This is a genomic window from Faunimonas sp. B44, from assembly GCF_052655945.1.
Genome location: NZ_JBQYEX010000002.1, coordinates 1 through 53,256, shown reverse-complemented (window position 1 = coordinate 53,256; position 53,256 = coordinate 1). Strand labels below are relative to the sequence as shown.

Here is a 53,256-nt window from a genome sequence, read left to right as displayed (position 1 = left end):
GCGCGGGTCGCCGAGGCGGCATTCGCGGCCGAGGAAGGCACAATCGTGCCCGTCCTCGACGGCTCGCTCGGGCCGGCGATCATCCGTGTCACGGCGATCGAGGCCGGCTCCGTCACGCCGCTCGCCGAGGTCGCCGACAGGCTTCGTGCCGAGATCGCCCAACGCGCCGCGGGCGCGCGCGTTCTCGATGTCTTCGACGAGATCGAGGACGAACGCGCCGGCGGCTCCACCCTGGAGGAAGCGGCCCAGAAGCTGTCGCTTCCCTACGCCGTCATCGAGAGCGTCGACCGCGAGGGCCGCGCTTCCGACGGGACGGAGGTCGCCGGCCTGCCGGGCGGGCGCGAGCTCCTCGCGGAAGCGTTCGAGACGGACGTCGGCGTGGAAGCCGATCCCGTCCACATGGGTAACGATTCCTACGTCTTCTTCGAGGTTCTCGACGTGGTGCCCGAGCGCGAGCGGACCCTGGACGAGGCGCGCGACGACGTGCTGGCCGCCTGGCGGCGTGACCAGGTCGCGGAGCGGGTCGAGGAGCGCGCCACGGCGCTGTTCGATCGCCTGAAGGCCGGCGAGGGCCTGGAGGCGCTCGCCCAGGAGATCGGAAAGAGCGTGCAGCGGGTCGAGAACCTCTCCCGCAGCGAACCGAATGCCGAACTGAGCCGCAACGCGCTCGCCCAGGCCTTTGCCGGGCCCGAAGGCCACGTCGCCAACGCGGAGGCGGAGGACGGAGCGGCGCGCATCCTGCTCCAGGTGGAGACCGTTTCCGCACCGGCCTTCTTCGCGGAGGCGGAGAGTGCGCAGTCGCTGCAGAACAACCTGGCGAACGCGCTCCAGACCGATCTCCTCCAGGCCTATGCCGGGCAGCTGATGCAGAGCCGGCCCGTCACGGTGAACAACGCGGTCTACGCGCAGCTCACCGGCGAGAACCGGAGCCAGTGAATGCTCATCGAGCCCACGTTCGAGGACTTCGCGGAACGCTACACAGCCGGTGCCCCGCAACTGGTCTGGACGCGCCTCGTCGCGGATCTCGAGACGCCGGTCTCCGCCTTCTTGAGGATCGCCGCCGGACAGCCGAACGCCTTCCTGCTCGAGTCGGTCGAGGGCGGCGCGACACGCGGCCGCTATTCGATGCTCGGGCTCAATCCCGACCTCCTGTTCCGCGCCGAGGGTAGCCGCGCCGAGATCGCGCGGCTCCCGGACCTCGGCCGGTTCGAACCGTGCCGCGAGGAGACGCTCGCCGCCCTTCGCCGCCTGCTGGCCGAAAGCCGGATCGAGGTGCCGCCCGGACTGCCGCCGATGGCCGCTGGCGTCTTCGGCTATCTCGCCTACGACACGGTCCGGCTGATGGAGCGCCTTCCCGAGCCCAATCCCGGCGGCATCGGCGTACCGGATTCCATCTTCGTGCGGCCGCAGATCGTCGCGATCTTCGATGCGGTGAAGGACGAGCTGACGGTCGTCACCCCGGTCCGGCCGCAGCCGGGCCTCGCAGCGCGCGAAGCCTACGACCGGGCGGTCGACCGGCTCTGCAATACCGTGGATGCGCTCGACCGGCCGCTCGACCGCAACCCGGAGACTGCGGAGATCTCGCTCGACGCCGAGATCGCCTCCAACACCACGCCCGAGGAATACAAGGCGATGGTCGCGAGGGCGAAGGACTACATCGCCGCCGGCGACATCTTCCAGGTCGTGCTCTCCCAGCGTTTCGAAGCGCCCTTCCCGCTCCCCGCGTTTTCGCTCTACCGCGCGCTCCGGCGCACCAATCCCGCACCCTTTCTCTATTTCCTGGAATTCGGTGACTTCGCCGTGGTGGGCTCGTCGCCGGAAATCCTGGTGCGGGTGCGCAAGGGCGAGGTCACGATCCGCCCGATCGCCGGCACGAGGCCGCGCGGGGCGACGCCGGAGGAGGACCGGCGCCTCGGCGAGGAGCTCCTCGCCGATCCGAAGGAGCGCGCCGAGCACCTGATGCTGCTCGATCTCGGCCGCAACGACGTCGGCCGCGTGGCGGCCCTCGGCACCGTCAAGGTCACCGACCAGTTCTTCCTGGAGCACTACAGCCAGGTCATGCACATTGTCTCCAACGTGATCGGGACGCTGCGCCCCGATCGTGACGCCGTCGACGCGCTCATCGCGGGCTTCCCCGCCGGCACCGTCTCCGGCGCACCGAAGATCAGGGCCATGGAGATCATCGACGAGCTGGAGAAGGAGAAGCGCGGCATCTATGCCGGCTGCGTCGGCTATTTCTCCTGCGACGGCGAGATGGACACCTGCATCGTGCTGCGCACGGCCGTGGTGAAGGACGGCCGCATGTACGTGCAGGCCGGGGCCGGCATTGTCGCGGATTCCGATCCGGCCTCGGAGCAGGCAGAATGCGTCGCCAAGGCGCGGGCGCTGTTCCGCGCCGGAGAGGAGGCGCGTCGGTTCGCGAGCCGCGCCATCAGGGGCCAGTAGGGCCTGGCGCCTCCGTCAGAACTCGATACCCTTCTGCGCCTTCACGCCGGATCGGAACGGGTGCTTCACCTGTTCCATCTCCGTGACGAGGTCGGCCGCCTCGATCAGCTCCTCGCGCGCGTTCCGCCCCGTCACGACGACGTGCTTCATCGGCGGCCGGGCCTGCAGGACGGCGAGCACCTCGTCGAGGGGCAGATACTCGTAGCGGAGCACGATGTTGAGCTCGTCCAGCAGGACGAGGTCGTGCTCGGAATCCATGATGAGCTCGCGCGCCTTGTCCCAGGCGGCCCTCGCCGCGGCGATGTCGCGCGCGCGGTCCTGCGTCTCCCAGGTGAAGCCCTCGCCCATCGTGTTGATGGTCACGCGGTCGCCGAACCGCTCCAGTGCGGCGCGCTCCCCCGTCTGCCAGCGCCCCTTCACGAACTGGACGACGCCGACCTTCATGCCGTTGCCGAGCGCCCGGAAGACGAGGCCGAAGGCTGCCGTCGACTTGCCCTTGCCCTTGCCGGTGTGGACGATCAGCAACCCCTTCTCGATCGTCTTGGTCGCGATGATCTTGTCGCGCGCCTCCTTCTTGCGCCGCATCTTCTCGGCGTGCCTGGCGTTGATCTCCGCCTCCGTGAGCCCTTCGGTCTTCATGGCGCACTCCCCGTCATTGCAAGCAGGTCTTCGTAGGTGCTGTTCCGCCGCGGCGCCCAGAGGCCACGGTCGACGGCCTCGCGGAACCGCGATGCGATCTCCTTCAGCGCCGGCGGGTTGTTCTCGGCGATGAAGCCGCGGACCGTGCCGTCGGCGAGATAGGCGTCGTAGAGCTGGTCGAAATGGTGGTGGCGCACGGCGTTGGTCGTCGCGGCGAAGGCGAACAGGTAATCGACGGTCGCGGCGATCTCGAACGCCCCCTTGTAGCCGTGGCGCATGACGCCGGCGATCCATTTCGGGTTGGCCGCGCGGCCGCGGACGACGCGCGCCACCTCCTCCTCGAGCGCGCGGATGACGGGCCGCTCGGGCCGGGAATGGTCGTTGTGGAAGACGCGCGGTGCCGCCCCCGAGAGCGTCTCGACGGCCGCCGAGAGCCCGCCCTCGAACTGGTAGTAATCGTCGGAATCGAGGAGGTCGTGCTCGCGATTGTCCTGGTTCTGGACGACGGCATCGACCGTGGCGAGCCGCGTTTCCAGGAGGTCGCGGGCGCCCTCGCCCTCCGCGCCCCCGCCATAGGCGTAGGCAGACCATTCCAGGAAGGACGCCGCGAGATCCTTCCGCTCGCGCCAGATGCCCTCGTCGATGAGCGCCTGCAGGCCCGCGCCGTAGGCACCGGGCTTCGATCCGAACACCCGGAAGGAAGCCGCCTTGCCGGCCGCCTCGCCGGAAAGCCCTGCCGCCGTCAGGCGCTCCGCGTCGGCCCGGATGCGGGCGGCGATCGGGTTGGCGTCGGCCGGCTCGTCGCGCTCCGCGACGGCCTGCACCGCCTCGTGGAAGAGCGCGATCTGCGCCGGGAACGCGTCCCGGAAGAACCCCGAGATCCGCAGCGTCACGTCGACCCGCGGCCGTCCCAGTTCGGAGAGGGGAACGACCTCGATCCCCGTGACCCGGCCGGAGGCGGGCTCCCAGACCGGCCTCGTCCCGATCAGCGCCAGTGCCTGGGCGATGTCGTCGCCGCCGGTGCGCATGTTCGACGTGCCCCAGACGGTGAGCGCGATCGCCTTCGGCCACTCGCCCTCGTCCTGGAAGTACCGCTCGGCCAGCATGTCGGCCGAGCGGCGCCCGAGATCCCAGGCTGCCGGTGTCGGTACGGCGCGGACGTCGACGGAGTAGAAGTTCCGGCCCGTCGGCAGGCAGTCCGCCCGCCCCCGCGTCGGGGCGCCGGAGGGTCCCGGTGGCACGAAGCGGCCGGCGAGCGCGTCGAGCACGGCCCGGATCTCGCGCTCGCCCGATCCGTCGAGCGCCGGGGCGACGCGGCTGCGGATGTCCTGGAGGACGCGGCGGGTCCTCGCCGCCCAAGCCGGGAGTTCCGCACCGTTGACGTCCGAGACCAGCCGGAGCGCAAGCGATTCGAGCCGCTCCACGGTATCGCCTTTGGTTCGCCACGGCGGAGCGCGGTCGCCGCCGAGCTTCCCCGCGCTTGGATCGGATGCTTCGCGCTCGAGCCGGAGCACATCCGGTCGCGGGCCGGTCCACAGCTCGGAATATCCGCAGTCGAGCGGGTCGAAGCCGAGGTCGAGGTCGTCGGCCAATGCCCGCAGCAGCGAGGCGTCGCCATCCCTGCCCGACCCCCGCGGCACCCGCGCCAGCGCGACCAGCGTCTCGGCCCGCTGGCGCGCCTGCGGCGCCTCGCCCAGCACGTGCAGTCCGTCCCGGATCTGCATCTCCTTCAGGTCGCAGATGTGCTCGTCGAGCTTCGCCAGCGCCGTCTCGGTATCCGCTCCGGGCGCGAGACCGAGGTCGTGGTCGAAACCATGCGCCCTCGCAAGGTCGAGGATCCGGGCGGCGACGAGCTTCGCGCGGCGGGGATCGGCGGCTTCAGCCGCCGCGTACTCGTCGATGAGCGCTTCGAGCGCGGCCGCCGCACCGTGGCTCTCCGCCCGTGCCATCGGCGGCATGAGGTGGTCGACGATGACGGCCGCGCTCCGCCGCTTCGCCTGCGCCCCCTCTCCGGGATCGTTCACGATGAAGGGATAGATTACCGGCAGCGGGCCGAGCACGGCCTCAGGGAAGCATTTTTCCGAAAGCGCCAGCGCCTTGCCCGGCAGCCATTCGAGGTTGCCGTGCTTTCCCATGTGGACCAGCGCGTCCACCCCGAAGACGTGCCGCAGCCAGCCGTAGAGGGCGAAGTACCCGTGCGGCGGAACGAGATCGGGATCGTGATAGGTCGCCTTCGGGTCGATGTTGTAGCCGCGCGCGGGCTGGATACCGACCACGACGTTTCCGAAGCGATGCGCCGGCAGCACGAACGCGCCGTCCCGCACGAAGGGGTCGTCGCAGGGTTCGCCCCACCGCTCCTCGACGGCGGTCTGAACGTCCGGCGGCACTCCCTTGAAGAAGCGTGCGTACTCTTCAATCCCAAAGGCCATGTCACCCCGGCGCGGCGAAGCCTTGCGCGCATTGGTGGGGCCGGCGAGCAGACGCTCCATCAGCGCTCTGCCCGTCCTCGGCGCGCCGGTGGCGTCGAAGCCTGCAGCGCTCAGTTCGGCCAGCAGCCGCGCCGTGGAGGCGGGAGCGTCCAGCCCGACGCCGTTCGCAATCCGTCCGTCGCCGTTCGGGTAGTTGGCGAGCACGATCGCCACGCGCTTTTCCGCATTCGGGGTCCGCCGCAGGCGGGCCCAGGCGGCAGCCAGGTCGGCCGCGAAGGCGATCCGGTCCGGCTTCGGCCGGTGGCGCATCGGACGGCACTCGGTGAGCGGATCGCGCTCGCCCGCCTCCTTGAAGGAGACCGAACGCGTGACGATCCTGCCGTCGATCTCCGGCAGGACCACGTTCATGGTGAGGTCGGCCGGGGAGAGACCCCGTGTGGAACTCGCCCACGCCTCTTCCGAGACGCCCGAAAACGTCACCTGGAGCACCGGGCGCTCACCGCCGTCGAGCACGGTTGCCGCGCCCGCTCGCCCCGGTTCCGAGATCGAGAAGGCGGTGGCGTTCAGGACCACGTCGGGGCGGTGCTCTGCGAAGGCGGCAGCGACGAAGGCCGAATCGGCCGCCTGCTTCAGGCTCGACACGAAGAGCGGGAGGGGCCGCAGGCCACGGTCCGCGAGTGCGGCGCAAAGCGCGTCCACGGGCTCCGTCTGTCCCGCCTGGACGAGCGCCCGGTAGAAGACGATCGCGGCCTTGGCCGCTTCCGGTTCGTGCGGGCTCTGCGGTGCCTGTCCGGGCGGGCGCCATTCGTGGAACCCTGCAGTGGGCAGCGTTTCCGCCGGCCCGGGTTCGTCTGCGGCATCGATGAGATAGGCACAGTACTGCAAGGCGCGCGCGAGGTTCTCCGCACCGCCCTCGACGAGGTAGGACCAGAGCATCCGGGCCTCGTCCGGGTCTAGGGTGCCTTCCGCGGCAAGGGTCGGATCCCAGGTGGAATCGCCTGGGACGACGGCGAGCTTCGTCCGGTTCGCCCTTGCGAGCCGCACCGCCTCGTCGAGGCCGTAGCGCCAGTAGGACGCGCCGCCGAGGAGCCGGATCACGACGAGCTGCGCCTGCGCGAGCACCTTCTCCGCATAGAGGTCGACGGAATAAGGGTGCGCGAGCGCCATCCAGTTCGCCAGACGGACGGACGGAAAATCCTCGCCCAGCCGGCGGCGGGCGGCCGCGAGGCCGGACAGCTCGGTGTCGGCGGCAGAAAGGATCACGATTGCGCCGGGGCTCTGCTCCAGGTCGACGGGCTCCCCCGCCGCCTCCAACCCCCGCGCCTGCCCCTTCAGGATGTGCATGGAACCTGCCGCCCGGTTGCGCCCGGGGCGCTCAGCCGCGCAACGCCGCCTCGACGGCCTCGCGGTCCATCGCCTTGAGGCCGATTACCACGAGGCCCGGACGGCGCTGCGGATCGGGCGCAAACCAGGTCTCGACCCGCGGGCCCACGGCCTGCACCGCCAATGGCGCGGGCCGGCCGGAGATCCGGACGAGGCCCTTGATCCGGAGCACGCCCTCGAGCGCCATTGCCGCCCTCACCCGCTCCTCGACCTCGGGTCTGCCGCCGGCATCGACGTCCAGCACGAACGTGTCGAAATCGTCGTGGTCGTGATCCTCGCCCTCGAGCTCGTGATGGCTCTTGCGGTTCTCGATGTCCGCTTCCGCCGAGGCCGCCTGCCCGAGCAGGATGTCGGCCGGCACGGCGCCGTTCGCGACGCGGACGGTGCGCGCCTGCGGCCGTCGGTCGGCGGCGATCGCGGCCTCGACGCGGGCGAGATCCTCGTCCGCCACGAGGTCGGTCTTGGAGATGAGGATCAGGTCGGCGCAGCGCAGCTGGTCCTCGAACAGTTCCTCGACCGGATCGTCGTGATCGAGCGAGAGGTCCTTGGCGCGCTGCTCGGCGAGCCTGGCCTCGTCTGAGGCGACCCGCCCTTCGGCGACGGCCGCAGCGTCGACGACGGCGACGACGCCGTCGACTGTGACACGGTTGCGGACGCTCGGCCAGGTGAAGGCCTTCACCAGCGGCTGCGGCAGCGCCAGCCCGGAGGTCTCGATGACGATGTGGTCGGGCAGGTCGGCACGCCCGAGGATCGATTCCATCGCCGGCAGGAAATCGTCGGCGACCGTGCAGCAGATGCAGCCGTTGGCGAGCTCTATGATCTCGTCGGCGCCGCACGCCTCGCTGCCGCAATCGGACAGCAGCCCGCCGTCGAAACCGACGTCGCCGAACTCGTTCACGATGAGCGCGATGCGGCGGCCGCCCGGGTTCTGCAGGAGGTGCCGGATCAGCGTGGTCTTGCCCGCGCCGAGGAAGCCGGTGACGATGGTGGCCGGGATGCGGCCGAAATCCGCGCTCATGCGCTTGATCCTTTCAGTACGAGAGGCAGGCCCGCTGCGACGAAGACGACGTGGCCGGCGATCTCGGCGACGGCCTGATTGAGGCGGCCTTGCGCGTCGCGGAAGCGGCGGCCGAGGGCGTTGTCCGGCACGATGCCGAGCCCGACCTCGTTGGAGACGAGAACGACGAGGCCGGGCGCACGCCGAAGGCGCTCCAGGAGCATCCGCGACCGCTCCTCGATATCGATCCCGGCCAGCATCAGGTTGGAGAGCCACAGCGTGAGGCAATCGACGAGCAAGACCCGCCCGGGCCCGGCCTCTTCCCCGATCGCGTCGGGAAGCGCCACCGGCGCCTCGCGCGTGCGCCAGCCGGCACCGCGCCGCGCGCGATGCTCCGCGATCCGTTCGGCCATCTCGCCGTCGCCCGCCTCGGCGGTCGCGAGGTAGACGGGGTCCAGCCCGCTCGCCGCCACGATCGCCTCGGCGTGCCGGCTCTTGCCGGAGCGCGCGCCGCCGAGGACGAGCGCGATTCCCTGCCTCATCCGCTGCGCGAGAAGCGCTGGTAGAGCGATCCCGAGGCATAGCCGAGCACCGCCCAGAACACCGCGGAGACGACCAGGGAGGCGGCCGCGAAGTGCCCGGCGAGCTCGGCCGGCGCGGTGCTCGCATAGGCCGGAGGATGCGGCGCGCCGACGAGATGCGGCACGACGATTGCCGCCATCCCGGCAATCCGGACGAGCACGTTCCTGCCGAGCACCAGGGCCCCGAGCCCGCCGGCCGTCGCCGCGGCCGTGAGCAGCCACCAGGCCTGCCGGTCGGCCAGTGCCGCCGCGCCGCTCCCCGGGATTTCCGGCGGCAGCCCGAGCGCCGGCGCGAGCGCCACCGCCGCAAAGCCGGCGATGCCGAAGGCCAGCCCCGTCGGACCGTCGATCGGACGGCCCGACACCGCCATCGCGCCGAGCAGGACGAGCGCGAAGCCGATCCCGAGCACGATCGTGGCAAGCGACGTGTAGACGGTGCGCTCCGGCCCGTCGGCCGGCTCCCATTCGCCGTTGTCGCCGGCTTCCGGCGCGACGGAGTGGACGAGGAGGATCAGCCCCTCAGAGGCGAGCGCGGCATGGCCGTCGTGGTGGCCGGCGCCGTCTTCGTAGCGTTCGGCCTCCAGGATGAGGGGCGTCGTGGTCACGTGCTGGAGCGCGGACGTGAGGAGCCCCGCCGCGAGCCCTGCGGCCGCGGCGCTCAGTACCAGATTGCGAAGCATGGCGCCCTCAGTGGCAGGGAAGGCCGAAGGCGTGGCGCGTGTCGTGCGTAGCGTTGTGAAGCGCCGCAGGACTGGCGAAGCCGGCGGCAAAGACCACCGCGATGCCGAAGGCGAGCGCCGCCAGGCCCTGCCATCTCGGCAGGTGAACGGCTGATGTTGTCGTCGAACGCGAAGCGAAATCCATGGAAACCTCCTTGCCGTCCCTCCGACGGCGGGTAGAGCGCTTCGCCCGGGCTGGTCTCCTGGCTCGCGGGTCTCCGCCCTGCCCGCGCCTTCCCGTTTCCGGTGGCAGAGTGCGGGTGGGCTCGCCGCTTACAGTTGCGGGGGCAGCTGCGGCATTGGAGGCCCGGCTTGGGTCCCTCCGCACCGCATTCCCATTTCATCCCCAGGCGCGTGGCGCGCCGGCGGGGAACCAGAGCGTCTTGGGATTATCGGGAATTCGGCTCGTCGCGCAAGCCGTTTTGCGGCCCGGGGTCGGTCCATGCGGCGAGCTTCGGATACCGGCGATGGAACCACACCGTGAAGCGCCTCCGCCAGCGCCTGACCGGAGGCAGGTCGATGGAGAGGACGATGAGCCCGAGCGGGATCATCCAGACCCCCAGCACGGGGAGGAAGCTGAACATCCCGCCGACGACGAGAAGGCTGCCCAGCACGATCCTCAGCAGCGGCGATTGCGGGAGCGGGATCTGGTGGCGGCCGAGGCGGAGCTTGCGCGGCAGCGGTGCGGGGTCCGCCGCATCTGGTGGGAATTGCATCATTCGCGTTGCGGTCTCTCCGCGCAAAGGGCGCGCTTGAAATACACGATCCGCCCCGATATATGCGGCCCCATCGATCCCCGGTAGCTCAGTGGTAGAGCAACCGGCTGTTAACCGGTTGGTCGCTGGTTCGAATCCGGCCCGGGGAGCCATATTCCAGAAGGGGTTAGCTGCAGAAGCTAGCCCCTTCTTCTTTTTCGCGCACGGGCAGGCGGTAGCGAGGTAACAGCGCTCCGCCTCGGGACCGGGGCGGCAGTGCCGGGCGCAACTGAGGGTGACGCGGCGGGAGCGGCGTGCGCCAGTTCGCTGCGCACTTCCATGAAGCCGCTCAGGAGTGAGCCTCAGCCCGGCTGCCAGTCGCATTCTGGCCCCTGGTCGGATCGTGCGGCAGAACCGCGCCGGTTTCAGCGCGGCGCGAGGCTGGCGATGAAGTCGTTCGCCGCTTCCGTCATGGCCATCGCTGCGGCGAAGTCGAACCGGTTTATGGCGACGAACACGCCGACACCCCGCGTCGGCTCGAACGCCACATAGGAGAAGATGCCCTGCAGCCCGCCGGCCTTCTGCAGGATCAGCGGGCGGTCATCGCGCGGCATCATGACGACCCAGCCGAGCCCGATGGCGTCCATGCGGCCCGATTCGTCCATGCCGAACGCCATCTCGAGGCCGTCGCGGTAGAGATAGCTCGCGTGGTCGATCAGCCGGACATCGGCACCGTCATCGCCGAAGCGGTCGAGATGCCATTTCAGCCACAGCGCCATGTCCTCGGCGGTCGAATAGAGCCCGCCTGAGCCGACGATGGCATCGCCCGTGGGGACCGCAGGCAGCGCCTCCCCCTCAAACCCGTGGCCCTGGAGGATCCGGTCCGATTGATCGCCGCTCGGAGCAAAGGTCGTATCGTTCATCCCGATCGGGCCCGTGACCCGTTCGCGCAGAAGGTCCGGATAGGCTGTCCCGGCCGCGGAGCCGAGAGCGTCGGCGAGCAGGTCGAAGCCCATGTTCGAGTACAGGACGGCCGAACCCGGGCGGAACAGGAGCGGCTCGGAGCCGAGCCACCGCTCGAATGCGGCGCGCGTGATGTTCGAGAAGGGATCCTCGTCGCTGCCGGGCTCGTGCGGGACCTCGCGCGGAAGGCCGGCGGAGTGCGTAACAAGGTCGATGAGCCGGATCGCCCGCGCAGAGTCATCGGAGCCATCCTTGGCCCAGGCAAGGTGATTTGAAAGCGGGTCCGCAAGCCCGACCGTTCCGTCCGCGGCGAGGCTTGCGAGGACCTGCCCGGCGAAGGCCTTCGTGATCGAGCCGACCCGCATCAGCGTCCTGCCGTCCGGCTCCTGCCCCGACCCGTCGGCGCGTTCACCGAATCCTTCGATCGCGACCTCGCCACCGCGGACGGCGGCGACGACGAGTGCCGGCACTCCGATCTCGAGGTGCAGGACCTGCCCGAAAAAGGCGGTCGCCTCCTGCAAGGCCCTGTCTTCCGCTCGAACCGTCGAAGCGGCCGGCGCAATGAACAGGAAGAAGCACAGCAGAGATCGCGCCGAGAAGCGCCTGCTTGTCGTGAAGCCGATCATCATCATTTTCTTGCCAGCCTCCCCTGCGCCACACGGCGCCGACGAACCGTATGGCATCCTCCGAGCATTGCGCCACCGCTCGAGCGATGCTTCGAGTGTTCGGGTTAAGCAGGCATGTCGGTCGCGATCTTCGATCGGCCAACGGGACCGAACCTTCCGGACGTTCCGTGACGGCGGAGAAGCGGGTTGCCGCCCTCCGCCCGGACCGGCGGGTTCCGTGCCAGCGGCGGTTGACCTTTTCTCGCCGGCTCACCAGTTTGCGCCCGCGAAACCGCCGAGGAGCCGTCCCGATCATGCCGCACCCGCTGCGCGAACGTTTGCGAACGGTCGTCGATTCGCCCGCGTTCGAACGGGCGATCATCGCGCTGATCATCGTGAACGCGATCACGCTCGGGCTGGAGACGAGCCCCAGCGCGATGACGGCCGCGGGGCCGCTCCTCGTCGCGCTCGACCGCGCCATCCTCGCCATCTTCGTGGCCGAGCTGGCCTTGCGCTACTACGTGCGCGGCACGGCGTTCTTCCGCGATCCGTGGCGGGTGTTCGATCTCGTCGTGGTGGGCGTGGCGCTCGTCCCCGCGACCGGCAACCTGTCGATCCTGCGCGCCTTCCGGGTGCTGCGGGTGCTCCGCCTGATCGGAACGATCCCGTCCATGCGGCGCGTGGTGACGGGGCTCCTCAACGCGATCCCGGGCATGGGCTCGATCGCCGTCCTGCTCGGCCTGATCTTCTACGTGTTCTCCGTCATGGCGACGAAGCTGTTCGGCGCTGCCTTCCCCGACTGGTTCGGGTCGATCGGCGCTTCCGCCTACTCGCTGTTCCAGATCATGACGCTGGAGAGCTGGTCGATGGGGATCGCGCGGCCGGTGATGGAGGTGTTTCCGGGCGCCTGGGCCTTCTTCATCCCGTTCATCGCGGTCACCACCTTCGCGGTCCTCAACCTCTTCGTCGGCATCATCGTCGACGCAATGCAGAGCCAGCACCAGGCGGAGGCGCATGCCGAGCGCGAGGCGATGCTGAACGAGCAGGAGCAGGTGCTGGTCGAGGTGCGCGCCCTGCGTGGCGAGCTCGCCGATCTCCGCGCGAATCTCCTGCGCGAGCCGCGGACCGAACCGGTGGGTTAGCGGCAGTGCCAGTGTGCCCGCACCGGCCGATCCGCATCCCGGTTCTCCGGGGGTCCTCGCCGACGCATCCGGGCGGGCTGCGCCGCCTTGCCCGGACGCCCTCCCCCGACTAGCCTGCCGCTCGCAAGAACGTTTCGACCGAGCCGATGCCTGCAGCAGACTCCGTCCTCGACACGATCGGCAACACGCCCCTCGTCCGGCTGCGGCAGGCGTCGGAGGCGACCGGCTGCACGATCCTCGGCAAGGCCGAGTTCCTGAACCCGGGCCAATCGGTGAAGGACCGCGCCGCGCTCTGGATCGTGCGCGATGCCGAGCGCAAGGGCCTCCTGAAGCCGGGCGGGACCATCGTCGAAGGCACCGCGGGCAATACCGGAATCGGGCTCACGCTGGTCGCGCGCGCACTCGGCTACCGGTCCGTGATCGTCATCCCGGATACGCAGTCCGAAGAGAAGAAGGACATGCTGCGCTTCTACGGCGCGGAGCTCGTCGAGGTGCCCGCCGTCCCGTACCGCAACCCGAACAATTACGTGAAGATCTCCGGCCGCCTCGCCGAGCAGATCGGCAGCGAGGATCGGAACGGCGCGATCTGGGCGAACCAGTTCGACAACGTGGCGAACCGCCAGGCGCACGTCGATTCGACGGGCCCGGAGATCTGGGAGGCGACGGGCGGTCGCGTGGACGGCTTCATCTGCTCCGTCGGGACCGGCGGCACGCTCGCGGGCGTCGGCCTGTTCCTGAAGGAGCAGAACCGCAACATCCAGATCGGGATCGCCGACCCGCCGGGCTCTGCCCTTTATGCCTATTATGCCGAAGGCGAGCTGCGCGCGGAGGGAAGCTCGGTCACGGAAGGAATCGGTCAGGGCCGCATCACCGGAAACCTGGAGGCCGCCCCCGTCGATTTCGCGTGCCAGATCCCGGACGCCGAATCCGTCGCGCTCGTTTTCGATCTGCTGGAGAACGAGGGCCTCTGCGTCGGCGGCTCGTCCGGCGTCAATGTCGCCGGCGCGATCCGGATGGCGCGCGAGCTCGGCCCCGGCCACACGATCGTGACCGTGCTCTGCGACTACGGCACGCGCTACGCCTCCAAGCTTTTCAACCCGGCCTTCCTGCGCAGCAAGGGCCTGCCGGTGCCCGAATGGCTGGAAGAGAAGCCCCCGCTCCCGATCCCCTTCCTGCCGGCCGACTGACCATGCAGACGCAGCCCCTTTTCCGCGAAGACGCCTACCTCGCCGACTGCGACGCGGCCGTCATCGATGTGGGGCCGGACGGCGGCATCGTGCTCGACCGCACCGTCTTCTACCCCGCGGCCGGCGGGCAGCCGGGCGACACCGGCATCCTCCTGGCAGACGGCGGCGAGCCGGTTCCGATCGTATCCACCCTTCCCGGCGCCGGCCCCGGCGCCATTCTCCACATTCCGGCAACCGGGGCGCGGATCGAAACGGGCGCCCGCGTTCGTGCGCGCATCGACTGGGAGCGCCGGCACCGCCACATGCGGATGCACTCGGCCCTCCACCTCCTCTGCTCCCTCATTCCCTTTCCCGTGACCGGCGGGGCGATCGGCGCGGACGAGGGACGGCTCGACTTCGACATCGAGGATGCCGGCGCGATCGACCGGGACCGGCTGACGGAGGCGATCAACGCCCTCGTGGCCGCCGACCAACCGATCGCGACGCGCTGGATCACCGACGACGAGCTCGCCGACAATCCCGGCCTGGTCCGCACCATGAAGGTGAAGCCGCCATCCGGCTCGGGGCGGGTCCGCCTCGTCGCCATCGGCGACGACGGCGCCATCGACCTGCAGCCCTGCGGCGGGACGCATGTCCGCTCGACCGCGGAGATCGGCCCCCTTGCGATTACGAAGATCGAGAAGAAGGGGCGCCAGAACCGGCGCGTACGCCTGCGGTTCGCGGAGCCGGCATGAGCACGCCGTTCGTCAGCCCGGACTGGCTCGCCGCGCGGCTCCACGACCCGGCCGTGAAGGTCGTCGACGCGTCCTGGTACCTGCCGGCGCAGAACCGCGACGCAAAGGCGGAGTACCGCTCGGCGCACGTTCCCGGCGCGGTGTTCTTCGATATCGACTCGATCGCCGACCGGGGCACCGACCTGCCGCACATGCTGCCGGACGCCGCCGCCTTCTCCGAAGCGGCGCGCGCGCTCGGCCTCTCCAACGACGACACGATCGTGGTCTACGACGGCGCCGGACTGTTCTCCGCCCCGCGGGTATGGTGGACGCTCGTGACCTTCGGCGCGCGCGACGTCCGCATCCTGGAAGGCGGCCTGCCGGCCTGGCGCGCGGCCGGCCTGCCGCTGGAGCAGGGCGAGGCGAAGCCGGCGCCGGGGCGCTTCGCCGCTACGCTCGACGCCGATGCCGTCAGGAGCTTCGAGGACGTCCGGCGTGCGCTCGCGGACGGCAGTGCGACGGTCATCGACGCGCGTTCGGCCGCGCGCTTCGCGGGCGAGGCGCCCGAGCCGAGGCCCGGGCTCGCCTGCGGCCACATGCCGGGCGCGCGCAACCTGCCCTTCGACCGGCTCGTCGAGAACGGCAGGCTGGTCCCGCCCGCGCGGATCCGTGCGGCCTTCGACGAGGCCGGCGTTCCGCTCGATCGGCCGGTGGTCACGACGTGCGGGTCCGGCGTCACGGCCGCCGTGCTCAGCCTCGCGCTGGTCGCGACCGGGAAGCCGGACGTCTCCCTCTACGACGGGTCGTGGGCCGAGTGGGGCAGCCGCCCGGACGCACCGGTGGCGACCGGCCCGGCATGAGCCGCACGGTCGACGTCGTGGTGACGCGGCTCGAGCGCGCCGCGCCGGCCGGCATCACGCCGCCGCAGCCCGCGGGTTTCCGCCTCGCGCTCATGCGGGCGGAGCACATCCCCCTCCACTTCTACCGCTATCTCTACGGCACCGTCGGCCGGCCGTGGCTGTGGCTCGAGCGGGCGGGGCTCGACGACGCCGCGCTGGCGGAGCGGGTCCACAAGGAAGGCGTGGAGGTCTGGGTGCTCTACGGCAACGGCTCGCCGGCGGCGTTCTTCGAACTCGACTTCGGCGCCGACGCCGTCACCCTCGTCTATTTCGGGCTGTTTCCCGAGTGGATCGGACGGCGGGTCGGGCCGTGGCTGCTGGCCAATGCCATCCAGGAAGGTTTTTCGCGCGGCGCGCAGCTGATGCGGGTCAGCACCTGCACGCTCGACCACCCGGCGGCGCTCGCGATGTACCAGCGCCTCGGCTTCGTACCGGTCTCGCGCGAGCGGACCACCCTCGTTCTGTCGGAGGAGGCGGCAGGGCACGCCGCCGCCCTTCCTCCGCCCTGATTCCGGAACAATTGCCCCTGATCCTCCGTTCCGGTCCGACTGAGGGGGCCAATAGCTCAGGAATTCGATGATGAAGTTGCGATTGCTGCTGCTCGCCGGCACCGTCATGCCGATCGCGATGGCGCAGGCGGCGGAGCCTGTCCGAACCGGCCAGAGTGCCGCGGTGCCTTACGTTCTTGCCCAGGCGCAGCCGGAGGAGGCGCCCGCGGATCCGGACGCTCCGCCGGTCCGTCGCAGGCCGCCGGGCCAAGCGGCACCCGAGGCTGCCCCCGGTGAGGGCGCTCCCGGCGAGGCCGGGCAGCGGCCGCAGCGCCAGCAGAGGCCGCAGGCCCAGGGAGAGCAGCGGCCCCAGCCGCAGCAGGCGCAGCCGGGCGGCGGGGAAGCGCCGGCCCAGCGTCAGCGGCCGCAGCAGGCCCAGCCGGATGCTCCGGAACAGCCGGAGCAGGCACGGCCGCAGCAGGCGGCACCTGCCGGCGAGGCGCCGGCCCAGCGCCAGCGGCCGCAGCAGGCGCAGCCGGGGGAGGCCCCGGCCCCCGAAGGCCAGCGTCCGCGCCCGCAGGCGGAGCCCGCCGAACGGCCGTCAGCGCCCGAGGGCGCCGCGCGGCCGCAGCAGGCAGCACCCGCCGGCGAAACCCCCACGCAGCGCCAGCGCCCGCAGCAGGCCCAGCCAGGAGCGCCATCGCAGACCGCGCCTCAGCAGGCCGAGCCGGCAGCGCCCGCCGGTTCCGATCGGGTGCGTCCGCGCCCGCAGCAGGCCCAGCCCGACGCCTCGCCGCAGACCGCGCCGCAGCAGGCTGAGCCTTCAGCGCCCGCGGGTGGAGACCGGGTGCGTCCGCGTCCCCAGCAGGCGCAGCCCGACGCCGCACCGAGGACCGGCGGCCCAATGCAGGGGCAGGCGCCCGGACAAGGCGGCGGTCCGCAGCAGGCGCAGCCAGCCCCGGGCGGACAGGCGCCCCAAGGCGGCCCAGGCGCCCGTCCGGGCGGTCCCGGCACGCCGCAAGGCATCCCGCAGCAGGCCCGCCCCGGTGGACAGCAGCCCGGCCAGGCTGGCCCCGGTGGACAGCAGCCCGGCCAGGCTGGCCCCGGTGGACAGAGGCCCGGCCAGCAGCGACCAGGCCAGCAGGGACCAGGTCAGGCGCAGCGGCCCGCGAACATCCCCGTTTCGGGCGATGCCAACGTCATCAGCCGCGAGAGCGACCGCGTCATCATCCGTGAGGGCAATCAGGTCATCATCCGCAAGGACGAGCAGCAGCGCCTCGGCCAGCAGGCGCGCGACATGACAACGCGGCAGCTGGGCAACGGTCTCACGGAGGTGGTGGTCGTCCGACCCGACGGAACGCGAATCGTGACGATCCGGACCGCCCAGGGCGACATCCTGCGCCGAGCCCGCGTGCTTCCCGACGGACGCGAGGTCGTGCTGATCGACAGCATGCGGAACAATCGCCAGCCGAACCGCAGGCCGGTCGCGACGCTCGAGGCTCAGCTTCCGCCGCTCGCTGTCCGCATTCCGCGCGACCAGTACATCGTGGAAACCCGGAGGGCCTCGCCCACGCAGATCCGCGAGGCGCTCCTGGCGCCGCCGGTGGAGGAGATCCGGGAGGTCTACACGCTCGACGAGGTCCGCCAGAGCGAGCGCGTCCGCGACATGGTGCGCCGGGTCGACGTCGACACGATCACCTTCGAGACCGGAAGCTGGACCATCGGCCGGGACCAGATCGCGAGTCTTGCCGCCATCGGCACCACTCTGGAGGAGATCATCAGGCGCAACCCGGACGAGATCTATCTGGTGGAGGGACACACCGACGCGGTCGGCTCCGATCTCTCCAACCTGGAACTCTCCGATCGGCGGGCCGAGTCGGTGGCGATCACGCTCTCGACCAACTGGAACATCCCGCCGGAAAACCTGGTCACGCAAGGCTATGGCGAGCAGTACCTGAAGGTGCCGACCGAAGCGGCCGAACGGGCGAACCGCCGCGTCACGCTCCGCCGCATCACGCCGCTCGTGCAGGGCCAGCAGCAATAGGTCTGCGCCCTACGGGCAGTCCGGTGGGACGCGCGGGTCGCCTCCGCGAGGCGGCCCGCGCATTCAGGAGCCGCTGCGCTGTCGGCGTGCCACTCGAGGACGCTTGTGTTTCCGGCCGGACAGAGTCACTGCTGGAGGCAGGGGGGCGCCAAATGAGGACGAACACAATGAAGGCGCGACTGCTGCTCCTGGCCGGAACGGTGATACCGATCGCCATCGGATCCCACGCACAGGCGGTTAGACACCTGGAGGCCTCCGCCGGCGACCGCCCGGTGCTGAGTGACACGCGCCCCGGTGCATTCACGGGCGCAGACGCCGAGATCGGGGTCGCGGTGGACAGCACGTCCGATCTCGATGCCGTGGACGTAGCCCAAGGCCCGGGCGCTCCCCTCACGCCGGAGGAGTTGCAGCGGCTCAGGCAGCAACAGCAGCGCGGCGGGCCCGCCGGGCAGCAGCGACCACAGGCTCAGCCGCAGCGCCAGCAGCCGCAGGCTCAACCGCAAAGGCAGCAGCCTCAGGCTCAGCCGCAACGGCAACAGCAACCCCAGCGGCAGCAGCCTCAGGCCCAGCCGCAACGGCAGCAACAGCCCCAGCGGCAGCAGCCGCAAGCCCAGCCGCAACGGCAGCAGCAACCCCAGCGGCAGCAGCCTCAGGCCCAGCCGCAACGGCAGCAGCAGCCCCAGCGCCAGCAGCCTCAGGCCCAGCCGCAACGGCAGCAGCCGCAGGCCCAGCCGCAACGGCAGCAGCAACCCCAGCGCCAGCAGCCACAGGCCCAGCCGCAAAGGCAGCAGCAGCCGCAACGCCAGCAGCCGCAGGCCCAGCCACAAAGGCAGCAGCAACCCCAGCGCCAGCAGCCGCAGGCCCAGCCGCAACGGCAGCAGCAGCCGCAACGCCAGCAGCCGCAGGCCCAGCCACAAAGGCAGCAGCAGCCGCAGGCCCAGCCGCAGCGCCAGCAGCCGCAGGCCCAGCCGCAGCGCCAGCAGCCGCAGGCCCAGCCGACGCAGCCAACCACGCGGCCCGGTACGCAGCCGACCACCCGCCAACCCGGCGCCGGTACACCGCAGCGGCAGCCCGGGGCCGGAACGGCACCCCAGCAGACCCAGCCCAGTACGCGCCAGCCCGGCGGACAGATGCAGCCGGGACAAACGCCGGGTCAGCGGCCCGGCACCGGCCAGGGCCCCGGAACCGGCCAGGGACCGGGTCAGGGCCAGGTGCCCGGAGCAGGCCAGGGTCCGGGCACGGGACCGGGCGCAGGTCAGGGACCGGGCCAGGGTCAAGGACCGGGCCAGGGCCCGGGAGCCGGTCAGGGACCGGGTCAGGGCCAGGTGCCCGGAGCAGGCCAGGGTCCGGGCACGGGACCGGGCGCAGGTCAGGGACCGGGCCAGGGTCAAGGACCGGGGATGGGTCAGGGGCCGGGCCAGCAGCCCGGAACCGGCCAGGGCCCGGGAGCCGGTCAGGGACCGGGTCAGGGCCAGGTGCCCGGAGCAGGCCAGGGTCCGGGCACGGGACCGGGCGCAGGTCAGGGACCGGGAATGGGTCAGGGACCGGGCCAGGGCCAAGGGCCGGGAATGGGTCAGGGACCGGGCCAGGGCCAAGGGCCGGGAATGGGTCAGGGACCGGGTCAGCAGCCCGGAACCGGCCCGGGACCCGGTCAGGGTCAAATGCCCGGAGCGGGCCAGGGTCAAGGCCCCGGAGCGGGCCAGGGGCCCGGCCAGATGATCGGCAACGTCCGGATGCCGCCCAACGCCAACGTGATCTCGCGGCAAGGCGATCGTGTCGTCTTCCAGCAGGGCAACCGCGTCACGGTGCGGAAGGACGACCTTCTCCTGCTGCGGCCGCTCGCCCGGGACATCATCACCCGTCCGCGGACCGACCGGTACAGCGAGACCGTGGTGATCCTGCCCGACGGCACGCAGATCGTGACGGTCTATGACGAGTGGGGCGGCATCATCTACCGCGAGCGGATCCTGCCGAACCGGCAGACCTACGTGCTCGTCGACAGCCTCTACGACGGCTATGTCGAGCGCTACCCCGGCTATTACGACGAGATCCTGCCGCCGATCGTCGTCCCGATTCCGCAGGAGCAGTACATCGTCGAAACGAGAACCGCGACGCCGGGCATGATCTACGACACGCTGACGGCGCCGCCGGTCGTCAACGTGCCGCAGGCCTATTCGATAAACGACGTCCGCCAGAACGAGCGCATCCGGGAGATGGTGCCCCGCGTCGACATCGACACGATCACCTTCGAGTTCGGCAGCGCGAACATCGCTCCGGCGCAGATTGCCAACCTGGCGGCGATCGGCATGGCGATGTCGGACATCATCCGGCAGAACCCGAACGAGGTGTACCTCATCGAGGGCCACACCGACGCCGTCGGATCGGACGTCGACAATCTGGCGCTCTCGGACCGCCGCGCGGAAGCGGTCGCCATGGCGCTGACGGCGAACTGGCGGATCCCGCCGGAGAACCTGGTCACCCAGGGCTATGGCGAGCAGTACCTGAAGATCCCCACAGACGGGCCGGAACAGGAGAACCGGCGCGTGACGGTCAGGCGCATCACGCCGCTCGTCCAGCAGGACCAGCAGCAGGCGCCGATCCAGCAGCAATAGGCGGGGTCCCGTCCACGGCCTGCGAACCCGGGCGAGAGCCCGGGTTCTTTCATACCGGGCCGGCGGTCAGTGCAGGATCTGCGAGAGGAACAGCTTCGTGCGCTCGTGCTGCGGGTTCGTGAAGAACTGCTCCGGCGCGTTCTGCTCGATGATCTGCCCGGCATCCATGAAGATCACACGGTTTGCGACCTGGCGGGCGAAGCCCATCTCGTGGGTCACGACGAGCATCGTCATCCCCTCCTCCGCGAGCCCCACCATCACGTCGAGCACCTCCTTGATCATTTCCGGATCGAGGGCGGAGGTCGGCTCGTCGAAGAGCATGACGCGCGGGCTCATGCAGAGCGCGCGGGCGATGGCGACGCGCTGCTGCTGGCCGCCGGAGAGCTGGCCGGGATACTTGTTGGCCTGCTCTGGGATCTTCACGCGGTGGAGATACCGCATGGCGACCTCCTCCGCCTGCTTCTTCGGCATCTTGCGCACCCAGATCGGGGCGAGCGTGCAGTTCTCCAGGATCGTCAGATGCGGGAAGAGGTTGAAGTGCTGGAACACCATGCCGACCTCGCGCCGCACCTCGTCGATGCGCTTCAGGTCGCTGGTCAGCTCCGTCTTGTCGACGACGATGCGGCCCTTCTGGTGTTCCTCCAGCCGGTTGATGCAGCGGATCAGCGTCGACTTGCCCGAGCCCGACGGCCCGCAGATCACGATCCGCTCCCCCTTCATGACCTTCAGGTCGATGTCGCGCAGCACGTGGAACTCGCCGAACCACTTGTTGACGCCGACCATCTCGATGGCGACCTCCGAGGAGACCTTGAGCCTTTCCGGGTGCACCTCGAGTTCCGAAGCCGGGACGACGTTCTCGGTCATGTGCGTTCCTAGCGTTTGTGGCCGGTATCGAGCCGCTGCTCCAGCGCCTGCGAGTAGCGCGACATGCCGAAGCAGAACACCCAGAAGACCAGCGCGGCGAAGACCAGCCCGGTCGCCGGCGTCTGCGGCGTCGCCCAGTTCGCGTCGCTGAAGTTGATGCGGACGATGCCGAGCAGGTCGAACAGGCCGATGATGTAGACGAGGCTGGTATCCTTGAAGAGCGAGATGAAGCTGTTCACGATGCCCGGGATCACCAGCTTCAGAGCCTGCGGCAGGATGATGAGGCGCATCATCGGCCAGTAGCCGAGGCCGAGAGCGCGCGCCGCCTCGTACTGCCCCTTCGGGATCGCCTGCAGCCCGCCGCGGATGACCTCCGCCACGTAGGCGGACGAGAACAGCGCCACGCCGATCAGCGCCCTCAGCAGCTTGTCGAAGTTCATGCCGACCGGCAGGAAGAGCGGCAGCATTACGCTCGCCATGAACAGGACCGTGATGAGCGGCACGCCGCGCCAGATCTCGATGAAGCCGATTGCGAAGAAGCGCACCGCTGGAAGGTCTGACCGCCGGCCGAGGGCGAGCAGGATGCCGAGCGGCAGCGACATCACGATGCCGACATAGGACACGACGAGCGTGACGAGCAGCCCGCCCCACAGCGAGGTCTCCACACTCCGCAGCCCGAACGCGCCGCCGGTCAGGAGGAAGAACGACACGACCGGCACGACCACCATCAGGTAGACGAGGTTGAGCTTCTTGTACGGCACCGACGGAATGGCCATCGGCACGATGCCGATGGCGAGGAGCAGGAACACGAGGTCGACACGCCAGCGCTCCGCGACCGGATAGCGCCCGTAGATGAATTGCGGGAACTTCGCCTTCACGAAGGCCCAGCAGGCGCCCGCCCCTTCCACGATGCAGGCGGTGCGGTCCTCGCCCGTCCACACTGCGCTGAGGAAGGCCCAGTCGATGATGCCCGGCAGCGTGTAGGCGACGAAGAGCAGGGCCAGGATCGTCAGCACCGCATCGCCGGGGGTCGCGAACAGGTTTCGCCTCACCCAGTTGCCCGGCCCGGACGTGCGCACCGGCGGCGGCTCGGCCTGCGCAATCTCGCGGCGGACGAAATAGAGGTCGGTCTCGGCGTGGATGTCGGCCATGCCTACCGCTCCACCAGCGCGACGCGGCGGTTGAACCAGTTCATGAAGAGCGAGGTGGCGAGGCTGATGCCGAGATAGACCGTCATCCAGATGACGACGATTTCGACCGCCTGGCCGGTCTGGTTCAGGATCGTGCCGCCGACCGCCACGAGATCGGGGTAGCCGATGGCGATCGCGAGGGACGAGTTCTTGGTGAGGTTCAGGTACTGGCTCGTGAGCGGCGGTATGATGACCCGGAGCGCCTGCGGGATGACGATGAGCCGGAGCGTCTGGCCGGAGCGCAGGCCGAGCGAATGGGCCGCCTCGCTCTGGCCCCGGCTGACGGCGAGGATGCCCGCGCGGACAATCTCGGCGATGAAGGCCGCGGTGTAGATCGACAGAGCGAGCAGCAGCGCGATGAACTCGGGCTTGATCTGCAGCCCGCCGACGAGGTTGAAGCGCGTCTGCTGGGGGAACTCCAGCGAGATCGGCATTCCCGCCAGAAAGAACGCGAGGACGGGCAGGCCGACGATCAGGCCGATGCCGATGGGCAGCAGCCGCACCTGCTCGCCCGTCCGCATCTGGCGGCGCCTTGCCCAGCGAGCGATTGCGAACGTCGCTGCGATGCCGGCGATGAGCGCGGCGCCGATCAGCCACGCGCCCTCCTCGAAGATCGGCTTCGGCGCGAACATGCCGCGATTGCTGAGGCTGAAGCCGAACCCGACGTCGAGCGCGTCCCGCGGCTGCGGCAGCACGGCGAGAACGCCGAAATACCAGAAGAAGATGACGAGCAGCGGCGGAATGTTTCGGAACGTCTCGACGTAGACGGTGGCGAGCTGGCGGACCAGCCAGTTCGAGGAGAGCCGGCCGATGCCGACGAGGAACCCGACGAGGCTGGCGATGACGATACCGGCCGCGGCCACGAGCAGCGTGTTGGCCAGGCCGACGACGAGCGCCCAGCCGTAGCTGTCGTCCTGGTAGTAGGGCACCGCCGACTGGGACACGTCGAAGCCGGCGCGGTTCTCGAGGAAGCCGAAGCCGGAGGCGATGTTCGCCCGCTGCAGGTTCGTTGCCGTGTTGGTCGCGACCCAGGCGAAGAACGAGACTACGACGAGGAGCAGGAGGAACTGGACGAGAAAGCCGCGCTTTCTCGGATCGTTCAGGAACGCGCTGCGCTCGCGCGGGATCGCGACCGGGCCGCTCTCGCTGATGGGATGCGCCATGCCGTCTGCCTGGGGCGTCCGCGGCCGCAACGCTGCGGCCGCGGATCCGAGCCGGCTAGCGGACCGGCATGCCGTACTGCAGGCCGCCGTCGGTCCACTGCGCGTTGAGGCCGCGCTCGATGTTCAGCGGAGAGCCCTCGCCGACGTTGCGCTCGAAGAGCTCGCCGTAATTGCCGACCGCCTTGACGATGGCGACGACCCAGTCGTTCGGCAGCCCGACCGCCTCGCCGAAGGTCCCGTCGACGCCGAGCAGCCGCTTGATCTCCGGATTGTCGGAATTCTTCATCTCCTCGACGTTGGCCTGGGTGATGCCGAGTTCCTCCGCATTGAGCAGGGCGTAGTGCGTCCACTTCACGACGTTGAACCACTGGTCGTCGCCCTGCCGTACGACCGGGCCGAGCGGCTCCTTGGAGATGATCTCCGGCAGGACGATGTGGTCGTCGGGTGTCTTCATGGTGAGGCGCGTCGAGTAGAGACCCGAGGCGTCGGTCGTCAGGGAGTCGCAGCGGCCGCTGTCATAGGCCGAGTTCGTCTCCTCGATCTTCTCGAAGACCACCGGGTTGTAGTCCATCTTGTTGGCGCGGAAATAGTCGGCGAGGTTGAGCTCGGTCGTCGTGCCGGTCTGCACGCAGATCGAGGCGCCGGAGAGTTCCAGCGCGGAGGAGACGCCGAGGTCCTTGCGCACCATGAAGCCCTGGCCGTCGTAATAGTTCACGCCGGCGAACTTCAGGCCGAGCGAGGTGTCGCGCGACATGGTCCAGGTCGTGTTCCGGATGAGGACGTCGACCTCACCCGATTGCAGCGCGGTGAAGCGCTCCTTGGCGGAGAGCGGCGTGAACTTCACCTTGGTCGGATCGCCGAAGATCGCCGCAGCCACCGCGCGGCAGTAGTCGACGTCGAAGCCGGTCCATTCGCCGGCATTGTCGGGCGAGGCGAAGCCCGGCAGGCTGGTGTTGGAGCCGCACTGGACGAAGCCCTTCCCCTTGACGTCGTCGAGCGTGGCGGCGCCGGCGGCGCCCATGCCGAGTGCGAAGAGCACGCCGAGCGCGAGCGGCAGAGATGTTGATTTCATGACGGAGCCCCTGTTCCCCTTGTGATGCATCGGAGGAAAATGCGACCTGCAGGGGTGGCCGGCGCGGCGCCGCACCCGGAGCTATTGTCGCAATCTTTCCACACTGCGGCCATCACAAGGCAATTGCCGCTTTCGGTCAAGGCACGTCGGTGCCGGAATAGGCGGCACTCTCTGCTGCATGGAAAGCATCCCTCGGAGGTTCGATGAGCACAGACGACGAGAGCAGCAGCCCGCCCCCCCTGGGCGGCAGGCGCAGCGCGACGGTGCTCGCCCATGCCGGGCTCCATCCGGAGCGGTTTCACGGTTTCGTCAACCCGCCCCTCGTGCGCGCCTCCACGGTGCTCTTCGAGAGCGTCGAGGCGATGGAGGGGCGGACCGGGCACCGGTATCCCTACGGGCTCACAAACACCCCCACGATCGAAGCGCTCGCCGAGGCGCTCACGGAACTGGACTGTGCCGCGGGCACCGTCCTGGTGCCGTCCGGCCTCGCCGCCGTCACGGTCGCGATTCTGTCCGCCGTGAAGCCGGGCTGCACGATCCTCGTGCCGGACAACGTCTACGGGCCGACGCGCCGCTTCTGCGACGAGAGCCTTCCGGCCCTCGGCGTGACGACGCGCTATTACGATCCCGTGGACCCCGATTGCGGCGGCATGGACGAGCGCAGCGTCCTGTTCATGGAGGCGCCCGGCTCGCTGACTTTCGAAATGCCGGATCTCGAGGCGCTGGTGGCGGCCGCCCGTGCCGCCGGGGCCGCGACGATGCTCGACAACACCTGGGCGACGCCGCTCATCTACCGCCCGCTCGAGCATCGCATCGACATCGCCCTCTACGCCGGGACGAAGTACTTCGCCGGCCATTCAGACCTGCTGATCGGCTCGATCTCCGCGAACCCGCGCATGTGGCCGGCGCTCCGCCGCCTGCACCGGAATCTCGGCGTGCAGGCCGGCACGGAGGAGATCTGGCTGACGCTGCGCGGGCTGCGCACGATGGAGGTCCGCCTCGCGCGGCACGAAGAGAACGCCATGACGGTGGCACGGTGGCTGGCCGCACGCCCCGAAGTGGCGCGCGTGCTCCACCCTGCCCTGCCCGCCGATCCCGGCCATCGCCTGTGGCAGCGCGACTTCGGGCGCTCGACCGGGCTGTTCGGGCTCGTGCTGAACGGGTCCGAGGCGGAGGCCAGACGCTTCCTCAACGCGCTCCGCCTGTTCGGGCTCGGCTATTCCTGGGGCGGCTTCGAGAGCCTGGCCATTCTCGGCGAACTCCGGCAGGCCCGGACGGTGAAGCCCTGGACGGACGGCCCGGTGATCCGCCTGCACATCGGCCTCGAGGATCCTGCCGACCTGATCGAGGATCTCGAGCAGGCATTCGCCGCGATGACCGGCTGACGGGCGCCGCCGCGGCGAGGTCTCTCCGGAGGGCCAGGGTCTCGCCGCGCGAGCGGACGGTCAGAGCGGGATGTTGTCGTGCTTCTTCCAGGGGTTGCCGAGCTCCTTCGTCCGCAGAAGCCGCAGCGCCCGCGCGATCCGGCGCCTGGTCGAATGCGGCATGATCACGTCGTCGACATAGCCGCGTTCGGCGGCGACGAAGGGGTTGAGGAAGCGGTCCTCGTAGCGCCTGGTGTGCTCGGCGATCCGCACGGGGTCGTCGAGGTCCTTGCGGTAGATGATCTCGACCGCTCCCTTCGCGCCCATGACCGCCACCTGTGCCGTCGGCCAGGCATAGTTGATGTCGCCGCGCAGGTGCTTGGAGGCCATGACGTCATAGGCGCCGCCGTAGGCCTTGCGCGTGATGACCGTCACCTTCGGCACGGTCGCCTCGGCATAGGCGAAGAGAAGCTTCGCGCCGTGCTTGATGAGCCCGCCATATTCCTGCGCCGTGCCCGGCAGGAAGCCGGGCACGTCGACGAAGGTCACGATCGGAATGCCGAAGCAGTCGCAGAAGCGCACGAAGCGCGCGGCCTTGCGCGAGGCATCGCTGTCGAGCACGCCGGCGAGCACCATCGGCTGGTTGGCCACGACGCCGACCGTCCGCCCTTCCACGCGACCGAACCCCACCACGATATTCCCGGCATGCGCCGCCTGGATCTCGAAGAAATCCTCCTCGTCCACGACCTTCAGGATCAGCTCCTTGATGTCGTACGGCTTGTTGGCCAAATCCGGGATCAGCGTGTCGAGCGAGCGGTCGATCCGGTCGGGCGCATCCGGCGAGGGGATCTCGGGCAGGTCCGCCCTGTTGTTGAGCGGCAGGAGGTCGAACAGGCGGCGGATCTCGAGGAGCGCCTCCACGTCGTTCTCGAAGGCCCCGTCGGCGATCGAGGATTTCACGGTATGCACCGAGGCGCCGCCAAGCTCTTCCGGCGTGACGGTCTCGTTGGTGACGGTCTTCACGACGTCCGGCCCGGTCACGAACATGTAGCTCGTGTCGCGGACCATGAAGATGAAGTCCGTCATGGCCGGGGAATAGACGTCGCCGCCCGCGCACGGCCCCATGATCACCGAGATCTGCGGGATGACGCCGGAGGACAGCACGTTGCGCTGGAACACCTCGGCATAGCCGCCGAGCGCGGCGACGCCCTCCTGGATGCGCGCCCCGCCGGCGTCGTAGAGGCCGATGATCGGCAGCCGGTTGCGGAGCGCCATGTCCTGGACTTTCTGGATCTTCTCGGCATGGGCCTCCGACAGCGAACCGCCGAACACCGTGAAGTCCTTGGCGAAGACGTAGGTCGGGCGCCCGTTGATCGTGCCCCAGCCGGAGACCACGCCGTCGCCGGGGATCTTCATCTCCTCCATGCCGAAATCGGAGCAGCGGTGCTCGACGAACATGTCGAACTCCTCGAAGGAGCCTTCGTCGAGCAGCACCGCGAGCCGCTCGCGCGCCGTCAACTTGCCGCGATGGTGTTGCGCCTCGATGCGTGCCGCACCCCCGCCGCGCCGCGCCGTCTCGCGCCGCTCCTCCAGCTCCGCCAGGACCTCGCGCATCGTCCGCCCTTTCTGTCCGCGTCGACTGCGTGGTAGCACGAACCGGTCCCGGGGAAAGTCGGCCGTTGGTCGGAAGGCGACCGGGCCCAGTCGAGGAGACCGAATGTGACGCGACCGGCCGGCGCGACGCTTCTCCTCCGCGCCGAGGGCCTCTTCTTCGCCGCGGTGGGCCTGTTCCTGTTTGCTGTCGGCGGGGAGAGCTGGTGGCTGTTCGCCGCGCTGATCCTCGTGCCGGATCTCTCGATGCTCTTCTACCTCGGCGGGCCGAGGCTCGGCGCCGTGGGCTACAACGCCTTCCACACCTATTGCGCGCCGCTCCTGGTCGCAGCGATCGGGTGGTTCGGAAATCAGGGCGGGCTGCTGACGGTCGCAATCGTCTGGCTCGTCCACATCGGCATCGACCGCGCGCTCGGCTTCGGGCTGAAGCTGCCGAGCGGGTTCAGGGACACCCATCTCGGCCGGATCGGGCGGGCCTAATCAGCCACGGATGGCCAGGACCGCGGCGTCGAAATCGCGCTTGCGCCGCTCGCGCCTCAGCTTCGCTTCGGCGTCCTCGCCCCACTGGCGGATGTTCCAGTCCTCGTCGACATGGGCCGCTTCCCACGCGTCGTCCGGGTCGACCTCGCCGACGGCGATCGCAAGCGCGATGAAGGCGGAGCCCGTGAGGCTCGCGACGACGTGCAGCCCCGCCAGGCGGAAGGGATCGTCGATCCGGTCGAGCGCCCTCCGTGCCGCCTCGATCAGCGCGGCCGATTGCGGAACGTGCATCACGCCTTCGGCCAGTACGACCCGATGGCCGAGCCGCGCCTCCGTCGCGCGCAGCAGCGGGTCCCAGTGCCGCCGCTGCTCGGCGAGCAGTCCGTCCGGCTCGTCGGCGCGGTAGCAGAGGAGGTCGCTCTCCGCGAAGGCGAGGATACCGTCCCGCACCCCCTGCATCTCGCGGGCAACGCCGTCGAGGGCCGTGTTGGCGAGACGGGTCGCAGGCATCGTCGCGGGATCGACGCGCTCCCCTTGTGCGCGCCATTCCGCGGCCATCGCGTCGGCGAGCGCTCGGCTCGGCACGGCGAGCGCGTTGCGCGCCGGCGTGCGGGCCCCGCGCCCGTCGAGCCGGATCGCCCATCCCGAGGGGGTCTCGGCCAGGGACACCTCGGTGTAGAAGCGCTTCGGAAGCTCAGGCGCGGACAGCCGTCGCGCCGCGACGATCGGATTGTTTTGTTCACGCTCCATCGAACGCCGCCTCCCGTTCGACGCCGCCTGCAGCGAGCACATCGAAGAGCTCGGGGATGCCGTCGATCACGCATCTCGCCCCGGTCCGCAGAAGGTCTTCCGCAGCGTGATAGCCCCACGAGACGCCGATCGGAGCTGCACCGGCGGCCACCGCCATCTCCATGTCGTAGCGCGTGTCGCCGACGACGAACGTCTCGGCCGGCGCGATCCCGATCTCGCTGCAGCATTCGAGCACCATGGCGGGATGCGGCTTGGACGGGCAGTCGTCCGCCGTCCGCACCACCTCGAAGAGACCCTCGAAACCGTGCTGGCGACAGACCGCCGCCACGCCGCGGCGCGACTTCCCGGTCACCATGCCGAGCCTCACGTCGTCACGGCTCGCGAGCGTGTGGATCGCGTCCGCGGCGCCCGGGAAGAGCGGCTCGAAGAAGCCGGCGCGGCTGCGCATCGCCATGAAGTTCCGCCGGTAGCTGTCCGCGATCGCCTCCGCTTTCGGCCCGAGCGGCTCGTCGATCAGCACGGCAATGGCGAGCGGGAGCGACAGGCCGATGATGAGCCGCGTCCGCTCCGGAGCGGGCCGATCGAGACCGTGCTCGGCGAAGGCGAGGCCCATGGCCTCGGCGATGATGTGCTGGCTGTCGACGAGCGTCCCGTCGCAGTCGAAGAGGACGAGTTTCAACGCAGTGGATCCGGGCCTTGGTTGGAGGTCCCGGGCAGCAGGCGATGTGGCGCGCGGCCCGGGCGCGCGGGCCTCAGATAGGCAGCGGGAGGCGTGGTGTCCACCTGCGCCACCGCCCCTCGAGGCGCTCGACCGGCCGGGGCGGCCGCACGGCACCCGGCCGCCCCCGCCGGGTCGCGGCCCGCGAACGCGTCAGCGGCCCGTCCGGGCGGTCACCCGCGCGTCATCCCGGCCATCGCCTCCAGCACCGCGCAGACCGCCGCGGTGTCCTCGTTGCCGCGACCCTGCGACATGGCTGCCGCGTAATAGGGCTCGGTCGCGCTGAAGAGCGGCGTCGGCGCGCCGAGCGCCGCCGCGAAGGCGCCGATCACGGCCATGTCCTTCTGCCACGTCGAGATCTTCATCGTGGCGGGCTCGTAGCGGTCCTCGACCATCAGCGGCGCGCGCATGTCGAACATGCGCGATCCGCCGGCGCCTGCACCCACCACCTCGACCACCTGCCGCGGATCGAGCCCGGCCTTCATCGCCAGCACCATCGCCTCGGCGGAGGCGAGGTTGTGGATCGCGACGAGGAGGTTCGCCACGAACTTCATCCTGGTGCCGTTGCCGAAGGCGCCGAGGTCGTGCGCCTGCCGCGCGAAGTCGGCGAAGAGGGGCTGGAGCCCGGCAATGCTCGCGCTGTCGCCGCTCGCATAGACGACGAGGTCGCGGTTCTTCGCCTGGGCGCCGGTCCCGCTCAGGGGGCAGTCCAGCAGCACGTGGCCGGAATCCGCGAACACCTTTTCGGCGGCGACCTTGTCGTCGAGCGCGAGCGTCGAGGTCTCGCAGACGACCCGCTTCGGCAACCGGGCCAAGGCGATCTCGCGCGACACGGCGAGCACCGCGGCCGGGCTCGGCAGGCTCGTGATGAGGGTCGGCGCCGCGCGCGCCACGTCCGCCACGCTTTGCGCGATCTCCACGCCCCGGCCGGCGAGTTCGTCCCGCCGGCCCTCGTCGAGATCGAAACCGACGACGCGCCAGCCGCGCTCCCGGAGATTGCCGGCCATCGCCCCGCCCATGATGCCGAGCCCGATGACGCCCACTTCCCCCCTCATGCCGCTCTCATCCCTCGTGCCATGGACCTGATTCCGGCCGGGATGCTATTGATCGCCCGCCCGAGGGGCAATCTCACCGCGACCGCCGCGAGGGAAGATCATGACCGCAGCCATCATGCTCCAACAGGCGAGCACCATCGTCGATGCGGCGCTTGCCAACGGGCGGGCGCAGAACCTGGTGCCGCTCACGGTCGCCGTGCTCGATCCGGGCGGCCACCTCGTGGCGCTGAAGCGCGAGGACGGTTCAGGGATTCTCCGCGTCGAGATCGCCACGGGCAAGGCATGGGGCGCGCTGGGAATGGGCTTCGGGTCGCGGGAGCTGGCCGAGCGCGCAGCCAAGGCGCCCGCCTTCGTCAATGCGATCGCGGCCGCGAGCCAGGGCCGGCTCGTGCCCGCGCCGGGCGGCGTCCTGATCCGCAATCGGGAGGGGGAGCTTCTCGGCGCCGTCGGCATCTCGGGCGACGTGTCCGATGCGGACGAGGCCTGCGCCGTGGCCGGGATCGAGGCGGCCGGCCTGGTGGCGCAGACCGGGGCCTGAGCGGCGGCCGGCGCGGGAGGCTGCTAGCCGGCGGCCGATGCGGCGCCCTATCCCGACGGGACCGCGGCGCCGCCTGCTCGCCGGCCGGTCAGCGCCCGGCCTTCTGCGGCTGCGCCCGCGCCGGTGCGAGCCGGCCCATCCGGTAGTCGCGCCAGACGGCAGGCAGCGTCAGGAGGAGCACGGCGAAGAGGGCGATGCCGGTCTTGGTCGCCTCGTCGAAGGCGCCGTAGTGCCAGTCGATGCCCTTCACCACGTAGACGATGATGACGTGCCAGGCATAGACCTGCAGCGAATGCCGGCCGAGGAGACGCAGGAAGCCCAGGCTGAAGAGGCCATGCAGCGCGTTCGCGATCTTCTGCGCCGTCGCGTTCTCGGAGCGCGGTCCGGCGATCAGCAGCCAGGCCAGCGTGTAGGCGAGCGCGACGAAGTTCACCAGGAAGACCAGGCTGAATTCGTTGCGGAGCTCGAAGCGCTGGAACCGCTTCATGGCGTCCTCCGACACGAGGCCGAAGGTGAAGCCGAGCCGCCAGGCCATGAAGAAGAGGAGCAGCGCCACGAACGCCTTCAGGAGGCCGGTCCGGTCGGGGCGGAAGACCTCGGTCCAGGGGATCCGGTTCTGCGCCGTTAGCGCGCCGAGCACGAGGCCGCTCATGAACACGACCTGCCAGCCGAGCACGTTGAAGGGCACGCGCATCGAGAGCCCCTCCTGGAAATGGGAGAGGCCGGCATTCATCGCGTTCGCCACCGGGATGTGCGCGCCCAGCTGCACGCCGAGCCAGAGCACGGCAGAGCCGATCGCGACCCACAGCCACTCGCCGCGGATGCAGAGCCAGACGAGCGGAGGCGCGACGACCATGTAGACGACGTATTGCGGCAGGATGTCGAGATAGGTCGGCTGGTACAGGAAGAGCGCGGCAGCGATCCGGTAGGCGGGGTACGGGCCGTCCACATTGCCGAGCCAGGCGTCCCAGTAGACGCCCGCATAGGGCAGCACCTGGCCGAGCAGCAGGATCACGAAGATGCAGCCGATCGCATAGGCGTAGAGCTCCGCAGAGCGCCGCCAGAGCGCGGAAGAACCGGCCCAGAAGCCGCCCTTCAGCATCTTCTTCGCATAGATGAGCCCGACGAGCAGGCCGGACAGGAACACGAATCCCTGCGCGTCCTGGACGAAGCCGAGCTCGGCGTGGTTGATCTTGACGAGCTTGTAGCCGCCCTCGAACGTCAGATGCGTGAGCATCATGAAGACGAGGAAATATCCCCGCATCCCGTCGATCACTTCCACGCGCCGCATCGATACGTCTCCGCGTCCCGGGCCGAAGATGAAGATGGCCACGGCGACAAAACCGCACCCGGGCCGATGGGTTCCAGCCGCACACGTCCTGATTGCCGCAGGAATGGGGCGATGGTTCGCCGGGATGGAAACTGGGGAGCGGGATCGGTGGCCACGAAAAAGAGCCTGGCGTCCCTTGTGTGGAACAGGCGGCGCGCCGGTCGCCGTCGGACAGAAGGATCTTCTACAGCGATTCCTCGGCCATCTCCCCGGTCCGGTCGTCGAACGCCAGAACGGACCAGCTTTGCCGCATGTGCGGCGGCATCGGCGCGACGACGTCGAGCTTGCCGCCGGACGGGTGCGGGATGACGATCCGGCGGGCGTGAAGGTGCAGCCTGTTCTGGATGCCGCCCGGCAGCTCCCAGTTCTCGATGTTGAAGTATTTCGCATCGCCGACGATCGGGTGACCGATATGGGCGGCGTGCGCGCGCAGCTGGTGCGTGCGTCCGGTGATCGGCCGCATCACCAGCCAGGCGAGCTTCTGTCCCGCCTGGTCGGCGACGACGTAGTTGGAGACGGCGTGCTCGGTGCCCCGCTCGCCGTGCTGGGCGATCCGCACGCGGTCGCCGATCGGGCCTTCCTCCTTGCGCAGGAAGGTCGAGATCCTGCCCTGCGGCGGCCGCGGCACGCCGGCGACAAGCGCCCAGTAGATCTTCCGCGTCTCCCGTTCCTTGAAAGCGTTGCCGAGGAACGCCGCCGCGGTCCGGGTGCGCGCGACGACCAGCACGCCCGAGGTGTCGCGGTCGAGCCGGTGCACCAGCTTCGGCCGCCGCCCGTGGCGGTCGGTGAACGCCTCCAGCATGGCGTCCACATGCCGGGTGACGCCCGACCCGCCCTGCACGGCGAGCCCCGGCGGCTTGTTGAAGACGATTACCTGATCGTCCTCATGCAGGATCGCCGCGGCGAGGTCCTCTGCCGTCCGTCCCGCGGCCGCTGGCCGGGACTTCACCGTGTCGCCGGCCTGCAGCGGCGGTACGCGCACCTGCTGCCCGGCAGCGAGACGGGTGGACGCCTGGACGCGGCCGCCATCGACGCGGATCTGGCCCGAGCGCAGAAGCTTCTGCAGATGGCCGAACCCCAGCCCCGGAAAATGCGTCTTGAACCAGCGGTCGACGCGCATGCCCGCCTCGTCGCGCTCCACCGTGCGTGTCTGAACCTCGGCCATCGCGGCTCACACCAGCGCGCGAACGAGGCCGAGGCCGAGGGCGAGCGCGGCGATCGAAAGGACGACGGAGGCGCCGACATAAAGCGCTGCGGCGGCGATCGCGCCGCGCTCCCACAGCAAGATTGCGTCGAGCGAAAACGCCGAAAAGGTGGTGAACCCGCCGAGCACGCCGGTCGCGAGGAACAGGCGGATCTCCTGTCCGCCGGCGGTCGACTTGAGTGCAAGCCAGCCGACGAGCAGGCCCATCAGAAGCCCGCCAAGCACGTTCACTGTCAGCGTCCCGTAGGGAAACCCCGTTCCAAACGCCCGGAGGGCGGCCATGTTGACGAGATGGCGTGACGCCGCCCCCAGGGCGCCTCCGCAACCGACGATGAGGACATGAAGCATGCGCCACCCCTAGCGACCCGATGGGACCTGAACAAGCGTCTCCCGCTCATCGCGCGAGGCGCGGCCGCTCAGACAAGCCCGAGAAAGCCTGCAAGCCCGGCGATCCCGAGCAGAAGGAGCGGGTGAACCTTGGTGAAGTAGACGAAACCTGCGGTACCGACGGTCAGAACCGCGGCCATCACCGAGTCGTCGGCGTGGCGCGCGAGCACGTACGAACTTGCCGAGAAGAGGCCGATCGCAACGGGGACCAGCCCCGCCTGTGCGGCGATGCGCCAGCGGGCCTTCCGGAAGCGCTCCCAGGTCTTTGCGACAAAGAAGGCTGCGATCGAGGTCGGCATGGTCATGCAGGCGGTCGCGAGAAGCGCACCCGGCAGCCCGGCGACGTGCCACCCGATGAGCGTGACGAGCATCATGTTCGGGCCGGGCGCCGCCTGCGCGATCGCGAAGAGGTCCGTGAACCGCGCCGACGACATCCACCCGTAGACGTCGACGGATAGCCGGTGGATCTCCGGCACGAGCGCGTTCACGCCCCCGACCGCCAGCAGCGAGAGCGATGCGAACGTTGTCGCAAGCAGCCAGAGCTCGCCGTCTTCGCGGCTCACCGCATCCTCCACAGCGCGACGGCGATGCTGAACGGGGCGACGGAGAAAAGGACCGCCGGCAAGGAGAAGCCCAGAACCGCAACGCCGACGAAGGTGATGGTGGCGAAGGCGATCTGCACCCGCTCGTCGGCCTTGATGATGGGAACCGCCATCTTGGCGGCGGTCGCGAGAATCAGGCCCGCCGCAGCCGCGGCAACCCCGCGCATGACCTGGTGGACCTCCTCGAGCTGGCCGTAGCGGCCGTACAGGAACGCAAGCCCGAGCGCGACGAGGACCGGCGAGGTCATGAGGCCGAAGGTCGCCGCAAGCGTCCCTGCGGCGCCCCGGAATCGTTGCCCGACCACGATCGTCAGGTTCAGGATGTTGGGGCCGGGCAGGAACTGCGCGAGCGCAAGATCCTCGTTGAACTGGTCGGGCGTCAGCCACCGCTTCTGCTCGACGAGCATGCGCCGGGCCCAGGGCAGCACGCCGCCGAAGCCGATCAGCGAGACCCAGAAGAAGGAGAAGAACAGGTGGACGAGGCCCGGCGGTTCGGCCGTTTCCGCTACCTTGACGGGTGGTGGAGGATGCATGCGGATTCTTCTGGCAAGGCTTCGCCGCGCGCGGGCGAAGGCCACACCGTCAATAGAGGAGCAGCAGCGTCCTGTCAGCCACGCTCGGAACGTAAACGATTCCAGCGCGCAATCCGGGCCGCAAGCTCCTTCTCGAAGCCGCGCTCGGTGGGGCGGTAGAACTCCTGCCGGGGCAGTTCGGCGGGGAAGTAGTCCTGGCCGGAGAAGGCGTCCGGCGCGTCGTGGTCGTACTCGTAGCCGGCGCCGTAGCCCTCGTCCTTCATGAGCCTGGTCGGCGCGTTGAGGATGTGCTTCGGCGGGGGCAGCGAGCCGGCCTCCTTCGCCGTCCGCATCGCCGCCTTGTAGGCGACGTAGGCGGCATTCGATTTCGGCGCCGCCGCGAGATAGAGGCAGGCATTGGCGAGCGCCAGTTCGCCCTCCGGCGAGCCGAGCATGTGGTACGCGTCCCGAGCCGCATTGCAGACGACGAGCGCCTGTGGATCGGCAAGGCCGATGTCCTCGACCGCCATGCGGATCAGCCGCCGGGCGAGAAACATCGGGTCCTCGCCGGCATCGATCATCCGGCAGAGGTAATAGAGGGCCGCCTGCGGGTCGGATCCCCGCACGGCTTTGTGCAGGGCCGAGATGAGGTTGTAGTGACCGTCGGCGGCCTTGTCGTAGATGGGGGCCCGCCGCTGGAGCACGGCAGCCAGGCGTTCCGCGTCGAAGGCCTCGCCCGGCGCCGCCGCCCGCCACACCTCCTCGGCGAGCGAGATGGCGGCGCGCCCGTCGCCGTCCGCCATGCGAACGAGAGCGGCGCGGGCGCCGGCATCGAGCGGGAGCGGCCTCCCCTCCTCGCGCTCCGCCCTCTGCAGGAGGAGGTCCAGCGCATCCGCCCCGAGCGGCTTGAAGACGAGCACGCTCGCCCGCGACAGCAGCGCCGCATTGAGCTCGAAGGACGGGTTCTCGGTCGTCGCGCCGACAAGCGTGATCGTCCCGTCCTCCATGACCGGAAGGAAGGCGTCCTGCTGGGCCTTGTTGAAGCGGTGGATCTCGTCGACGAAGAGAAGCGTTCCCTGCCCGATCTGGCGCCGCCCGCGCGCCTGCTCGAACACCTTCTTGAGGTCGGCAACGCCGGAGAAGATCGCGGAAATCTGCTGGAACGCGAGGTCCGTCTCGCGCGCGAGGAGCCGGGCGACCGTCGTCTTGCCCGTGCCCGGCGGCCCCCAGAAGACGAGCGAGCCGACCCGCCCCGAGCGCAGCATGCGGGTGAGCGTTCCGTCGGCCCCGACGAGATGCTCCTGGCCGACCACATCCGCGAGCTCCCTGGGGCGAAGCCGATCCGCGAGCGGCTGCGGCGCTTCCTTGGAGAGGCCCGCCGCCTGGAACAGGTCCGTAGGGCTCATCCGCCGATCACGACGTTGGAGACCTTGCCCTGGCGGTCGATGCTGAGCCGCCACATCCGGCTCGGCGTCTCCCCGATCGCCTTCAGCTGCGCCGCCTCCGCGATCTTCTCGCCCTGCGCCTGCAGGATGACGTCACCCGGCTGGAGGCCGAGCCGGGCCGCAGGCGAACGGGGATCGACCGCAACCACGGCCACGCCTTCGCCGCTCGATCGGACCCGAAGGCGTTCGGCAAGCGCCGGGGAGAGATCGGCGACGGTCGCGCCGGCGAGCGGTCCACGTCCGCCGATCATGACCGGCGGACCGCTTTCGGGCGGGCGGCCGACGCGCACGGCCAGACTGTGCTCCCGGCCGTTCCTCAGCACCGCGAACGCGACCTCGCTGTCCAGAGGAGCCAGCGCGAGGCGGTATTCCAGTTCCCCGGCATTGGCGATCTCGCGTCCGTCGACGGCGGTCACGAGATCGCCGACCTTCATCCCGGCAGCCTCCGCCGGCGACCGGCGGTCGACCCGGGTGACGAGCGCTCCGCGCGGACGGTCGAGGTCGAGCGAGCGGGCGATGTCCTGCGTCACGGTCTGGTAGGCCGCGCCGATCCACGGCCGCACAACCTCCGTGCCGCCGCTCACGGCCTGCGCGACGACGGTCCTCACCATGTTCGAGGGAATTGCGAAACCGATGCCGAGCGAGCCGCCGCTGCGCGAGAAGATCGCCGTGTTGATGCCCACCACCCTGCCCTTCACGTCGACCAGCGCGCCGCCGGAATTGCCGGGATTGATGGCCGCGTCCGTCTGGATGAAGAACGCCATGTCGGTGATGCCGATCTCGGTGCGGGCGACGGCGGAGACGATCCCGCTCGTCACCGTCTGCCCGACGCCGAACGGGTTGCCGATGGCGAGCACCAGGTCGCCGACCTCCAGCTCGTCCGAATCGGCGAACTGAAGCACGGGCAAGGCGTCACCGGCCTCGCTCGCGCGCAGAACAGCCAGGTCGGTGCGCTCATCGCTGAGAAGGATCTCCGCCGGGAATTCGCGCCCGTCCGCCGAAGAGATCTTCACCTCGGTGGCGTTGGCGATCACGTGGTGATTGGTGACGATCACGCCGCCCGCGCCGACCACCACGCCCGACCCGAGCGATTGCCGGGGCCGTTCGCGCGGGCGACCGAACGGATCGGACAGGCCGAAGAAGCGCTCGAAGAACGGATCGCCTTCGAAGGGCGAACGCACGCGCACCCGCTCGGTCGCATAGACGTTCACGACCGCCGGTGCAGCCTGCTTCACGATCGGCGAGAAGGAGAGCTCAATCGCCTGCCGCGTCGCCGGAACCTCCGTGTCCGCATGGCCCGGTGCCGCACAGGCGAGGACGAGTGCACAGGCGGCTCCGATCAAGCGCAGCATTGTCGTCATTCCGCTCTTCCCTGCCTGCGCCCGGCCGATAAAGTTGTGGCAGCGCCCTCGCGGACGACGTTACCATCGTGCCGCCTCAGCGTGGGCGGACGCTCCACGGAGGCTGCTCTCAAGAGGGAGGCATCGAACATGCGAATCGGCTCGTTGCTGGCGGCTGTCGTCCTGCCGGTGCTGCTTACCACACCTGCCCTGGCGCTGGAGGTGTCGAAGTCCGCGACAGTGGCGGCCAAACCCGCCGATCTGTGGGCGGAGATCGGAGACTTCTGCGCGATCGGGGATTGGCACCCCGCCGTCGCCGAATGCGAAGAAACCCGGGAGAACGGGGAAACCGTGCGGACGCTGACGCTGGAAGGCGGCGGCACCATTCGCGAGCGCCTCGTCGAGGCGACGGACACCGGCTACAGCTACGAAATCCTCGAATCCCCGCTTCCTGTGCGCAATTACCGCTCGACCCTTTCCGTCAGCGGCGAGGCCGACGGTACGCGGATCGACTGGAAAGGTTCGTTCGTGGCCCACGACGCGTCCGATGCGGACGCGGCAGGGATCATCGAAGGCATCTACCAGGCGGGGCTCGATTCCATTGCCAAGGGCGCCGGCAACTGAGGACGATGCCGGCATCGGAGGCCCGACATCGTATGGCACGGCGGTTGCATGGGGAAAGGCAGGAAACGCCGACGGTGAGGCTCTGCACGATCAGGAGCCATCGATGCTTTACACCGTTTGGATTGCCATCTGCCTGACAGCCGTACCGGCGATGGAATGCAGCAAGCCCACAGCCGTCCACTGGATCGCCGTTCCCGAACAGGCCCGCTCCCAGAGCGGATGCCTCTCGGATGGGCTCCGCTTCGCCGCAAGCTCCCACCTGGTGACCGCCGGCAGTTATCCGAAGGTCTTCTGCATGCCGGGACCGAACCTCGCCGCGCTGCAACATTAGGCGGCCAGAACGAAGAAGGGGCCCGCTGAGGCCCCTTCAATTCTCGATAATTGCTGCGCGAGGCGGCTCAGGCAGCCGCTTCCTCGGCCTGCTCCTCGGCCTCGACGCGGGCACGGTCGCCGGCGCCCCTCGCCGATTCGTCGCGATCGACGAACTCGATGACGCCGACGGGCGCGTTGTCGCCGTAGCGGAAGCCGGCCTTCAGCACCCGCGTGTAGCCGCCGTTCCGCTCCGCGTAGCGCGGGCCGAGCGTCTCGAAGAGCTTCTTGACCATCTCCTCGTCGCGCAGCCGGGAAGCCGCCACGCGCCGGGCGTGGAGGTCGCCGCGCTTGGCGAGCGTGATGAGCTTCTCGACGATCGGCCGCAGCTCCTTCGCCTTCGGCAGCGTCGTCACGATCTGCTCGTGCTGGATCAGCGACGCCGCCATGTTGGCGAACATCGCCTGGCGGTGGCTAGAGGTGCGGTTCAGCTTGCGGCCGGATTTGCCGTGGCGCATGGCCCTTCTCCTTGTTCTGCCGGCGGCTCACGCCGTGGGCGAAGTCTCAGTACTGGTCCTCGAAGCGCTTGGCCAGCTCGTCGATGTTCTCGGGCGGCCAGTTCGGCACTTCCATGCCGAGGTGCAGGCCCATGGAGGCGAGCACTTCCTTGATCTCGTTCAGCGACTTCCGTCCGAAGTTCGGGGTCCGGAGCATCTCCGCCTCGGTCTTCTGGATGAGGTCGCCGATATAGACGATGTTGTCGTTCTTCAGGCAGTTGGCCGAACGCACCGAGAGCTCGAGCTCGTCCACCTTCTTGAGGAGCGCCGGGTTGAACGCGAGTTCGGGCGTGGCCTCCTCGATGGTCTCCTTCTTCGGCTCCTCGAAGGAGACGAAGATCGACAGCTGGTCCTGCAGGATGCGCGCCGCATAGGCGATCGCGTCCTCGGGCTTCACGGAGCCGTCGGTCTCCAGGCTCAGCGTCAGCTTGTCGTAGTCGAGAACCTGGCCTTCGCGCGTGTTCTCGACCCGGTAGGAGACCTTCTTCACCGGCGAATAGAGGCTGTCCACTGGGATCAGCCCGATCGGCGCGTCCTCGGGCCGGTTCCGGTCCGCGGCCACGTAGCCCTTGCCGGTGTCGACCGTCAGCTCCATGCGGATGTCCGCGCCCTCGTCGAGGGTGCAGAGCACGAGCTCGGGATTGAGGATCTCGACGTCGCCGACCGTGTTGATGTCGCCGGCGGTCACCGGGCCGGGACCCTGCTTGCGGAGCGTCATCCGCTTCGGGCCCTCGCCCTGCATCCGGATCGCGATCTCCTTGATGTTGAGGACGATGTCGGTCACGTCCTCACGCACGCCGGCGATCGAGGAAAATTCGTGCAGGACGCCGTCGATCTGCACGCTGGTCACGGCCGCGCCCTGGAGCGACGACAGCAGCACGCGGCGCAGCGCGTTGCCGAGCGTCAGGCCGAAGCCGCGCTCGAGCGGCTCGGCAACGACGGTCGCGATGCGGCGACGATCGGAACCGTGCTTCACCTCGAGCTTTTCCGGCTTGATGAGATCCTGCCAGTTCTTCTGGATCACGAGGTCTACCTCTCGAAAAGCGAGGCCGCCAGCGGCGGCCTACGGGAAGTCCCGCTCAGACGCGGCGCCGCTTGGGCGGCCGGCAGCCATTGTGCGGGATGGGAGTGACGTCACGGATCGTGGTGATCGTGAACCCTGCGGCCTGCAGCGCGCGCAGCGCCGATTCGCGGCCGGAGCCGGGCCCGGACACCTCGACCTCGAGGGTGCGCATGCCGTGGTCCTGCGCCTTGCGCGCAGCCGTCTCGGCAGCCATCTGGGCGGCGTAAGGGGTCGACTTGCGCGAGCCCTTGAACCCCATGGCGCCGGCCGACGACCAGGCAATCGTGTTGCCCTGCACGTCGGTGATCGTGATCATGGTGTTGTTGAAGGTCGAGCTCACATGGGCGATGCCCGACGTGATGTTCTTGCGTTCGCGCCTTTTGACGCGGGTGGTGTCTTTCGCCATCGGTTCTGGATCCCAGCTCGCGTCTTACTTCTTCTTGCCGGCGATCGGCTTGGCCGGACCCTTGCGGGTGCGCGCATTGGTGTGCGTCCGCTGCCCCCGAACCGGCAGGCCGCGCCGATGGCGCAGTCCGCGATAGCATCCGAGATCCATCAGCCGCTTGATGTTCATCGCGGTGTCGCGGCGCAGGTCGCCTTCGACCATGTAGTCGCGGTCGATCGTCTCGCGGATCTGCAGCACCTCGGCGTCGGACAGCTCGTTGACGCGCCGCGCCTCCGGGATCCCCACCTTCTCGACGATCTCCCGAGCCTTCGCCGACCCGATGCCGTGAATGTACTGCAGCGCGATCAGGACGCGCTTGTTCGTCGGAATATTGACGCCAGCGATACGTGCCACGTCTGAAGCTCCTCTGCCGCGCCGCCGACCGGTCGAGCGCCCTTGCCAATTGACTCGGACCGGAAACGCAAAGAACCGGCCCCGGATACCCTCGGGCTTCCGGCACCGATCCCATACTCTTCAGGATTGGTGCCACTTAATGTCTCGGCAGCCGCCCGTCAACCGCCTTGAGTGCCTATTCCGCCGCGCCCTGGAGTTCAGGAAGACCGGCGACCACGGCCTCGATCTGGCGGCTCACCTCGTCGATCTCCGCCATCCCGTCCACGATCCGCAGCTTGCGCTTGGCGTAATAGTAGCCGATCAGCGGCGACGTTTCCTTGTAGTAGGCTTGCAGCCGCTGGCGCATGGTGTCCGCATTGTCGTCGGGCCGCCGCTTGAAGGTGGTCGCTCCGCAGCGGTCGCAGACGCCTTCGCGCGCCGGAACCTTCAGCGTGTCGTGATACCCTTCGCCGCACGACGCACAGGTGTAGCGGCCGGCGACGCGCTGCACGAGGACGTCGTCGTCCACCTCGAGCAGGATCACCACGTCGAGCGGAACGCGCTTGGCGGCGAGCAGCGTCTCCAGCGCATCCGCCTGGGGCAGCGTGCGCGGGAATCCGTCCAGGATGAAGCCGTTCCTGACGTCGGGCTGATCCAGCCGCTCGGAAATGATTCCGACGACGATCTCGTCCGGCACCAGCCGGCCGGCATCCATGATCGCCTTCGCCTCCCGGCCGGTCGGCGTGCCGGCGGCGACGGCCGCCCGCAGCATGTCGCCGGTCGAGAGCTGAACCAGCCCGCGCGAAGCGGCGAGCCGCTGCGCCTGCGTCCCCTTCCCGGCCCCGGGTGGACCGAGCATGATCAACCTCATCGACGCCGCCCCCTGAGCTTCGCCTTCTTGACCAGTCCTTCGTACTGATGGGCAAGCAGGTGGCCCTGAACCTGTGAGACGGTGTCCATCGTCACGCTCACCACGATCAGCAGCGACGTGCCGCCGAAATAGAAGGGCAGCGCGGCCTGCGCGATCAGGAACTCGGGCAGCAGGCAGACGATCACGAGATAAATCGCCCCGACTGCCGTGATGCGCGTCAGCACGTAGTCGATGTACTCGGCCGTCCGCTGGCCGGGCCGGATGCCCGGAATGAAGCCGCCATGCTTCTTCAGCTGCTCGGCCGTGTCCTTCGGATTGAACACCACGGCCGTGTAGAAGAAGGTGAAGAACGCGATCAGGCCGCCGTAGAAGACCATGTAGAGCGGCTGGCCGTGGCCGAGCAGCGCGGTGACGGTGGTCAGCCATTGCGGCCCCTGCCCCGCGGAAAAGTTCGCGATGGTGATGGGCAGCAGCAGCAGCGACGACGCGAAGATCGGCGGGATCACCCCCGACGTGTTGAGCTTCAGCGGCAGATGGGACGAATCCCCCTGGAACATCCGGTTCCCGACCTGACGCTTCGGGTACTGGATCAGAAGCCGCCGCTGGGCCCGCTCCATGAAGACGATGAAGGCGATGACGACGACGGCGAGGACGATCACGCCGAGGATCAGCGCAGTTGATACCGCGCCTTGGCGCCCGAGCTCGAGCGTCCCGGCAATGGCCGAGGGAAGACCCGCCACGATGCCGGCGAAGATGATGAGGGAGATGCCGTTCCCGATGCCGCGCGCGGTGATCTGCTCGCCGAGCCACATCAGGAACATCGTGCCGCCCGTCAGCGTGACGACCGCCGTGAACCGGAAGAACCAGCCGGGATCCGCCACGATCGCGCTCTGCGAGCCCTCCAGCCCGACGGCGATGCCGTAGGACTGCACGATCGCGAGCAGCACGGTCAGGTAGCGCGTGTACTGGTTGATGACCTTGCGGCCCTGCTCCCCCTCCTTCTTCAGCTGCTCGAGACGCGGCACGACCGCGGTCATCAGCTGCACGATGATGGAGGCGGAGATGTAGGGCATGATGCCGAGGGCGAAGATCGCCATGCGCTCGACGGCGCCCCCGGCAAACATGTTGAACATGCCCAGGATGCCCTGGGACTGCTGCTGGAACGCCTGCTGCAGGGCCTCGATGTTGATGCCCGGCAGCGGAATGTACGTTCCGAGCCGATAAACGAGCAGCGCGCCCAGGGTGAACCAAATCCGCTTCTTGAGTTCGGTCGCCTTGGAGAAGGCGCCGAAATTCAAGTTGGCGGCAAGCTGCTCGGCTGCTGAAGCCATGTGAACTCCGATCGGCGTCCGCTACGCGGTCGCGTCCGCGGCTTCCGCCTTCTGGGCGACCTTTATCGTGCCGCCCGCCTTCTCGACAGCCTCGATCGCGGAGCGCGTGGCGCCGGCGACGTCGAGGTCCAGCTTGGCCGTGAGCTCCCCGCCGCCGAGGACGCGCACGCCGTCCTTCTCGCGACGGATCACGCCGGCGCGCTTGAGGGCGGCGCCGTCGATCGTCTCCGCGACGTCGAGCTTTCCGGCGTCGACGGCCGTCTGCAGGCGACCCAGAGTGACCTCGGCAAAATCGCGCGCCGAGACATTGGTGAAGCCCCGCTTCGGCAGGCGGCGATGGAGCGGCATCTGTCCGCCCTCGAAGCCCTTGATGGCCACGCCGGTGCGCGACTTCTGTCCCTTCACGCCGCGGCCGGCGGTCTTGCCCTTGCCGGAGCCGATGCCGCGGCCGACGCGCTTGCGCGTCTTGTTCGCGCCTTCGTTGTCGGTGAGTTCGTTCAACTTCATCGGGTTCAATCCCTGGCGTTGGAGCCGGTCAGGCCTCGTCCACGATCCGGACGAGGTGGCTGACGGACGCGATCATGCCGCGCACTTCGGGCGTGTCGTTCAGCGTCGCACGGCGGCGCATCTTGTTCAGGCCGAGGCCGATCAGCGTCTGGCGCTGGACGACCGGGCGGCGGATCGGGCTGCCGATCTGCTCGACCGTGATGGTCTTTCCGGTGGTCGCCATGGTCAGGCCTCCTGGGCCGCCGCCTGGTCGGCATCGCGACGGCGAGCCTGCAGGCTGGACACCTTCAGGCCGCGACGGGCGGCGACCGAGCGCGGGCTGTCCTCGCGCTTCAGCGCGTCGAACGTGGCCCGGATCATGTTGTACGGATTCGACGTGCCGAGCGACTTCGCCACCACGTCCTGAATGCCGAGCGTCTCGAAGACGGCGCGCATCGGGCCGCCCGCGATGATGCCGGTGCCCGCCGGTGCGGCGCGCACGATCACCTTGCCCGCGCCATGCCGGCCGGCGACGTCGTGATGCAGCGTCCGGCCCTCGCGAAGGGCGACGCGGATCAGGCCGCGCTTCGCCGCTTCGGTCGCCTTGCGGATCGCCTCGGGCACCTCGCGCGCCTTGCCGTGGCCGAAACCGACCCGGCCGCGCTGATCGCCGACGACGACGAGCGCCGCGAAGCCGAAGCGCCGGCCGCCCTTCACCACCTTCGCCACGCGGTTGATGTGGACGAGCTTGTCGACGAACTCGCTTTCCTCGCGTTCGCCGTGCCGATCGCGCCCGTGCTGCCGTTCCCGTTGCGCCATGATAAATTCCGTTCGTTCGTGTGTCAGCGAGCCGCGCTCAGAACTCGAGGCCGCCCTCGCGTGCGGCATCGGCCAGCGCCTTGACGCGCCCGTGATAGATGTAAGCGCCGCGGTCGAACACGACGCGATCGACGCCCGCCGCCTTCGCGCGCTCCGCGATCAGCTTGCCGACGGCGGTCGCGGCCGCCTTGTCCGCGCCGGACTTGAGTTCCTCCGACAGCGCCTTCTCCAGGGTCGACGCTGCAGCCACCGTGTGGCCGCGCACGTCGTCGATCACCTGGACGTAGATGTGCTTGGAGGAGCGGAAGACGGAGAGCCGCGGCCGGCCGTTCGCGGCCCGCTTGATCGCCTTGCGGACCCGACCCTTGCGGCGGTCCTCGCTGGATTTGTTCGTAGCCATAGCGACCCCGTTACTTCTTCTTGCCTTCCTTGCGGAAGATGAACTCGTTCGCGTACTTCACGCCCTTGCCCTTGTAGGGCTCCGGCGGCCGGTAGGCGCGGATCTCGGCGGCGACCTGGCCGACCTGCTGCTTGTCGATCCCGCTGACGACGATCTCCGTCGGCCTCGGGCACTGGATCTGGATCCCTTCCGGAATCGGATAGGCCACGTCGTGGCTGTAGCCGAGCGCCAGATTGAGCGCCTGGCCCTGGACCTGGGCGCGGTAGCCGACGCCGCTGATCTCGAGCCGCTTCTCGAACCCGCTGGAGACGCCGGTGACGATGTTCTGCACGAGCGTGCGGGACATCCCCCACTGCGAGCGGGCCTCCTTCGAATCGTCGCGCGGGTCGACCTTGATCCCCTCGTCGGTCTGCGCCACCGCGACGCGATCCGCAAGCACGACGACGAGCTCGCCCTTCGGCCCCTTGGCCCGGACGGTCTGGCCTTCGACATTCGCCTGCACGCCCTGCGGTACGGCGACCGGCTTCTTGCCAATTCGAGACATCTGTTTCGTACCTGTTCGATTTCCGCGTTCAGAACACGCGGCAGAGAACCTCGCCGCCGACGTTCTGCGTGCGCGCCTCATGATCCGTCATCACGCCCTTCGGGGTGGACAGGATCGAAACGCCCAGGCCGTCGGAGACGCGGGGAATGTTGCGCACGGAAGCATAGACGCGCCGGCCCGGCTTCGAGACCCTCTGGATCTCCCGGATGACCGGCTGGCCGTCATAGTACTTCAGCTCGATCTGGAACTCGGCCTTGCCGTTGTCCGTCGTCGCCTCGGCATAGCCGCGAATGTAGCCTTCCGCCTGCAGCACCTCGAGCACACGGGCCCGAAGCGAGGAAGCCGGCGTCGTGACCGTCCCGCGGCCGCGCATCTGCGCGTTGCGGATCCGGGTCAGCATGTCCCCGAGGGGATCGTTCATGAGCATCCGCGCTCTCCTACCAGCTCGACTTCACGAGGCCGGGGATCTTGCCGTCCCCGCCCAGCTCGCGCAGCGCGATACGGCTCATCCTGAGCTTCCGGTAATAGGCGCGCGGGCGACCCGTCACCTCGCACCGGTTCCGCACCCGCGTCGGCGACGAGTTCCGCGGCAGCTCCGCGAGCTTCAGCCGCGCCGTGAAGCGCTCCTGATCGCTCAGGCTCTCGTCCGCGGCCATCGCCTTCAGCTGGGCGCGCTTCGCCCGGTACCGGTCCGCCATCTGCGCCCGGCGCTTGTTCTTCTCGATCGCGCTCTTCTTCGCCATCGTCTCGACCTCTCAATCCGCCCGGTTCACTGCCGGAACGGGAAGTTCATCGCCTTGAGAAGGGCGCGTGCCTCCTCGTCAGTCTTCGCAGTCGTGCAGACGATCACGTCCATACCCCAGATCTGATCAACCTTGTCGTAGTTGATCTCCGGGAACACGATGTGCTCCTTGATGCCCATGGCATAGTTGCCACGGCCGTCGAAGCTCTTCGGGTTCAGGCCGCGGAAGTCCCGGACGCGCGGCAGCGCGACGGTGACCAGGCGGTCCAGGAACTCGAACATGCGGTCCTTGCGCAGCGTCGCCTTCGCGCCGATCGACATGCCCTCGCGGAGCTTGAAGGTCGCGATCGACTTCCGCGCCTTGGTGATGACCGGCTTCTGACCGGTGATCATGGCGAGGTCCTCGGCCGCAGCCTGCACCTTCTTGGAATCGCCGACGGCCTCGCCGACGCCCATGTTCAGGACGATCTTGTCCAGCCGCGGCACCATCATCGGGTTCTTGTAGCCGAACTGCTCCATGAGCTTCGGCACGACCTCGTCGCGGTAGAAGTTCTTCAGCCGGGGGCCATCCGCCCGCTCCGGCGCGCTCGTATCAGCCATCGATCGTCTCTCCCGAACGCTTGGCGACCCGCACCTTGCGTCCGTCTTCCAGAATCTTGAAGCCAACGCGCGTCGGCTTGCCGGTTTCCCGGTCCTTGAGCGCGATGTTCGACAGGTGGATCGGCGATTCCTTGCGGATCAGCCCGCCCTCCTGGGCGCCCGACTGGCGCTGGTGGCGTGTCACCACGTTGACGCCGCGGACGAGCGCGCGATTCTCCTTGGGCATCACCTGGATGACCTCGCCGGTGCGCCCCTTGTCGCGGCCGGTGAGCACGACCACCTGGTCGCCCTTGCGGATCTTAGCCGCCATCACAGCACCTCCGGCGCCAGCGAAATGATCTTCATGTGGTTCTTGGCGCGGAGCTCGCGCGGCACCGGTCCGAAGATGCGGGTGCCGATCGGCTCCTTCTTGTTGTCGATCAGGACCGCGGCATTCCGGTCGAACCGGATCACGCTGCCGTCCTGGCGGCGGATGTCCTTCGCGGTGCGCACCACCACGGCCTTCATCACGTCGCCCTTCTTCACGCGGCCGCGCGGAATCGCCTCCTTGATCGAGACGACGATGACGTCGCCGACCTGGGCGTACTTCCGCTTGGAACCGCCGAGCACCTTGATGCACTGGACCCGGCGGGCCCCGGAATTGTCAGCGACGTCCAGGTTCGTCTGCATCTGGATCATGGCGCGACGTCCTCTTCTCTTGCACGTGCGGGCCTAGGCCCGCCGTATGCCATGGTTCTTGTTCTTTCCGGTCGTCAGGCCGGGAATTCGTTGCCGACCACGACCCAGGACTTCGTCTTGGAAATCGGCCGGCTCTCCTGGATCACCACCGTGTCGCCGGTCTTGAACCGGTTCTCCGGGTCGTGCGCGTGGTAGTTCTTCGTCCGGCGCACGGTCTTCTTCAGCAGCGGGTGCGTGAAGCGGCGCTCGACCTTGACGACCACGGTCTGGTCGGCCTTGTCGCTGACGACGATGCCCTGCAGCAATCTCTTCGGCATCGCTCTCTCCTATGCCTTCGCTTCCGACGCGCGCTTCGCGGCGGCGATCGTCTTGATCCGCGCGATGTCGCGACGGACCTCGCGGATGCGCGCCGTCTTCTCCAACTGCCCGGTCGCCCGCTGGAACCGGAGGTTGAACTGTTCCTTCTTCAGCCGCTCGAGCTCGTCGCCGAGCTCGTCGACCGTCTTCGTGCGGATGTCGCTGGCCTTCATCATCGGCTCCGTTACTCGGCGATCCGCGTCACGACGCGGGTGCGGATCGGCAGCTTGGCGGCGCCGAGGCGAAGCGCCTCGCGTGCCACGTCCTCGCCGACACCGTCGATCTCGAACATGATCCGGCCGGGATGGACCCGGGCCGCCCAATATTCCGGCGAGCCCTTGCCCTTGCCCATGCGGACCTCGGTCGGCTTGGCCGAGACCGGCACGTCCGGAAAGATCCGGATCCAGACGCGGCCGGCACGCTTCATGTGACGCGTGATGGCGCGGCGGGCGGCTTCGATCTGACGCGCGGTCACCCGCTCCGGCTCCAGCGCCTTCAGCCCGAAAGAGCCGAAATTGAGCAGCGTTCCGCCCTTCGAGGTGCCGTGGATGCGGCCCTTGAACGCCTTGCGAAACTTGGTGCGCTTCGGTTGCAGCATTGTTCTTCTCTCTTAATCCTCGCCGCGACCTAGGCCGCGTGGCTCCGGCGCTGACCCTCGCCGCCGCCCTCCGACTGCCGCCGCTCGGAGGCCATCGGGTCGTGCTCGAGGATCTCGCCCTTGAAGATCCACACCTTAATGCCGATCGTGCCGTAGGCGGTGTGCGCCGTGGCCGTACCGAAATCGATGTCCGCCCGCAGCGTGTGGAGCGGCACGCGCCCCTCGCGGTACCACTCGGTCCGGGCGATCTCGGCGCCGCCGAGGCGGCCACCGCAATTGATCCGGATGCCCTGGGCGCCGAGCCGCATGGCCGACTGCACCGCACGCTTCATCGCCCGCCGGAACGCCACGCGGCGCTCGAGCTGCTGCGCGATCGACTGCGCGACGAGGTTGGCGTCGATCTCGGGCTTGCGCACCTCGACGATGTTGAGGTGCACTTCCGAGGTCGTCATGCGCGCCACCTTGCGGCGGAGCTTCTCGATATCGGCGCCCTTCTTGCCGATGACAATCCCCGGCCGGGCCGAATGGATGGTCACGCGGCACTTCTTGTGCGGGCGCTCGATCACGATCTTCGACACCGCCGCCTGCTTGAGGTCCTTCATCAGGGCCTCGCGGATGCGGATGTCCTCGTGCAGCAGGCTGCCGTACTCGCCCGCATCCGCGAACCAGCGCGAATCCCAGGTCTTGTTGATGCCGAGGCGAAGCCCGATCGGATTGACCTTCTGACCCATCTCTCTCGTCCTCAGGCGGTTTCTTCGACTTCCCGAACCACCACGGTGAGGTTCGAGAACGGCTTCATGATCTTGCCGACCCGGCCGCGCGCCCGCGGCCGGAACCGCTTCATGACGAGCGCCTTGCCGACATGGGCTTCGGCGACGATCAGGCTGTCGACGTCCAGATCGTGATTGTTCTCCGCATTCGCAATGGCGCTCTCCAAGGTCTTCTTGACCTGGACGGCGATGCGCTTGCGCGAGAACTCCAGATCGGCGAGCGCCGCGGAGACCTTCTTGCCGCGGATCAGCCCGGCGACGAGGTTCAGCTTCTGCGGGCTGACGCGCATCATGCGCGCAACCGCCTGCGCCTCGTTATCCTTCAGCGTCCGCTCGCGCTTCGGCTTGCCCATGGCTTACTTCCTTCTCGCCTTCTTGTCGGCCGCGTGCCCGTAATAGGTCCGCGTCGGCGAGAACTCGCCGAACTTGTGGCCGATCATGTCCTCGCTCACCTGCACCGGGACGTGCTTCTGGCCGTTGTAGACGCCGAAGGTCAGCCCCACGAACTGCGGCAGGATGGTCGAGCGTCGGCTCCAGATCCTGATGATCTCGTTGCGGCCGGACTCCCGCACCTTCTCCGCCTTCTTCAGCAGGTATCCGTCGAAGAACGGACCTTTCCAGACTGAACGTGCCACTCTTGTCTCCTAACCTGGTGCCGCTCAGCGGCCCTTGCGGGCGTGGCGCGAGCGCAGGATGTACTTTTGCGTTGCCTTGTTGGTGCGGGTCTTCTTGCCCTTGGTCGGCTTGCCCCACGGTGTGACCGGGTGCCGGCCGCCAGACGTCCGGCCCTCGCCGCCGCCATGCGGGTGGTCGATCGGGTTCATGGCGACGCCGCGAACGCTCGGCCGCTTGCCGGCCCAGCGGGACCGGCCCGCCTTGCCGAGGCTGATATTGGCGTGGTCCGGGTTCGACACCGCGCCGATCGTGCCCATGCACGAGCCGTGCACCAGGCGCTGCTCCCCGGAGTTCATGCGCAGGATCGCATAGCCCTGGTCGCGGCCGACGATCTGGGCATAGGCGCCGGCGGCGCGCGCCATCTGGCCGCCCTTGCCCGGCTTCAGCTCGATGTTGTGGATGATCGTGCCGACCGGGATCGAGCGCAGCGGCATGGCGTTGCCGGGCTTCACGTCGACGCTCTGCCCGGACACCACCGTGTCCCCTTCCGCGAGCCGCTGCGGCGCGAGGATGTAGGACTGCTCGCCGTCCTCGTAGCGGATCAGCGCGATGAAGGCGGAGCGGTTCGGATCGTATTCGAGCCGTTCGACCGTCGCCGGCACGTCGAACTTCGTCCGCTTGAAGTCGATCAGGCGATAGGTCCGCTTGTGACCGCCGCCGCGCCGGCGGGCCGTCACGCGGCCGAGATTGTTCCGCCCGCCGCTCTTGGTCAGCCCCTCGGTCAGCCCCTTCACGGGCTTGCCCTTCCAGAGGCCCGAACGGTCGACCAGGACCAACTGGCGCTGGCCCGGCGTCGTCGGATTGAAGCTCTTCAGTGCCATCGGATTATTCCCGATTCCTATCCGTTCCGGCTCACAGCCCGGTCGTCACGTCGATCGAATGGCCCTCGGCGAGGGTCACGACCGCCTTCTTGAAGTCCTTCTGGCGACCGGCGATGCCCCGGAACCGCTTGTTCTTGCCCTTGCGGACGAGCGTGTTCACCTTGTCGACCTTGACGCTGAAGAGCGCCTCGACGGCCGCCTTGATCTCCGGCTTCGTCGCCTTGTTCGCGACCTTGAAGACGACCTTGTTGTGCTCGGACGCCATGGTCGACTTCTCGGTGATCACCGGAGCGATGATCGTGTCGTAATGCCTCAGGTCGGTCATTTGAACCGCTCCTCGAGCGCCTCGACCGCGGCCCTGGTCAGGACCAGCCGGTCACGGCGCAGAATGTCGTAGACGTTGATGCCCTGGATCGGCAGCACGTCGATCTGCGGGATGTTCCTGGCCGCGCGGCCGAAACCCTCGTCGATCTCGCTGCCGCCCACGATCAGCGCATTGGTCAGGCCGAGCCCGCCGAAGCGCGCAAGCAGCGCCTTCGTCTTGGCGTCCGCGCTCTTCAGGTCGTCCACCACCACGATGGCCTCGGCGCGGGCCTTGGCCGAAAGCGCGTGGCGCAGAGCGAGCGCGCGGACCTTCTTCGGCAAGTCGATGGCATGGTCGCGAACGACCGGGCCGAACGCCTTGCCGCCGCCGCGGAACTGCGGCGCAGCCTTGTTGCCGTGCCGGGCGGAGCCGGTGCCCTTCTGCCGGTACATCTTCTTCGAGGTCGCCTTGATCTCGGAGCGACCCTTCGTCTTGTGCGAGCCCTGCTGCCGCTTGGCGAGCTGGTAGCGCACCATGCGCTGAAGGATGTCGGCGCGCGGCTCGAGGCCGAACACCGCCTCCGAGACCGTGATGCTGCCGGCGGCTTCGCCGTCTAGCGTCTTCACATCGAACTGCATCACGCCTCTCCTCCGGCCTCGGCGGCCGTCTCGGCCGGAGCCGCAGTCTCGCCGCGAGCGCGGATCGCCGCCGGCAGCGGAAGGCCTTCCGGCGCCTTTCTCTTCACGGCATCGCGCACCAGGAGCCAGCCGCCCTTGGCACCCGGAACGGCGCCGCGGATCAGGATCAGGCCCTGTTCGGCATCGGTGCGCACGACCTGCAGGTTCTGCGTCGTGACGCGCACGTCGCCCATGTGGCCGGCCATCTTCTTGCCCTTGAACACCTTGCCGGGGTCCTGGCGCTGGCCGGTCGAGCCGTGCGAGCGGTGCGAGACCGAGACGCCGTGCGTGGCGCGCAGGCCGCCGAAATTGTGCCGCTTCATGACGCCGGCGAAGCCCTTGCCGATCGAGGTGCCCGTCACGTCGACGAACTGGCCCGGAACGAAATGCTCCGCGGTGATCTCGGCGCCCACGTCGACGAGGTTCTCCGGGCTCACCCGGAACTCCGCCATCTTGCGCTTCGGCTCGACTTCGGCCTTCGCGAAATGCCCGCGCATGGCCTTGGTCGTGTTCTTCGCCTTGGCACGACCGACGCCGATCTGCAGCGCGGTGTAGCCGTCCTTGTCTTCCGTACGCTGTGCAACGACCTGGCAGCCGTCGACGCGGAGAACCGTGACGGGCACCTGCTCGCCGGCTTCCGTGTAGACGCGGGTCATGCCCAGCTTCTGTGCGATCACGCCTGAACGCATGGTCTTCTACCTCGTCAGGGCCTTGCCCTAGAGCTTGATCTCGACATCGACACCGGCAGCCAGGTCGAGCTTCATCAGCGCGTCCACCGTCTGCGGGGTCGGGTCAATGATGTCGAGCAGCCGCTTGTGGGTGCGGATCTCGAACTGCTCGCGACTCTTCTTGTCGACGTGCGGCGAGCGGTTCACCGTGAACTTCTCAATCCGGGTCGGAAGCGGAATCGGGCCGCGAATCTGCGCACCGGTCCGTTTGGCGGTCGATACGATCTCCGCCGTCGACGTATCGAGCACACGATGATCGAACGCCTTCAGCCGGATCCGGATATTCTGTCCGTTCATTTCAATGCCTCTGGAAAGAGCGGGCGCGCCGGGAAGGCGCGCCCTGCCCTCTGCTCGTTAT

At 68.9% G+C, this 53,256-nt stretch carries 65 protein-coding genes, 1 tRNA gene and 1 riboswitch (1 of these 67 only partly in view); of the genes, 15 read left to right on the top strand and 51 right to left on the bottom strand.

Features of this window, described 5'->3' with window-relative positions:
* Together ACUN0C_RS03430 and trpE are read left to right on the top strand one after the other, a co-directional pair.
* Positions 1-936: the final stretch of a SurA N-terminal domain-containing protein gene (locus ACUN0C_RS03430; protein WP_445464930.1), read on the top strand. Its footprint begins 963 nt before the window's first position; 936 of the gene's 1,899 nt are visible here — the last part of the coding sequence; its start codon lies off the left edge, out of view; its stop codon occupies positions 934-936.
* Entirely contained in the window at positions 937-2,445 is a 1,509-nt protein-coding gene (gene trpE / locus ACUN0C_RS03425) for an anthranilate synthase component I (RefSeq protein ID WP_445464929.1), read from the top strand.
* A gap of 15 nt (positions 2,446-2,460) precedes the next feature.
* Here trpE and cobO read toward each other — a convergent pair whose 3' ends face one another.
* From cobO to ACUN0C_RS03390, 7 genes are all read right to left on the bottom strand, one after another.
* Positions 2,461-3,084, bottom strand: a complete 624-nt coding sequence (cobO, locus tag ACUN0C_RS03420) for a cob(I)yrinic acid a,c-diamide adenosyltransferase (protein ID WP_445464928.1) — start codon at positions 3,082-3,084, stop codon at positions 2,461-2,463.
* Positions 3,081-6,857, bottom strand: coding sequence for a cobaltochelatase subunit CobN (cobN, locus tag ACUN0C_RS03415; protein WP_445464927.1), 3,777 nt, complete (start codon positions 6,855-6,857; stop codon positions 3,081-3,083). Before cobN ends, cobO begins: the two co-directional genes overlap by 4 nt.
* Before the next feature lie 31 nt (positions 6,858-6,888).
* Positions 6,889-7,914 carry a cobalamin biosynthesis protein CobW gene (cobW, locus tag ACUN0C_RS03410; RefSeq protein ID WP_445464926.1) on the bottom strand — a complete coding sequence of 342 codons (1,026 nt, stop codon included), beginning with the start codon at positions 7,912-7,914 and terminating at the stop codon, positions 6,889-6,891.
* A complete protein-coding gene (gene cobU / locus ACUN0C_RS03405; protein ID WP_445464925.1) occupies positions 7,911-8,435 on the bottom strand; it encodes a bifunctional adenosylcobinamide kinase/adenosylcobinamide-phosphate guanylyltransferase in 525 nt (174 codons plus the stop codon). Before cobU ends, cobW begins: the two co-directional genes overlap by 4 nt.
* Entirely contained in the window at positions 8,432-9,154 is a 723-nt protein-coding gene (locus ACUN0C_RS03400; protein ID WP_445464924.1) for a CbtA family protein, read from the bottom strand. Before ACUN0C_RS03400 ends, cobU begins: the two co-directional genes overlap by 4 nt.
* A gap of 7 nt (positions 9,155-9,161) precedes the next feature.
* Positions 9,162-9,338, bottom strand: coding sequence for a CbtB domain-containing protein (locus ACUN0C_RS03395; RefSeq protein ID WP_445464923.1), 177 nt, complete (start codon positions 9,336-9,338; stop codon positions 9,162-9,164).
* Positions 9,339-9,369: 31 nt separating this feature from the next.
* Positions 9,370-9,586, bottom strand: a riboswitch (cobalamin riboswitch).
* Positions 9,583-9,909, bottom strand: coding sequence for a hypothetical protein (locus ACUN0C_RS03390; RefSeq protein ID WP_445464922.1), 327 nt, complete (start codon positions 9,907-9,909; stop codon positions 9,583-9,585). It overlaps the preceding riboswitch by 4 nt.
* Before the next feature lie 77 nt (positions 9,910-9,986).
* On the opposite strand from ACUN0C_RS03390, the gene ACUN0C_RS03385 reads away from it, so the two are divergent.
* Positions 9,987-10,061: transfer RNA gene (locus ACUN0C_RS03385), tRNA-Asn, on the top strand.
* A gap of 252 nt (positions 10,062-10,313) precedes the next feature.
* Here ACUN0C_RS03385 and ampH read toward each other — a convergent pair.
* Positions 10,314-11,477 (bottom strand): D-alanyl-D-alanine-carboxypeptidase/endopeptidase AmpH, encoded by a 1,164-nt coding sequence (gene ampH / locus ACUN0C_RS03380; RefSeq protein ID WP_445464921.1) that lies wholly within the window; start codon positions 11,475-11,477, stop codon positions 10,314-10,316.
* 293 nt (positions 11,478-11,770) lie between these two features.
* Here ampH and ACUN0C_RS03375 point away from each other — a divergent pair, with 293 nt between their 5' ends.
* From ACUN0C_RS03375 to ACUN0C_RS03350, 6 genes are all read left to right on the top strand, one after another.
* Positions 11,771-12,598, top strand: a complete 828-nt coding sequence (locus ACUN0C_RS03375) for an ion transporter (protein WP_445464920.1) — start codon at positions 11,771-11,773, stop codon at positions 12,596-12,598.
* Between the two features lie 146 nt (positions 12,599-12,744).
* Positions 12,745-13,785 (top strand): cysteine synthase A, encoded by a 1,041-nt coding sequence (locus ACUN0C_RS03370; RefSeq protein WP_445464919.1) that lies wholly within the window; start codon positions 12,745-12,747, stop codon positions 13,783-13,785.
* A 2-nt stretch (positions 13,786-13,787) separates the two neighbouring features.
* Positions 13,788-14,519: an alanyl-tRNA editing protein gene (locus ACUN0C_RS03365; protein ID WP_445464918.1), complete on the top strand. Its 732-nt coding sequence runs from the start codon at positions 13,788-13,790 to the stop codon at positions 14,517-14,519.
* The gene (gene sseA, locus ACUN0C_RS03360; protein WP_445464917.1) at positions 14,516-15,358 is read left to right on the top strand and encodes a 3-mercaptopyruvate sulfurtransferase; all 843 of its coding nucleotides are present in this window, start codon (positions 14,516-14,518) and stop codon (positions 15,356-15,358) included. The genes ACUN0C_RS03365 and sseA overlap by 4 nt, the downstream gene beginning before the upstream one ends.
* Positions 15,355-15,906 (top strand): GNAT family N-acetyltransferase, encoded by a 552-nt coding sequence (locus ACUN0C_RS03355; RefSeq protein ID WP_445464916.1) that lies wholly within the window; start codon positions 15,355-15,357, stop codon positions 15,904-15,906. The genes sseA and ACUN0C_RS03355 overlap by 4 nt, the downstream gene beginning before the upstream one ends.
* Positions 15,907-15,976: 70 nt before the next feature.
* Positions 15,977-17,929, top strand: a complete 1,953-nt coding sequence (locus tag ACUN0C_RS03350; protein WP_445464915.1) for an OmpA family protein — start codon at positions 15,977-15,979, stop codon at positions 17,927-17,929.
* 125 nt (positions 17,930-18,054) lie between these two features.
* Here ACUN0C_RS03350 and ACUN0C_RS03345 read toward each other — a convergent pair whose 3' ends face one another.
* A complete protein-coding gene (locus ACUN0C_RS03345) occupies positions 18,055-19,206 on the bottom strand; it encodes a hypothetical protein (RefSeq protein WP_445464914.1) in 1,152 nt (383 codons plus the stop codon).
* A gap of 438 nt (positions 19,207-19,644) precedes the next feature.
* On the opposite strand from ACUN0C_RS03345, the gene ACUN0C_RS03340 reads away from it, so the two are divergent.
* Positions 19,645-20,541 (top strand): OmpA family protein, encoded by an 897-nt coding sequence (locus ACUN0C_RS03340; protein ID WP_445464913.1) that lies wholly within the window; start codon positions 19,645-19,647, stop codon positions 20,539-20,541.
* Between the two features lie 66 nt (positions 20,542-20,607).
* Here ACUN0C_RS03340 and ACUN0C_RS03335 read toward each other — a convergent pair whose 3' ends face one another.
* From ACUN0C_RS03335 to ACUN0C_RS03320, 4 genes are read right to left on the bottom strand one after another with little or no spacing between them, the layout of a single operon-like run.
* Positions 20,608-21,405, bottom strand: coding sequence for an amino acid ABC transporter ATP-binding protein (locus ACUN0C_RS03335; RefSeq protein WP_445464912.1), 798 nt, complete (start codon positions 21,403-21,405; stop codon positions 20,608-20,610).
* Positions 21,406-21,413: 8 nt separating this feature from the next.
* A complete protein-coding gene (locus tag ACUN0C_RS03330; protein WP_445464911.1) occupies positions 21,414-22,556 on the bottom strand; it encodes an amino acid ABC transporter permease in 1,143 nt (380 codons plus the stop codon).
* Positions 22,557-22,558: 2 nt separating this feature from the next.
* Positions 22,559-23,758 carry an amino acid ABC transporter permease gene (locus tag ACUN0C_RS03325; RefSeq protein WP_445464910.1) on the bottom strand — a complete coding sequence of 400 codons (1,200 nt, stop codon included), beginning with the start codon at positions 23,756-23,758 and terminating at the stop codon, positions 22,559-22,561.
* Positions 23,759-23,813: 55 nt separating this feature from the next.
* Complete coding sequence (locus ACUN0C_RS03320) at positions 23,814-24,830, bottom strand: amino acid ABC transporter substrate-binding protein (protein WP_445464909.1); 1,017 nt, start codon at positions 24,828-24,830, stop codon at positions 23,814-23,816.
* Between the two features lie 203 nt (positions 24,831-25,033).
* Here ACUN0C_RS03320 and metC point away from each other — a divergent pair, with 203 nt between their 5' ends.
* Entirely contained in the window at positions 25,034-26,215 is a 1,182-nt protein-coding gene (metC, locus tag ACUN0C_RS03315) for a cystathionine beta-lyase (RefSeq protein WP_445464908.1), read from the top strand.
* A 60-nt stretch (positions 26,216-26,275) separates the two neighbouring features.
* On the opposite strand, the gene ACUN0C_RS03310 is transcribed toward metC, so the two are convergent.
* Positions 26,276-27,808 (bottom strand): acyl-CoA carboxylase subunit beta, encoded by a 1,533-nt coding sequence (locus ACUN0C_RS03310; RefSeq protein WP_445464907.1) that lies wholly within the window; start codon positions 27,806-27,808, stop codon positions 26,276-26,278.
* Between the two features lie 105 nt (positions 27,809-27,913).
* On the opposite strand from ACUN0C_RS03310, the gene ACUN0C_RS03305 reads away from it, so the two are divergent.
* On the top strand, positions 27,914-28,285 hold the full coding sequence (locus tag ACUN0C_RS03305; protein WP_445464906.1) for a DUF4260 domain-containing protein: 372 nt from the start codon (positions 27,914-27,916) through the stop codon (positions 28,283-28,285).
* Here the strand turns inward: ACUN0C_RS03305 and ACUN0C_RS03300 are convergent, their stop codons facing one another.
* The 3 genes from ACUN0C_RS03300 to ACUN0C_RS03290 form a co-directional block, all read right to left on the bottom strand.
* Complete coding sequence (locus ACUN0C_RS03300; RefSeq protein ID WP_445464905.1) at positions 28,286-29,035, bottom strand: ATP12 family chaperone protein; 750 nt, start codon at positions 29,033-29,035, stop codon at positions 28,286-28,288.
* Positions 29,025-29,714 (bottom strand): HAD-IA family hydrolase, encoded by a 690-nt coding sequence (locus tag ACUN0C_RS03295; protein WP_445464904.1) that lies wholly within the window; start codon positions 29,712-29,714, stop codon positions 29,025-29,027. The genes ACUN0C_RS03300 and ACUN0C_RS03295 overlap by 11 nt, the downstream gene beginning before the upstream one ends.
* A gap of 212 nt (positions 29,715-29,926) precedes the next feature.
* Positions 29,927-30,808, bottom strand: coding sequence for an NAD(P)-dependent oxidoreductase (locus ACUN0C_RS03290; RefSeq protein ID WP_445464903.1), 882 nt, complete (start codon positions 30,806-30,808; stop codon positions 29,927-29,929).
* A gap of 100 nt (positions 30,809-30,908) precedes the next feature.
* Between ACUN0C_RS03290 and ACUN0C_RS03285 the strand changes: the two genes are divergently transcribed.
* Positions 30,909-31,346 carry a GlcG/HbpS family heme-binding protein gene (locus ACUN0C_RS03285; protein WP_445464902.1) on the top strand — a complete coding sequence of 146 codons (438 nt, stop codon included), beginning with the start codon at positions 30,909-30,911 and terminating at the stop codon, positions 31,344-31,346.
* Positions 31,347-31,434: 88 nt separating this feature from the next.
* Here ACUN0C_RS03285 and ACUN0C_RS03280 read toward each other — a convergent pair whose 3' ends face one another.
* The 7 genes from ACUN0C_RS03280 to ACUN0C_RS03250 form a co-directional block, all read right to left on the bottom strand.
* The gene (locus ACUN0C_RS03280; protein WP_445464901.1) at positions 31,435-32,637 is read right to left on the bottom strand and encodes an OpgC family protein; all 1,203 of its coding nucleotides are present in this window, start codon (positions 32,635-32,637) and stop codon (positions 31,435-31,437) included.
* A 223-nt stretch (positions 32,638-32,860) separates the two neighbouring features.
* Positions 32,861-33,841 (bottom strand): RluA family pseudouridine synthase, encoded by a 981-nt coding sequence (locus ACUN0C_RS03275; protein WP_445464900.1) that lies wholly within the window; start codon positions 33,839-33,841, stop codon positions 32,861-32,863.
* A gap of 6 nt (positions 33,842-33,847) precedes the next feature.
* Positions 33,848-34,228 (bottom strand): fluoride efflux transporter CrcB, encoded by a 381-nt coding sequence (gene crcB, locus ACUN0C_RS03270; RefSeq protein WP_445464899.1) that lies wholly within the window; start codon positions 34,226-34,228, stop codon positions 33,848-33,850.
* Positions 34,229-34,296: 68 nt separating this feature from the next.
* Positions 34,297-34,830, bottom strand: coding sequence for a chromate transporter (locus ACUN0C_RS03265; RefSeq protein WP_445464898.1), 534 nt, complete (start codon positions 34,828-34,830; stop codon positions 34,297-34,299).
* Positions 34,827-35,402: a chromate transporter gene (locus ACUN0C_RS03260; RefSeq protein WP_445464897.1), complete on the bottom strand. Its 576-nt coding sequence runs from the start codon at positions 35,400-35,402 to the stop codon at positions 34,827-34,829. Before ACUN0C_RS03260 ends, ACUN0C_RS03265 begins: the two co-directional genes overlap by 4 nt.
* A gap of 74 nt (positions 35,403-35,476) precedes the next feature.
* Positions 35,477-36,787 (bottom strand): replication-associated recombination protein A, encoded by a 1,311-nt coding sequence (locus tag ACUN0C_RS03255; protein WP_445464896.1) that lies wholly within the window; start codon positions 36,785-36,787, stop codon positions 35,477-35,479.
* The gene (locus ACUN0C_RS03250; protein ID WP_445464895.1) at positions 36,784-38,187 is read right to left on the bottom strand and encodes a Do family serine endopeptidase; all 1,404 of its coding nucleotides are present in this window, start codon (positions 38,185-38,187) and stop codon (positions 36,784-36,786) included. Before ACUN0C_RS03250 ends, ACUN0C_RS03255 begins: the two co-directional genes overlap by 4 nt.
* A gap of 129 nt (positions 38,188-38,316) precedes the next feature.
* Between ACUN0C_RS03250 and ACUN0C_RS03245 the strand changes: the two genes are divergently transcribed.
* Both ACUN0C_RS03245 and ACUN0C_RS03240 read left to right on the top strand, forming a co-directional pair.
* Complete coding sequence (locus ACUN0C_RS03245) at positions 38,317-38,790, top strand: SRPBCC family protein (protein ID WP_445464894.1); 474 nt, start codon at positions 38,317-38,319, stop codon at positions 38,788-38,790.
* 103 nt (positions 38,791-38,893) lie between these two features.
* Positions 38,894-39,121, top strand: coding sequence for a hypothetical protein (locus ACUN0C_RS03240; protein ID WP_445464893.1), 228 nt, complete (start codon positions 38,894-38,896; stop codon positions 39,119-39,121).
* A gap of 67 nt (positions 39,122-39,188) precedes the next feature.
* Here the strand turns inward: ACUN0C_RS03240 and rplQ are convergent, their stop codons facing one another.
* From rplQ to rpsJ, 27 genes are all read right to left on the bottom strand, one after another.
* Positions 39,189-39,617 carry a 50S ribosomal protein L17 gene (rplQ, locus tag ACUN0C_RS03235; RefSeq protein ID WP_445464892.1) on the bottom strand — a complete coding sequence of 143 codons (429 nt, stop codon included), beginning with the start codon at positions 39,615-39,617 and terminating at the stop codon, positions 39,189-39,191.
* A gap of 46 nt (positions 39,618-39,663) precedes the next feature.
* Positions 39,664-40,680, bottom strand: coding sequence for a DNA-directed RNA polymerase subunit alpha (locus ACUN0C_RS03230; protein ID WP_445464891.1), 1,017 nt, complete (start codon positions 40,678-40,680; stop codon positions 39,664-39,666).
* A gap of 55 nt (positions 40,681-40,735) precedes the next feature.
* Positions 40,736-41,125, bottom strand: a complete 390-nt coding sequence (rpsK, locus tag ACUN0C_RS03225; RefSeq protein ID WP_445464890.1) for a 30S ribosomal protein S11 — start codon at positions 41,123-41,125, stop codon at positions 40,736-40,738.
* A 24-nt stretch (positions 41,126-41,149) separates the two neighbouring features.
* Positions 41,150-41,518 (bottom strand): 30S ribosomal protein S13, encoded by a 369-nt coding sequence (gene rpsM / locus ACUN0C_RS03220; protein ID WP_445464889.1) that lies wholly within the window; start codon positions 41,516-41,518, stop codon positions 41,150-41,152.
* 175 nt (positions 41,519-41,693) lie between these two features.
* Positions 41,694-42,368 (bottom strand): adenylate kinase, encoded by a 675-nt coding sequence (locus ACUN0C_RS03215; protein WP_445464888.1) that lies wholly within the window; start codon positions 42,366-42,368, stop codon positions 41,694-41,696.
* Positions 42,365-43,699, bottom strand: a complete 1,335-nt coding sequence (secY, locus tag ACUN0C_RS03210) for a preprotein translocase subunit SecY (protein WP_445464887.1) — start codon at positions 43,697-43,699, stop codon at positions 42,365-42,367. Before secY ends, ACUN0C_RS03215 begins: the two co-directional genes overlap by 4 nt.
* A gap of 21 nt (positions 43,700-43,720) precedes the next feature.
* Positions 43,721-44,206, bottom strand: a complete 486-nt coding sequence (gene rplO, locus ACUN0C_RS03205; protein WP_445464886.1) for a 50S ribosomal protein L15 — start codon at positions 44,204-44,206, stop codon at positions 43,721-43,723.
* Between the two features lie 28 nt (positions 44,207-44,234).
* Complete coding sequence (rpmD, locus tag ACUN0C_RS03200) at positions 44,235-44,429, bottom strand: 50S ribosomal protein L30 (RefSeq protein WP_445464885.1); 195 nt, start codon at positions 44,427-44,429, stop codon at positions 44,235-44,237.
* A 2-nt stretch (positions 44,430-44,431) separates the two neighbouring features.
* Entirely contained in the window at positions 44,432-45,004 is a 573-nt protein-coding gene (rpsE, locus tag ACUN0C_RS03195) for a 30S ribosomal protein S5 (protein ID WP_445464884.1), read from the bottom strand.
* Positions 45,005-45,041: 37 nt separating this feature from the next.
* Positions 45,042-45,404 (bottom strand): 50S ribosomal protein L18, encoded by a 363-nt coding sequence (gene rplR, locus ACUN0C_RS03190; protein ID WP_445464883.1) that lies wholly within the window; start codon positions 45,402-45,404, stop codon positions 45,042-45,044.
* Between the two features lie 10 nt (positions 45,405-45,414).
* Entirely contained in the window at positions 45,415-45,948 is a 534-nt protein-coding gene (rplF, locus tag ACUN0C_RS03185) for a 50S ribosomal protein L6 (RefSeq protein ID WP_445464882.1), read from the bottom strand.
* A gap of 28 nt (positions 45,949-45,976) precedes the next feature.
* The gene (gene rpsH, locus ACUN0C_RS03180) at positions 45,977-46,375 is read right to left on the bottom strand and encodes a 30S ribosomal protein S8 (RefSeq protein WP_445464881.1); all 399 of its coding nucleotides are present in this window, start codon (positions 46,373-46,375) and stop codon (positions 45,977-45,979) included.
* Positions 46,376-46,385: 10 nt separating this feature from the next.
* Positions 46,386-46,691 carry a 30S ribosomal protein S14 gene (rpsN, locus tag ACUN0C_RS03175; protein WP_445464880.1) on the bottom strand — a complete coding sequence of 102 codons (306 nt, stop codon included), beginning with the start codon at positions 46,689-46,691 and terminating at the stop codon, positions 46,386-46,388.
* 26 nt (positions 46,692-46,717) lie between these two features.
* The gene (gene rplE / locus ACUN0C_RS03170) at positions 46,718-47,290 is read right to left on the bottom strand and encodes a 50S ribosomal protein L5 (RefSeq protein ID WP_445464879.1); all 573 of its coding nucleotides are present in this window, start codon (positions 47,288-47,290) and stop codon (positions 46,718-46,720) included.
* A complete protein-coding gene (gene rplX, locus ACUN0C_RS03165) occupies positions 47,283-47,600 on the bottom strand; it encodes a 50S ribosomal protein L24 (protein ID WP_445464878.1) in 318 nt (105 codons plus the stop codon). Before rplX ends, rplE begins: the two co-directional genes overlap by 8 nt.
* Complete coding sequence (gene rplN, locus ACUN0C_RS03160; RefSeq protein WP_445464877.1) at positions 47,600-47,968, bottom strand: 50S ribosomal protein L14; 369 nt, start codon at positions 47,966-47,968, stop codon at positions 47,600-47,602. The genes rplX and rplN overlap by 1 nt, the downstream gene beginning before the upstream one ends.
* A 74-nt stretch (positions 47,969-48,042) precedes the next feature.
* Positions 48,043-48,285 carry a 30S ribosomal protein S17 gene (gene rpsQ, locus ACUN0C_RS03155; protein ID WP_445464876.1) on the bottom strand — a complete coding sequence of 81 codons (243 nt, stop codon included), beginning with the start codon at positions 48,283-48,285 and terminating at the stop codon, positions 48,043-48,045.
* A 9-nt stretch (positions 48,286-48,294) separates the two neighbouring features.
* Positions 48,295-48,498: a 50S ribosomal protein L29 gene (gene rpmC / locus ACUN0C_RS03150; RefSeq protein WP_445464875.1), complete on the bottom strand. Its 204-nt coding sequence runs from the start codon at positions 48,496-48,498 to the stop codon at positions 48,295-48,297.
* Between the two features lie 11 nt (positions 48,499-48,509).
* Positions 48,510-48,923, bottom strand: coding sequence for a 50S ribosomal protein L16 (gene rplP / locus ACUN0C_RS03145; RefSeq protein ID WP_445464874.1), 414 nt, complete (start codon positions 48,921-48,923; stop codon positions 48,510-48,512).
* Between the two features lie 29 nt (positions 48,924-48,952).
* A complete protein-coding gene (gene rpsC, locus ACUN0C_RS03140; RefSeq protein ID WP_445464873.1) occupies positions 48,953-49,654 on the bottom strand; it encodes a 30S ribosomal protein S3 in 702 nt (233 codons plus the stop codon).
* A gap of 11 nt (positions 49,655-49,665) precedes the next feature.
* Positions 49,666-50,046 carry a 50S ribosomal protein L22 gene (gene rplV, locus ACUN0C_RS03135; protein WP_445464872.1) on the bottom strand — a complete coding sequence of 127 codons (381 nt, stop codon included), beginning with the start codon at positions 50,044-50,046 and terminating at the stop codon, positions 49,666-49,668.
* A gap of 3 nt (positions 50,047-50,049) precedes the next feature.
* Positions 50,050-50,328 carry a 30S ribosomal protein S19 gene (gene rpsS / locus ACUN0C_RS03130; protein WP_445464871.1) on the bottom strand — a complete coding sequence of 93 codons (279 nt, stop codon included), beginning with the start codon at positions 50,326-50,328 and terminating at the stop codon, positions 50,050-50,052.
* Positions 50,329-50,352: 24 nt separating this feature from the next.
* Complete coding sequence (gene rplB, locus ACUN0C_RS03125; protein ID WP_445464870.1) at positions 50,353-51,189, bottom strand: 50S ribosomal protein L2; 837 nt, start codon at positions 51,187-51,189, stop codon at positions 50,353-50,355.
* 31 nt (positions 51,190-51,220) lie between these two features.
* Positions 51,221-51,514 carry a 50S ribosomal protein L23 gene (locus ACUN0C_RS03120; RefSeq protein ID WP_445464869.1) on the bottom strand — a complete coding sequence of 98 codons (294 nt, stop codon included), beginning with the start codon at positions 51,512-51,514 and terminating at the stop codon, positions 51,221-51,223.
* Positions 51,511-52,131, bottom strand: coding sequence for a 50S ribosomal protein L4 (gene rplD / locus ACUN0C_RS03115; protein ID WP_445464868.1), 621 nt, complete (start codon positions 52,129-52,131; stop codon positions 51,511-51,513). Before rplD ends, ACUN0C_RS03120 begins: the two co-directional genes overlap by 4 nt.
* Positions 52,131-52,859 (bottom strand): 50S ribosomal protein L3, encoded by a 729-nt coding sequence (gene rplC / locus ACUN0C_RS03110; protein WP_445464867.1) that lies wholly within the window; start codon positions 52,857-52,859, stop codon positions 52,131-52,133. The genes rplD and rplC overlap by 1 nt, the downstream gene beginning before the upstream one ends.
* A 27-nt stretch (positions 52,860-52,886) precedes the next feature.
* Positions 52,887-53,195, bottom strand: a complete 309-nt coding sequence (gene rpsJ / locus ACUN0C_RS03105; RefSeq protein WP_445464866.1) for a 30S ribosomal protein S10 — start codon at positions 53,193-53,195, stop codon at positions 52,887-52,889.
* Between the last annotated feature and the right edge of the window lie 61 nt (positions 53,196-53,256).

Coding starts and splice junctions, on each gene's coding strand:
- rpsH (WP_445464881.1), bottom strand. CDS start 46,375: ATGCTCATGAACGATCCCCTCGGGGACATGCTGACCCGGATCCGCAAC.
- ACUN0C_RS03375 (WP_445464920.1), top strand. CDS start 11,771: ATGCCGCACCCGCTGCGCGAACGTTTGCGAACGGTCGTCGATTCGCCC.
- rplE (WP_445464879.1), bottom strand. CDS start 47,290: ATGGCTGATACGAGCGCGCCGGAGCGGGCGGATGGCCCCCGGCTGAAG.
- ACUN0C_RS03290 (WP_445464903.1), bottom strand. CDS start 30,808: ATGAGGGGGGAAGTGGGCGTCATCGGGCTCGGCATCATGGGCGGGGCG.
- ACUN0C_RS03285 (WP_445464902.1), top strand. CDS start 30,909: ATGACCGCAGCCATCATGCTCCAACAGGCGAGCACCATCGTCGATGCG.
- rplF (WP_445464882.1), bottom strand. CDS start 45,948: ATGTCTCGAATTGGCAAGAAGCCGGTCGCCGTACCGCAGGGCGTGCAG.
- rpsQ (WP_445464876.1), bottom strand. CDS start 48,285: ATGCCGAAGAGATTGCTGCAGGGCATCGTCGTCAGCGACAAGGCCGAC.
- rplB (WP_445464870.1), bottom strand. CDS start 51,189: ATGGCACTGAAGAGCTTCAATCCGACGACGCCGGGCCAGCGCCAGTTG.
- rpsJ (WP_445464866.1), bottom strand. CDS start 53,195: ATGAACGGACAGAATATCCGGATCCGGCTGAAGGCGTTCGATCATCGT.
- metC (WP_445464908.1), top strand. CDS start 25,034: ATGAGCACAGACGACGAGAGCAGCAGCCCGCCCCCCCTGGGCGGCAGG.
- rplN (WP_445464877.1), bottom strand. CDS start 47,968: ATGATCCAGATGCAGACGAACCTGGACGTCGCTGACAATTCCGGGGCC.
- ACUN0C_RS03245 (WP_445464894.1), top strand. CDS start 38,317: ATGCGAATCGGCTCGTTGCTGGCGGCTGTCGTCCTGCCGGTGCTGCTT.
- ACUN0C_RS03280 (WP_445464901.1), bottom strand. CDS start 32,637: ATGCGGCGCGTGGAAGTGATCGACGGGATGCGGGGATATTTCCTCGTC.
- rplV (WP_445464872.1), bottom strand. CDS start 50,046: ATGGGCAAGCCGAAGCGCGAGCGGACGCTGAAGGATAACGAGGCGCAG.
- ACUN0C_RS03310 (WP_445464907.1), bottom strand. CDS start 27,808: ATGCGCGAGGTCCTGGCGGAGCTGGAGGAGCGGCGCGAGACGGCGCGG.
- rpsC (WP_445464873.1), bottom strand. CDS start 49,654: ATGGGTCAGAAGGTCAATCCGATCGGGCTTCGCCTCGGCATCAACAAG.
- ACUN0C_RS03390 (WP_445464922.1), bottom strand. CDS start 9,909: ATGCAATTCCCACCAGATGCGGCGGACCCCGCACCGCTGCCGCGCAAG.
- ACUN0C_RS03120 (WP_445464869.1), bottom strand. CDS start 51,514: ATGACCGACCTGAGGCATTACGACACGATCATCGCTCCGGTGATCACC.
- ACUN0C_RS03340 (WP_445464913.1), top strand. CDS start 19,645: ATGATCGGCAACGTCCGGATGCCGCCCAACGCCAACGTGATCTCGCGG.
- ACUN0C_RS03335 (WP_445464912.1), bottom strand. CDS start 21,405: ATGACCGAGAACGTCGTCCCGGCTTCGGAACTCGAGGTGCACCCGGAA.
- rplC (WP_445464867.1), bottom strand. CDS start 52,859: ATGCGTTCAGGCGTGATCGCACAGAAGCTGGGCATGACCCGCGTCTAC.
- ACUN0C_RS03300 (WP_445464905.1), bottom strand. CDS start 29,035: ATGGAGCGTGAACAAAACAATCCGATCGTCGCGGCGCGACGGCTGTCC.
- ACUN0C_RS03400 (WP_445464924.1), bottom strand. CDS start 9,154: ATGCTTCGCAATCTGGTACTGAGCGCCGCGGCCGCAGGGCTCGCGGCG.
- cobU (WP_445464925.1), bottom strand. CDS start 8,435: ATGAGGCAGGGAATCGCGCTCGTCCTCGGCGGCGCGCGCTCCGGCAAG.
- ACUN0C_RS03350 (WP_445464915.1), top strand. CDS start 15,977: ATGAAGTTGCGATTGCTGCTGCTCGCCGGCACCGTCATGCCGATCGCG.
- ACUN0C_RS03320 (WP_445464909.1), bottom strand. CDS start 24,830: ATGAAATCAACATCTCTGCCGCTCGCGCTCGGCGTGCTCTTCGCACTC.
- rplQ (WP_445464892.1), bottom strand. CDS start 39,617: ATGCGCCACGGCAAATCCGGCCGCAAGCTGAACCGCACCTCTAGCCAC.
- rplX (WP_445464878.1), bottom strand. CDS start 47,600: ATGGCGGCTAAGATCCGCAAGGGCGACCAGGTGGTCGTGCTCACCGGC.
- rpsN (WP_445464880.1), bottom strand. CDS start 46,691: ATGGCGAAGAAGAGCGCGATCGAGAAGAACAAGCGCCGGGCGCAGATG.
- rplD (WP_445464868.1), bottom strand. CDS start 52,131: ATGCAGTTCGATGTGAAGACGCTAGACGGCGAAGCCGCCGGCAGCATC.
- trpE (WP_445464929.1), top strand. CDS start 937: ATGCTCATCGAGCCCACGTTCGAGGACTTCGCGGAACGCTACACAGCC.
- rpmC (WP_445464875.1), bottom strand. CDS start 48,498: ATGAAGGCCAGCGACATCCGCACGAAGACGGTCGACGAGCTCGGCGAC.
- ACUN0C_RS03255 (WP_445464896.1), bottom strand. CDS start 36,787: ATGAGCCCTACGGACCTGTTCCAGGCGGCGGGCCTCTCCAAGGAAGCG.
- ACUN0C_RS03275 (WP_445464900.1), bottom strand. CDS start 33,841: ATGGCCGAGGTTCAGACACGCACGGTGGAGCGCGACGAGGCGGGCATG.
- rplP (WP_445464874.1), bottom strand. CDS start 48,923: ATGCTGCAACCGAAGCGCACCAAGTTTCGCAAGGCGTTCAAGGGCCGC.
- ACUN0C_RS03215 (WP_445464888.1), bottom strand. CDS start 42,368: ATGAGGTTGATCATGCTCGGTCCACCCGGGGCCGGGAAGGGGACGCAG.
- cobN (WP_445464927.1), bottom strand. CDS start 6,857: ATGCACATCCTGAAGGGGCAGGCGCGGGGGTTGGAGGCGGCGGGGGAG.
- cobO (WP_445464928.1), bottom strand. CDS start 3,084: ATGAAGACCGAAGGGCTCACGGAGGCGGAGATCAACGCCAGGCACGCC.
- sseA (WP_445464917.1), top strand. CDS start 14,516: ATGAGCACGCCGTTCGTCAGCCCGGACTGGCTCGCCGCGCGGCTCCAC.
- rpsK (WP_445464890.1), bottom strand. CDS start 41,125: ATGGCGAAAGACACCACCCGCGTCAAAAGGCGCGAACGCAAGAACATC.
- rpsE (WP_445464884.1), bottom strand. CDS start 45,004: ATGGCGCAACGGGAACGGCAGCACGGGCGCGATCGGCACGGCGAACGC.
- ampH (WP_445464921.1), bottom strand. CDS start 11,477: ATGATCGGCTTCACGACAAGCAGGCGCTTCTCGGCGCGATCTCTGCTG.
- ACUN0C_RS03330 (WP_445464911.1), bottom strand. CDS start 22,556: ATGGCCGACATCCACGCCGAGACCGACCTCTATTTCGTCCGCCGCGAG.
- ACUN0C_RS03250 (WP_445464895.1), bottom strand. CDS start 38,187: ATGACGACAATGCTGCGCTTGATCGGAGCCGCCTGTGCACTCGTCCTC.
- crcB (WP_445464899.1), bottom strand. CDS start 34,228: ATGCTTCATGTCCTCATCGTCGGTTGCGGAGGCGCCCTGGGGGCGGCG.
- ACUN0C_RS03260 (WP_445464897.1), bottom strand. CDS start 35,402: ATGCATCCTCCACCACCCGTCAAGGTAGCGGAAACGGCCGAACCGCCG.
- ACUN0C_RS03325 (WP_445464910.1), bottom strand. CDS start 23,758: ATGGCGCATCCCATCAGCGAGAGCGGCCCGGTCGCGATCCCGCGCGAG.
- ACUN0C_RS03355 (WP_445464916.1), top strand. CDS start 15,355: ATGAGCCGCACGGTCGACGTCGTGGTGACGCGGCTCGAGCGCGCCGCG.
- ACUN0C_RS03240 (WP_445464893.1), top strand. CDS start 38,894: ATGCTTTACACCGTTTGGATTGCCATCTGCCTGACAGCCGTACCGGCG.
- rplR (WP_445464883.1), bottom strand. CDS start 45,404: ATGGCTACGAACAAATCCAGCGAGGACCGCCGCAAGGGTCGGGTCCGC.
- cobW (WP_445464926.1), bottom strand. CDS start 7,914: ATGAGCGCGGATTTCGGCCGCATCCCGGCCACCATCGTCACCGGCTTC.
- secY (WP_445464887.1), bottom strand. CDS start 43,699: ATGGCTTCAGCAGCCGAGCAGCTTGCCGCCAACTTGAATTTCGGCGCC.
- rplO (WP_445464886.1), bottom strand. CDS start 44,206: ATGAAGTTGAACGAACTCACCGACAACGAAGGCGCGAACAAGACGCGC.
- rpmD (WP_445464885.1), bottom strand. CDS start 44,429: ATGGCGACCACCGGAAAGACCATCACGGTCGAGCAGATCGGCAGCCCG.
- ACUN0C_RS03370 (WP_445464919.1), top strand. CDS start 12,745: ATGCCTGCAGCAGACTCCGTCCTCGACACGATCGGCAACACGCCCCTC.
- ACUN0C_RS03365 (WP_445464918.1), top strand. CDS start 13,788: ATGCAGACGCAGCCCCTTTTCCGCGAAGACGCCTACCTCGCCGACTGC.
- ACUN0C_RS03395 (WP_445464923.1), bottom strand. CDS start 9,338: ATGGATTTCGCTTCGCGTTCGACGACAACATCAGCCGTTCACCTGCCG.